Annotated in this window: 55 protein-coding genes and 1 pseudogene (1 of these 56 only partly in view); 30 read left to right on the forward strand and 26 right to left on the reverse strand. The window is 71.9% G+C overall.

The genetic code is table 11. The features are described 5' to 3' along the window. Window positions 1-34 precede the first annotated feature (34 nt). Window positions 35-694: a zinc ribbon domain-containing protein gene (locus D458_RS35815; protein WP_239648074.1), complete on the forward strand. Its 660-nt coding sequence runs from the start codon at window positions 35-37 to the stop codon at window positions 692-694. Here D458_RS35815 and D458_RS37085 read toward each other — a convergent pair. Further along, a complete protein-coding gene (locus tag D458_RS37085) occupies window positions 625-837 on the reverse strand; it encodes a hypothetical protein (protein ID WP_169556910.1) in 213 nt (70 codons plus the stop codon). The two genes, D458_RS35815 and D458_RS37085, sit on opposite strands and share 70 nt — an antisense overlap. A 248-nt stretch (window positions 838-1,085) precedes the next feature. Between D458_RS37085 and D458_RS34290 the strand changes: the two genes are divergently transcribed. Next, window positions 1,086-1,373: a LapA family protein gene (locus D458_RS34290; RefSeq protein ID WP_017589620.1), complete on the forward strand. Its 288-nt coding sequence runs from the start codon at window positions 1,086-1,088 to the stop codon at window positions 1,371-1,373. A gap of 46 nt (window positions 1,374-1,419) precedes the next feature. Here the strand turns inward: D458_RS34290 and D458_RS0125895 are convergent, their stop codons facing one another. Continuing rightward, a complete protein-coding gene (locus tag D458_RS0125895; protein WP_017589621.1) occupies window positions 1,420-2,421 on the reverse strand; it encodes a DUF389 domain-containing protein in 1,002 nt (333 codons plus the stop codon). Between the two features lie 572 nt (window positions 2,422-2,993). Here D458_RS0125895 and D458_RS0125900 point away from each other — a divergent pair. Then, entirely contained in the window at window positions 2,994-3,533 is a 540-nt protein-coding gene (locus D458_RS0125900; protein ID WP_017589622.1) for a M23 family metallopeptidase, read from the forward strand. A gap of 317 nt (window positions 3,534-3,850) precedes the next feature. On the opposite strand, the gene D458_RS36555 is transcribed toward D458_RS0125900, so the two are convergent. Beyond that, a complete protein-coding gene (locus D458_RS36555; protein WP_152521248.1) occupies window positions 3,851-4,426 on the reverse strand; it encodes a hypothetical protein in 576 nt (191 codons plus the stop codon). A 205-nt stretch (window positions 4,427-4,631) separates the two neighbouring features. Beyond that, window positions 4,632-5,243: a hypothetical protein gene (locus D458_RS36560; RefSeq protein WP_152521249.1), complete on the reverse strand. Its 612-nt coding sequence runs from the start codon at window positions 5,241-5,243 to the stop codon at window positions 4,632-4,634. A gap of 303 nt (window positions 5,244-5,546) precedes the next feature. On the opposite strand from D458_RS36560, the gene D458_RS0125905 reads away from it, so the two are divergent. Then, a complete protein-coding gene (locus tag D458_RS0125905; RefSeq protein WP_017589623.1) occupies window positions 5,547-6,305 on the forward strand; it encodes an ABC transporter permease in 759 nt (252 codons plus the stop codon). A gap of 46 nt (window positions 6,306-6,351) precedes the next feature. Here D458_RS0125905 and D458_RS0125910 read toward each other — a convergent pair whose 3' ends face one another. The 3 genes from D458_RS0125910 to D458_RS0125920 all read right to left on the reverse strand — a co-directional run bounded on the left by D458_RS0125910 (window position 6,352) and on the right by D458_RS0125920 (window position 10,885). Beyond that, on the reverse strand, window positions 6,352-7,383 hold the full coding sequence (locus tag D458_RS0125910) for an SMP-30/gluconolactonase/LRE family protein (RefSeq protein WP_017589624.1): 1,032 nt from the start codon (window positions 7,381-7,383) through the stop codon (window positions 6,352-6,354). A 121-nt stretch (window positions 7,384-7,504) separates the two neighbouring features. After that, window positions 7,505-9,322 (reverse strand): flavin-containing monooxygenase, encoded by a 1,818-nt coding sequence (locus tag D458_RS0125915; protein WP_017589625.1) that lies wholly within the window; start codon window positions 9,320-9,322, stop codon window positions 7,505-7,507. Window positions 9,323-9,382: 60 nt separating this feature from the next. Next, window positions 9,383-10,885 (reverse strand): MFS transporter, encoded by a 1,503-nt coding sequence (locus tag D458_RS0125920; RefSeq protein WP_017589626.1) that lies wholly within the window; start codon window positions 10,883-10,885, stop codon window positions 9,383-9,385. Window positions 10,886-11,207: 322 nt separating this feature from the next. Here D458_RS0125920 and D458_RS0125925 point away from each other — a divergent pair, with 322 nt between their 5' ends. The 4 genes from D458_RS0125925 (at window position 11,208) to D458_RS0125940 (ending at window position 14,982) form a co-directional block, all read left to right on the forward strand. Continuing rightward, window positions 11,208-11,897, forward strand: a complete 690-nt coding sequence (locus D458_RS0125925) for a TetR/AcrR family transcriptional regulator (protein ID WP_051049793.1) — start codon at window positions 11,208-11,210, stop codon at window positions 11,895-11,897. A gap of 590 nt (window positions 11,898-12,487) precedes the next feature. After that, the gene (locus D458_RS37090; protein ID WP_017589628.1) at window positions 12,488-12,646 is read left to right on the forward strand and encodes a hypothetical protein; all 159 of its coding nucleotides are present in this window, start codon (window positions 12,488-12,490) and stop codon (window positions 12,644-12,646) included. 41 nt (window positions 12,647-12,687) lie between these two features. Then, entirely contained in the window at window positions 12,688-14,034 is a 1,347-nt protein-coding gene (locus D458_RS0125935; RefSeq protein WP_017589629.1) for a glycosyltransferase, read from the forward strand. 111 nt (window positions 14,035-14,145) lie between these two features. Then, complete coding sequence (locus D458_RS0125940) at window positions 14,146-14,982, forward strand: class I SAM-dependent methyltransferase (protein ID WP_017589630.1); 837 nt, start codon at window positions 14,146-14,148, stop codon at window positions 14,980-14,982. 83 nt (window positions 14,983-15,065) lie between these two features. Here D458_RS0125940 and D458_RS0125945 read toward each other — a convergent pair whose 3' ends face one another. Next, window positions 15,066-15,545, reverse strand: a complete 480-nt coding sequence (locus D458_RS0125945) for a hemerythrin domain-containing protein (RefSeq protein WP_017589631.1) — start codon at window positions 15,543-15,545, stop codon at window positions 15,066-15,068. A gap of 98 nt (window positions 15,546-15,643) precedes the next feature. Here D458_RS0125945 and D458_RS0125950 point away from each other — a divergent pair, with 98 nt between their 5' ends. The 7 genes from D458_RS0125950 (at window position 15,644) to D458_RS0125980 (ending at window position 21,936) form a co-directional block, all read left to right on the forward strand. Further along, a complete protein-coding gene (locus tag D458_RS0125950; protein WP_017589632.1) occupies window positions 15,644-16,306 on the forward strand; it encodes a TetR/AcrR family transcriptional regulator in 663 nt (220 codons plus the stop codon). 153 nt (window positions 16,307-16,459) lie between these two features. Beyond that, entirely contained in the window at window positions 16,460-17,791 is a 1,332-nt protein-coding gene (locus tag D458_RS0125955; protein ID WP_017589633.1) for a cytochrome P450 family protein, read from the forward strand. Beyond that, entirely contained in the window at window positions 17,773-18,873 is a 1,101-nt protein-coding gene (locus tag D458_RS0125960) for a cytochrome P450 family protein (protein WP_017589634.1), read from the forward strand. The genes D458_RS0125955 and D458_RS0125960 overlap by 19 nt, the downstream gene beginning before the upstream one ends. A gap of 128 nt (window positions 18,874-19,001) precedes the next feature. Further along, window positions 19,002-19,337, forward strand: coding sequence for an ArsR/SmtB family transcription factor (locus D458_RS0125965; RefSeq protein ID WP_017589635.1), 336 nt, complete (start codon window positions 19,002-19,004; stop codon window positions 19,335-19,337). 2 nt (window positions 19,338-19,339) lie between these two features. Further along, window positions 19,340-20,002 carry an SRPBCC family protein gene (locus tag D458_RS0125970; RefSeq protein WP_017589636.1) on the forward strand — a complete coding sequence of 221 codons (663 nt, stop codon included), beginning with the start codon at window positions 19,340-19,342 and terminating at the stop codon, window positions 20,000-20,002. A gap of 266 nt (window positions 20,003-20,268) precedes the next feature. Beyond that, a complete protein-coding gene (locus D458_RS0125975) occupies window positions 20,269-20,685 on the forward strand; it encodes a YciI family protein (RefSeq protein ID WP_017589637.1) in 417 nt (138 codons plus the stop codon). 12 nt (window positions 20,686-20,697) lie between these two features. Next, window positions 20,698-21,936: an RNA polymerase sigma factor gene (locus tag D458_RS0125980; protein ID WP_017589638.1), complete on the forward strand. Its 1,239-nt coding sequence runs from the start codon at window positions 20,698-20,700 to the stop codon at window positions 21,934-21,936. Window positions 21,937-22,057: 121 nt separating this feature from the next. Here the strand turns inward: D458_RS0125980 and D458_RS0125985 are convergent, their stop codons facing one another. The 5 genes from D458_RS0125985 to D458_RS0126005 are packed head-to-tail and all read right to left on the reverse strand — an operon-like array spanning window position 22,058 to window position 26,871. Then, a complete protein-coding gene (locus D458_RS0125985) occupies window positions 22,058-23,275 on the reverse strand; it encodes an acetyl-CoA C-acetyltransferase (protein WP_017589639.1) in 1,218 nt (405 codons plus the stop codon). Further along, on the reverse strand, window positions 23,268-24,197 hold the full coding sequence (locus D458_RS34295) for an FAS1-like dehydratase domain-containing protein (protein ID WP_017589640.1): 930 nt from the start codon (window positions 24,195-24,197) through the stop codon (window positions 23,268-23,270). Before D458_RS34295 ends, D458_RS0125985 begins: the two co-directional genes overlap by 8 nt. Continuing rightward, window positions 24,198-24,428 (reverse strand): SDR family oxidoreductase, encoded by a 231-nt coding sequence (locus tag D458_RS0125995; protein WP_017589641.1) that lies wholly within the window; start codon window positions 24,426-24,428, stop codon window positions 24,198-24,200. Further along, window positions 24,425-25,699, reverse strand: a complete 1,275-nt coding sequence (locus D458_RS0126000) for a CaiB/BaiF CoA transferase family protein (RefSeq protein ID WP_017589642.1) — start codon at window positions 25,697-25,699, stop codon at window positions 24,425-24,427. The genes D458_RS0125995 and D458_RS0126000 overlap by 4 nt, the downstream gene beginning before the upstream one ends. Beyond that, window positions 25,696-26,871 carry an acyl-CoA dehydrogenase family protein gene (locus tag D458_RS0126005; protein WP_017589643.1) on the reverse strand — a complete coding sequence of 392 codons (1,176 nt, stop codon included), beginning with the start codon at window positions 26,869-26,871 and terminating at the stop codon, window positions 25,696-25,698. The genes D458_RS0126000 and D458_RS0126005 overlap by 4 nt, the downstream gene beginning before the upstream one ends. Window positions 26,872-26,974: 103 nt before the next feature. On the opposite strand from D458_RS0126005, the gene D458_RS0126010 reads away from it, so the two are divergent. Further along, window positions 26,975-27,895: a LysR family transcriptional regulator gene (locus D458_RS0126010; protein WP_017589644.1), complete on the forward strand. Its 921-nt coding sequence runs from the start codon at window positions 26,975-26,977 to the stop codon at window positions 27,893-27,895. 40 nt (window positions 27,896-27,935) lie between these two features. On the opposite strand, the gene D458_RS0126015 is transcribed toward D458_RS0126010, so the two are convergent. After that, window positions 27,936-28,796, reverse strand: coding sequence for an acyl-CoA thioesterase (locus tag D458_RS0126015; RefSeq protein WP_239648069.1), 861 nt, complete (start codon window positions 28,794-28,796; stop codon window positions 27,936-27,938). A 268-nt stretch (window positions 28,797-29,064) separates the two neighbouring features. Here D458_RS0126015 and D458_RS0126020 point away from each other — a divergent pair, with 268 nt between their 5' ends. After that, entirely contained in the window at window positions 29,065-30,264 is a 1,200-nt protein-coding gene (locus D458_RS0126020; RefSeq protein WP_017589646.1) for a TAXI family TRAP transporter solute-binding subunit, read from the forward strand. Next, entirely contained in the window at window positions 30,261-32,282 is a 2,022-nt protein-coding gene (locus D458_RS0126025) for a TRAP transporter permease (protein ID WP_017589647.1), read from the forward strand. The genes D458_RS0126020 and D458_RS0126025 overlap by 4 nt, the downstream gene beginning before the upstream one ends. A 57-nt stretch (window positions 32,283-32,339) precedes the next feature. Here the strand turns inward: D458_RS0126025 and D458_RS0126030 are convergent, their stop codons facing one another. Next, entirely contained in the window at window positions 32,340-33,506 is a 1,167-nt protein-coding gene (locus D458_RS0126030; RefSeq protein WP_017589648.1) for an acyl-CoA dehydrogenase family protein, read from the reverse strand. Window positions 33,507-33,536: 30 nt separating this feature from the next. Beyond that, window positions 33,537-34,340: a FadR/GntR family transcriptional regulator gene (locus tag D458_RS34300; protein WP_017589649.1), complete on the reverse strand. Its 804-nt coding sequence runs from the start codon at window positions 34,338-34,340 to the stop codon at window positions 33,537-33,539. A 170-nt stretch (window positions 34,341-34,510) separates the two neighbouring features. Here D458_RS34300 and D458_RS0126040 point away from each other — a divergent pair, with 170 nt between their 5' ends. From D458_RS0126040 to D458_RS34305, 5 genes are read left to right on the forward strand one after another with little or no spacing between them, the layout of a single operon-like run. Next, window positions 34,511-36,103, forward strand: coding sequence for an ABC transporter substrate-binding protein (locus D458_RS0126040; RefSeq protein WP_017589650.1), 1,593 nt, complete (start codon window positions 34,511-34,513; stop codon window positions 36,101-36,103). Beyond that, window positions 36,100-37,047, forward strand: coding sequence for an ABC transporter permease (locus D458_RS0126045; protein WP_017589651.1), 948 nt, complete (start codon window positions 36,100-36,102; stop codon window positions 37,045-37,047). The genes D458_RS0126040 and D458_RS0126045 overlap by 4 nt, the downstream gene beginning before the upstream one ends. Window positions 37,048-37,054: 7 nt before the next feature. Next, the gene (locus D458_RS0126050) at window positions 37,055-37,948 is read left to right on the forward strand and encodes an ABC transporter permease (RefSeq protein WP_017589652.1); all 894 of its coding nucleotides are present in this window, start codon (window positions 37,055-37,057) and stop codon (window positions 37,946-37,948) included. After that, window positions 37,945-39,726, forward strand: a complete 1,782-nt coding sequence (locus tag D458_RS0126055) for a dipeptide ABC transporter ATP-binding protein (RefSeq protein WP_017589653.1) — start codon at window positions 37,945-37,947, stop codon at window positions 39,724-39,726. The genes D458_RS0126050 and D458_RS0126055 overlap by 4 nt, the downstream gene beginning before the upstream one ends. A gap of 8 nt (window positions 39,727-39,734) precedes the next feature. Continuing rightward, window positions 39,735-41,186: an amidase gene (locus tag D458_RS34305; protein ID WP_017589654.1), complete on the forward strand. Its 1,452-nt coding sequence runs from the start codon at window positions 39,735-39,737 to the stop codon at window positions 41,184-41,186. On the opposite strand, the gene D458_RS0126065 is transcribed toward D458_RS34305, so the two are convergent. The 3 genes from D458_RS0126065 to D458_RS34310 form a co-directional block, all read right to left on the reverse strand. Continuing rightward, entirely contained in the window at window positions 41,169-42,044 is an 876-nt protein-coding gene (locus tag D458_RS0126065) for an SDR family NAD(P)-dependent oxidoreductase (RefSeq protein WP_017589655.1), read from the reverse strand. The genes D458_RS34305 and D458_RS0126065 overlap by 18 nt on opposite strands. Next, window positions 42,041-43,555 (reverse strand): aldehyde dehydrogenase family protein, encoded by a 1,515-nt coding sequence (locus D458_RS0126070; RefSeq protein WP_204366928.1) that lies wholly within the window; start codon window positions 43,553-43,555, stop codon window positions 42,041-42,043. Before D458_RS0126070 ends, D458_RS0126065 begins: the two co-directional genes overlap by 4 nt. A gap of 65 nt (window positions 43,556-43,620) precedes the next feature. Beyond that, complete coding sequence (locus D458_RS34310) at window positions 43,621-43,848, reverse strand: hypothetical protein (protein WP_017589657.1); 228 nt, start codon at window positions 43,846-43,848, stop codon at window positions 43,621-43,623. Between the two features lie 122 nt (window positions 43,849-43,970). On the opposite strand from D458_RS34310, the gene D458_RS0126080 reads away from it, so the two are divergent. Both D458_RS0126080 and D458_RS0126085 read left to right on the forward strand, forming a co-directional pair. After that, the gene (locus D458_RS0126080; protein ID WP_017589658.1) at window positions 43,971-44,534 is read left to right on the forward strand and encodes a dihydrofolate reductase family protein; all 564 of its coding nucleotides are present in this window, start codon (window positions 43,971-43,973) and stop codon (window positions 44,532-44,534) included. Window positions 44,535-44,659: 125 nt separating this feature from the next. Then, window positions 44,660-45,640, forward strand: coding sequence for an aldo/keto reductase (locus tag D458_RS0126085; protein WP_017589659.1), 981 nt, complete (start codon window positions 44,660-44,662; stop codon window positions 45,638-45,640). A gap of 89 nt (window positions 45,641-45,729) precedes the next feature. Here the strand turns inward: D458_RS0126085 and D458_RS0126090 are convergent, their stop codons facing one another. From D458_RS0126090 to D458_RS0126105, 4 genes are all read right to left on the reverse strand, one after another. Continuing rightward, window positions 45,730-46,032: an NIPSNAP family protein gene (locus tag D458_RS0126090; protein WP_017589660.1), complete on the reverse strand. Its 303-nt coding sequence runs from the start codon at window positions 46,030-46,032 to the stop codon at window positions 45,730-45,732. A 22-nt stretch (window positions 46,033-46,054) separates the two neighbouring features. Further along, window positions 46,055-46,528, reverse strand: a complete 474-nt coding sequence (locus D458_RS0126095) for a heparan-alpha-glucosaminide N-acetyltransferase domain-containing protein (protein WP_152521250.1) — start codon at window positions 46,526-46,528, stop codon at window positions 46,055-46,057. A gap of 242 nt (window positions 46,529-46,770) precedes the next feature. After that, on the reverse strand, window positions 46,771-48,426 hold the full coding sequence (locus tag D458_RS0126100; RefSeq protein ID WP_017589662.1) for an ABC transporter ATP-binding protein: 1,656 nt from the start codon (window positions 48,424-48,426) through the stop codon (window positions 46,771-46,773). Further along, window positions 48,423-50,111 carry an ABC transporter ATP-binding protein/permease gene (locus tag D458_RS0126105; protein ID WP_017589663.1) on the reverse strand — a complete coding sequence of 563 codons (1,689 nt, stop codon included), beginning with the start codon at window positions 50,109-50,111 and terminating at the stop codon, window positions 48,423-48,425. Before D458_RS0126105 ends, D458_RS0126100 begins: the two co-directional genes overlap by 4 nt. Before the next feature lie 137 nt (window positions 50,112-50,248). Here D458_RS0126105 and D458_RS36815 point away from each other — a divergent pair, with 137 nt between their 5' ends. The 5 genes and pseudogenes from D458_RS36815 to D458_RS37735 all read left to right on the forward strand — a co-directional run. Further along, the gene (locus D458_RS36815) at window positions 50,249-50,401 is read left to right on the forward strand and encodes a hypothetical protein (RefSeq protein ID WP_017589664.1); all 153 of its coding nucleotides are present in this window, start codon (window positions 50,249-50,251) and stop codon (window positions 50,399-50,401) included. Window positions 50,402-50,646: 245 nt separating this feature from the next. Next, window positions 50,647-51,672 (forward strand): FecCD family ABC transporter permease, encoded by a 1,026-nt coding sequence (locus D458_RS0126115; RefSeq protein ID WP_026119690.1) that lies wholly within the window; start codon window positions 50,647-50,649, stop codon window positions 51,670-51,672. Next, window positions 51,669-52,505 carry an ABC transporter ATP-binding protein gene (locus D458_RS0126120; protein WP_017589666.1) on the forward strand — a complete coding sequence of 279 codons (837 nt, stop codon included), beginning with the start codon at window positions 51,669-51,671 and terminating at the stop codon, window positions 52,503-52,505. The genes D458_RS0126115 and D458_RS0126120 overlap by 4 nt, the downstream gene beginning before the upstream one ends. Continuing rightward, a complete protein-coding gene (locus D458_RS0126125) occupies window positions 52,502-53,542 on the forward strand; it encodes an ABC transporter substrate-binding protein (protein ID WP_017589667.1) in 1,041 nt (346 codons plus the stop codon). The genes D458_RS0126120 and D458_RS0126125 overlap by 4 nt, the downstream gene beginning before the upstream one ends. 180 nt (window positions 53,543-53,722) lie before the next feature. Then, a pseudogene (locus D458_RS37735) lies at window positions 53,723-53,887 on the forward strand (pirin family protein); the annotation flags it as partial. A 64-nt stretch (window positions 53,888-53,951) separates the two neighbouring features. Here the strand turns inward: D458_RS37735 and D458_RS0126130 are convergent. The 3 genes in view from D458_RS0126130 to D458_RS0126140 are tightly spaced (each overlapping or abutting the next) and all read right to left on the reverse strand, a layout consistent with a single transcriptional unit that may run on beyond the window. Then, the gene (locus D458_RS0126130; RefSeq protein ID WP_017589668.1) at window positions 53,952-55,418 is read right to left on the reverse strand and encodes an ABC transporter ATP-binding protein; all 1,467 of its coding nucleotides are present in this window, start codon (window positions 55,416-55,418) and stop codon (window positions 53,952-53,954) included. Further along, entirely contained in the window at window positions 55,411-56,238 is an 828-nt protein-coding gene (locus D458_RS34315; RefSeq protein ID WP_040702799.1) for an ABC transporter permease, read from the reverse strand. The genes D458_RS0126130 and D458_RS34315 overlap by 8 nt, the downstream gene beginning before the upstream one ends. After that, window positions 56,235-56,409, reverse strand: the end of a protein-coding gene (locus tag D458_RS0126140; RefSeq protein WP_017589670.1) for an ABC transporter permease. The gene runs 824 nt beyond the window's last position; only the last 175 of its 999 coding nucleotides appear in the window; its start codon lies off the right edge, out of view; it ends in the stop codon at window positions 56,235-56,237. The genes D458_RS34315 and D458_RS0126140 overlap by 4 nt, the downstream gene beginning before the upstream one ends.

Here is a 56,409-nt window from a genome sequence, read left to right on the forward strand (position 1 = left end):
GTCCCAGACCGTGCGCGGGCGCATCGCTGAGCGGATGCGGCACCTGGCCGCCGAGGTCGGTATCGCCGTGGTGAGCGTCCCGGCTGAGAACACCTCCCAGCACTGCCCGCACTGCCTCACCCGGCTGCGGCACCGCAAAGCCCCCGACAGGCCCACCACACCAGGCTGGAAATGGGCCATCTGCCCGAACACCGGCTGCGGGTGGCAGGGCGACCGCGACCACGGAGCCTGGCGACGCATCGCCGCACGCGGCCTGACCCACCAGGCCAAGACCGTCGTGGACAAGACCAGCAACACCATGGTGATCCGCACGGTCATCGACAAGCTCGAAGCCAAGGCAGTCATCAGCACGGCCGCCCCGAAAGCCAGCCGGAAAGACCGGTCCAAGACCGGACCCACCCGGCCCCGAACCCACCCTCCCGCGCCCAGGCGACGCGGGATTCCCTCCCCTGCCAGGCCCCAAAGCCCAGCCGGAAAGCGTCCGGAGGGACACGCACCAACGGACCGGCCAGGGCTGCCCCGCGCAGCCCACCGGCACCAGGGCGTGAGCACGATCAGCACACCCACCACCAGCCGACATCGGCCACGCGGAGCAGCGCTGGGCGCGGGATTCCATCTCCACGCTCACGCCACCCCGCCCAGGTGGGCAGAACCCGCGCCAGACCTTACGGTTCGCATCGGCTCACTTAACTGATCAGAGACGCTGAAGAAGCCGTGCATGGCGGGCATGACCGACCGCAGGAACAGGCGGTCCACGTCGGCGCCCTCGACGTTCATGGCGACCTCACCGCAGCCCATGCCGAGCCCGAAGCAGGCCAGCCCGACCGCGACCAGCACCGCCCTGGAAAGCCGGGACGGGACAGCCGCCACCCTCTGAGGGCCTCCGCAGGCGGTCAGGCCGCAGCACCTGTCGAATCAGAGGGAAGACTTTCCCGTTTCCGGCCCTCGGGGACAGCAAGAGCTGGGAATACCTCACCCACCACTCCCAGAGGGCGAGTGGCGGAGGGGCGGGGGAAGGTGCGCGAGTCGCGACCGGCGCACCGCTCCGAGAACACCCCGGTCCCGCGAGAGCAGGAGGCGATCCGATGAACGCTCCCACACCACCGGACCACGCGATGGACAGCCCGGGCCCCGACGACAGGGGGATGTCCCTGGGATCGGTGCCGCCCCGTGTGTGGGTGGGGCTGGCCCTGCTCGTCGTGGCCGTCCTCTTCGTGGCCCAGAACCGGGACGGGACCGAGATCCAGATCCTCTTCGTCTCCCTGACCGCGCCGCTGTGGGCCACCCTGACCGTCGCCGTCGGCGTCGGCGTGCTCATCGGGCTGCTCCTGCGCCCGTCCGAGCGCAGGAAGCGCAAGGCGTCCAGGAAGTAGCCGCTCTCCGCTCCCCGCGGCCGGCTTCGGGGAGCGGAAGGCGGGCTCAGCCGCCGACCCGCCCGACGTGGTCCCTCTCCCCCACGGTCGTCTCCACCACCACCCGGAACTGGTCGGGGATCCGTCCGCGCAGGTCTCCCAGGAGAACGTCCACCGGGGGCGGGGACTCCTGGACCCTGACCTCGACGTGGATCGTCCGCGAGGCCACGGTCACGTCGGTCACCGACGCGTTCGGCTGCTCCGAGATCCACCGGTCGGCCGCCTCCTCGGCCCGGTTGGCCCACACCGCCAGCAGGACGGTGGCGGCGGTGTTGGCGATCAGGGGCACGAACACGACGGCGAACAGCACGCCCAGGCTGAGACGCGCCTTGCGCGCTGAACGCCGGTCCCGCTCCTTGCGGGGCTTGCCGTGCCCGGAGGCGGCGAACACCACCATGCCGGCGAAGACCAGTGCGAGCAGGTTCGACAGGAACAGGACCAGCGCGCCCAACGACAACCACAGCGCGCCCTGACCGAGGCACACGCCCACCACCACCAGCGGCGGCACCAGCGAGATGGCGATGGCCACGCCGGGCAGGACCGCGGCGACGTCCTTCCTCGACAGCCCCACCGCCCCGGCCGCCCCTGTGGCCAGAGCCGCGACCAGGTCCAGCACACCGGGGGAGGTCCGCCCCGCGACCTGGCTGTTCCCCATCAGGTCGTACCCGCTCGGGACGATCACCGAGAACAGCACACCCACACCGATCACCAGCAGGCAGCCGAAGGTCACTGTCCGGACGGCATCCGTGGGCTGCTGCCGGACAATGCTCAGGGCGATGCACATGATCGGGGTGGACAGGGGCGCGATGATCATCGCGCCGATCACCGTGGCCGTGGAGTCGGTCAGCACTCCCCCGGCGGCGATGAGCGCCGACAGGGTCAGCATCGTCCAGAACGCCGATCTCTTGGCTCTGCTGTCCCCCGTCGACAGGTCGAGATCGTGGGCCAGCTCGCTCAGGGAGCGCAGCTGCGTGGCGGGGAGGACACGTTCGAGGATTCCACTGAGCATGGCCTGAGTATCGCGATGAAAGCCCCGCTGAGCACCGAAGACACGACGTGGGCGCGGGAAGGTTCGATCGGGAGAGGAATCGCCCGGGGATGCAGGTGGAGATCCCCGGCCGCGGAGAGCGGTGTGGGGACTCGGGTTCCAGCAGTAGGGTTCTGCGTGGTCGACCCGCTGACTCTCGTCAGGGGGTCGCCCGGCCCGGGTCGGTGATTGGTGCACCGACCCGGGCACTGTGTTTTTCGGGGGTGCGCCCGGGTGCCCATGGCTCCTGTTCAGGTGCGGACACTGGAGGGGGCAGACAGCACCCTGCACCAGCTCGTGTTCATCGAAGCCGTGTCGGGCACGGTGGTCCCGGTGGGGCGGGGTCTGCGGGTCTCCGTAGGAACCCGGTGAGAAAGCCGGTCTCCCCGAACCCGTCGCCTGGCCGGAATGCGGCGGCGCGGAGGATGAAGAAATTTTTCCTCCTTGACCTCCTCTGACGTAGTTCACCGACATATGGGATGAATCCGCGCCCCCGCAACGGGTAACCGCACCGTGGGGACTCGCAACCCCCCGCTCTGCGAGAAAGGACCCGTATGCACTTCCCCCGAACCCTCATCCGACTCGCGGCCGCCGTGGCCGCAGCCCTGTTCCTGAGCGTGCTCGCCCCCGCGGGCGCCTCGGCCGACGACCTGTCCGTCGCCAACATCAACCTGCGCACGCCCTTCGACTGCGGTCAGGTCTGGAACGCCAACACCCGGACCAACCACAACCCGCAGTTGTCCGTCGACTTCCAGCGTTCGTCCGCCCTGGGGCAGAGGGTGCGCTCCAGCGCCCCTGGCACCGTGACCACGGTCGCCAACCTGGGCAACCAGAGCTACGGCCGCTACATCGTCATCAACCACGGCAGCGGCATCACCACCCTGTACGCCCACCTGCAGACCCAGTCGGTGTCGGTCGGTGACAGCGTCTCCACCGGAACCGTGATCGGCACCGTTGGCAGCACCGGCGGATCGACCGGACCGCACCTGCACTACGAGCAGCGCGTCAACGGCTCGGCCGTGCGGGTCGTGCTCAACGGAGTGGCGATCCGCTACTACGGAAACACCACCATCACCAGCAGCACCGGCTGCTGACAACCGTCCGCCCCGCTCCTCCAGGGGCGGGGCGGGCCCTCACTCCAGTGGTCAGGGCGAGGGCCGCGCCGAGCACTCCGCAGAGGATGGGCCTCTGTAATCGCGGACGGGACCTCATCGCCGGTATCCATCCGTTCTCCTCGGGCAAGCACCAACGGGGCGGGATGAACACCCCCGGCCCTGACGGCTCCGGACGGTGAACCGCTGTGGATCTCCTGATCACCAACCGGGGCAACGCACGACACCAAGCGGCCCGCAGGTGGAAGATCACCGAACTGCACCCGTGCTTCAGTTCCGAAAATCAGGATGAAGTCTACTCAATCTGTTGGCCACGGCCACTCTACAAATTTTTTATCACAATCGAAGGACTGAGCAACGACATCACACTCCACTTCCCCTGACACAAGACCGTACAAGTATGCACTCACAGACATCTTGTGCTCATCCCACCAACCCTCTCTTGCTTGCGCAACAATGGTCCACTCACTCGGAGGACCGTTCACATACCAGTAGAAGTCGCTCCCATTGTAATCTTTCCCCCACTTCAACAACCCCGGGACTTTCGGGTAAAAGTTGAACACATAGAAATGACCCCCCAACGGAGAGCCGTCCTGCCTGTGTGGTTCTGCAATCTCCGCAGGATTCTCAACATAAAGGTCTGTAAATATTTCCTCGCTTTCCTGGGTGGCCTCCAGGAGACCTTGATCCCCTGGAGTACCGGGTCGGGGCGAGACCAGAGAAATCGGGCCGAGGTTGAAAGTAAAATACTCCGAAACCAATGATTTATAGTCCTCGGGCAGGAACAAACCCAGCGATTTCTCCACCCCTCCCCACGACACCGGTTTTTTATTCGGAACCGAACTCTCCCCGACAAGTTCCATGATTTTTTTCACGCAATCCACACGAAACCCTTTGTTGTATACCGACCGGCCAGGACGGCGATCAGATTGGGGCCGACTCCTCGACAGGTGAGAATGGGCACCTTATTTGCCATTCCCCGCCCAAGACTGAAACCCACATCACACAGGGACCACCAAGCCCCAGGACGCGATCAGGCGCCACCAGCCCTGCGCTCCTTTTCGCCTTCGCGTTCGGAGCCTAAGGTTGCATCAGAAAATAACCTTCTATTTCAGTCAATCTTTCCTCACTGGGAAGCGCAGGCGACCAACCCGAGGATTCGGCATGGCGAACAAAGCGTCCAGGAAGCCGAACGTTGTACTCACGGACGTAGTAGGAAAGGTCTGAGGGCCACATCCAGATCCCATCGGTGCGAACCGCCAGGGAACCGATCGCAGCGCGATCCTCGGACAGCATGTCGAACAGCACCTGAGTGGCTGCCGCGACGACCGTCCCTTGGTCCAGGTACCACGCGACGCGTTCCTTCAGCGCCTCTTCCCCTTGCGACACATGGGATTCCAGTCTCTCCCCGTGGGCATCACCGTGCGGAAGTTCCTGAAAGAAACCTACTTTCTCCACCGACCTCAAGTCGCCCTCCCGGTCCGAACGTTCTCCTTGAATCAGGTGCCAGGCTCTTCTCGGCGCTACCGCACCGATGAAGAGCGCGCCATGGCCTCCCACCCGCAGCGTATCCGCAGGAGCGATGACGTTGACACCGAGCCTGTTCGAACAGTTCTTCGCGGGCAACGCTTGGGAGAACCGGTCGAGCAGATCAGTACAGCCGGATGTCTCTTCCGGTGCACGAAGGATCACGCATCACCCATGGGCGAATCCACGAGGGCCGAACTGCCTGCCGAAGTGCCGAGAACGGTATTCGGAATCCCCTGCACCACTACGCTCTGAAAGCCTTCCCGGGGTTTCGTTCTCGCATGATCGACGGCGAAAGGGCCTCAGCTTCCATGCCGCCGCCCCGGGGAACAGTTGTGGTTGAGGACACCGTTTCCTCCTCGGGCTCCCGGGCTAGGCACTCTTCCAGGGTCTCCCCCCGGCTCGTTTCGGCCGGATGGCGCCGCGGGATCCCGGAACGGACGCGAGCGACACGGAAGTGAGGCAACCTTGGGCGGATCCTCCGATCTGCTGAACGTCGGCCCCGCCTTGGCGGTCGCCATCGCGGTGGCGGTGCTGGCAGCGGCGGGTGTGTGCGTGGCGGCCCGGCTCGGCCACGGCCTCGCCGTCCTGCGCGCCGGTGCGCGGGCGGCGCTCCAGTTGGGCGCGGTCTCGCTCGTCATCGCGGCGGTGGTCTCCTCCGGGCCGCTCACCCTGTGCTTCGTCGCCGTGATGCTGGCCGTGGCGTCGTGGACGGCGGGGCGCCGCATCACACCGAGTCGGCGCGGCCTGTGGGCGTTCCTGCCGATCTGCGTCCCGGTCGTTCCGCTGGTCGCGGTGCTCCTGGCGACCGGGCTCACCCCGTGGACCGGGCTGGCGGTCATCCCCCTGGCGGGGATCCTCACCGGAGGGGCGCTGACCGCCACGGTCCTGGCCGGGCGCCGGGTGACCGAGGAGCTTCGCACGCGCGGCGGCGAGGTCGATGCCGCGCTGTCCCTGGGGATGCTTCCGCGTGAGGCCGCTCTGGAGATCGGCCGACCGGCCGCCTCCTCGGCTCTGCTCCCCGCCCTGGACCAGACGCGCACGGTCGGGCTGGTGACCCTGCCCGGGGCGTTCGTCGGAATGCTGCTCGGCGGCGCCGGCCCCTTCGAGGCGGGCGCGGTCCAGGCGTTCGTTCTCGCCGCCCTGTTGCTCGTCGAGAGCGTGGCGATCGTGCTCACCCTCGAACTCGTCGCCCGCGGCTCCATCCCGCACACCGCGCCCGCCTGACCGCGTTCCCGCGATCGAGGGGAGCAGGCCGTGCCCGGCGCCCTGTTCACCCGCCGTTGGACTGGCGGATCCCCTCACCGAGCGCTTCGAACCGGTAGACGAAACCGCCGTCCTCACCGCTGACGGTCATGTACGCGTCGGTGGTCCCAGGTTCGATGGCGATGTTGGTGGCCGAGTCCAGCCCTCCGGCGGCGTCGGCGGGGACGCTGACGGTGGTGAGGTGCCGGCCGGTCGGGCCGTACACGTAGATACTCGGCTGCCCGTGGACGGCCTGGTAGACGTTGCCCTCGGCGTCGACGGCGTTGGAGTCGATCTGGCTCTCGCCGCCGTCGAAGTGGAGGGCGGGGTGCGCGGTCTCCACCTCGGTCCGGTCCTCGTCGAGGGTGAGGTGGTCGACGCGGTTGGCCGCGTACTGGCTGACCCACAGAGCGGAGAAGTCCTCGTTGAACGAGATGCCGTTCGGCGCGGGGAGCTCGTCGGCGAGGACGGTCGCCTCCGCTGTCTCGCGGTCGATCCTGACCACCCGGCCCTGGGGCTCCCAGTACGGGTCCGAGAAGCCCGTGGTGTCGCTGACGTACATGTTCCCGTCCTCGTCGAAGGCCAGGTCGTCCGGGAGCATCGGCTTCCCGTCGACCTCACCGGAGAAGAACGTGGTGGGGTCCTCGCCCTCGGAGGTGATGCTGTCGATCCGGCCGCCGGCGATGTCCGTGAGGTACAGGCGGTCGTCGTGGGGGCTGAACTGGGCGGAGGTGTACGCGCTGGTCTCGTTGGTGAAGACCGGGGTCACCTCCTGGGTGCCGGTGTCCACGCGCAGGACCTTGGGCTCTCCGGGCGGAGCGGTGACGTCGACGAGGAGGAGGGTGCCGTCCGCGGCGAAGGCGGGCCCTTCGAGCAGGGTCATCCCCGTCTCCTCGTGGACGGAGGTCACCTGGACCAGGAGTTCGGCCGTGCGTTCCGTCTCCTGCTCGTCGTGTTCGCCGACAGCGGTGGAGCACCCCGCGACGGCGCTGGTCAGGGCGAGTGCCGGGAGCAGGCGGGTGATCGCTGTGCGGCGGGCGGCGCGTCGGTTCGGTGCCATGCTGCTTCCGTTTCGGTGGTGAGGGAACGGAACCCGCCCGGGACGGCTGCTACGGGCGGGTTCCGTGGTCGGTGGTTCCGGGGAGGACCGTGAGATCCGGGGGCGCCGTGGGCCCGCGGGTCTACGGCTTGGGGACCAGGACCTCGTCCATGCGGTGCTTCCGCCACTCCGCGAGCAGCCGGTGGAAGGCCACAGGGCCGGGGCTGTACGAGGAGCCGCCCGGGGTGCCGGCTCCTTCGCGGTTGTAGTAGCCGGGAGTGCACTCGGACTGGAACGCGGAGTTGTCGCGCGCGGTCTCCCGGAGGGTCCGGGCCCACTCGTCGGCCGCTTCCTGGGTGGGTTCGATCGCGCGGGCGCCGGACTTGATCCCCTCCGCGATGACGGCGGCGATGTGCTCGGCCTGCTCCAGGAGGATGTGCGCGAAGTTCACCGAGTTGGCGTTCTGCAGCGGGCCCAGGTGGAAGAGGTTCGGGAACCCGTTGCTGTAGAAGCCGTGCAGCGTGCTCGGCCCGTGGCCCCAGGACTCGAGCAGGCTCCGGCCGCCGCGGCCGCGCACCGGCAGCGTGCCGGAGAGCACGCCGGAGACGCCCACCTCGAACCCGGTGGCGAAGATGACGCAGTCCACCTCGTACTCGGCCTCGCCCACGATGATCGAGTTCTCGGTCATCCGGGTGATGCCGCCGTGGTCCGCGGTGTCAACGAGGGTGACGTCGGGCCGGTTGAAGGTCTGGAGGTAGTGGTCGCTGAAGCAGGGCCGCTTGCACATGTAGCGGTACCAGGGCTTGAGCGCCTCGGCGGTGGCCGGGTCGGTGACGACCTCGTCGACGCGCGCCCGGATCCGGTTCATCTTCCGGGCGTCGGCGAGCTCGTCGGCCCGTTCGCGTTCCTGCGGGGACACGCTCTCGTCGAGCGCACCGGTGATCATCTTGCGCTGGAGCCGGGCTGTGGACGTCCAGCCGTCCTGGATCAGGTCGGTCCCGACCGGTTCGCCGGAGACGATGCGGAGGAAGTTCTCCATGCGCTCGCGCTGCCAGCCGGGTTCCAGGGAGGCCGCCCACTCCGGGTCGGTGGGCCGGTTGTCGCGCACGTCCACCGAGGAGGGGGTCCGCTGGAACACGTACAGCTGCTCGGCGTCGCGTCCGACGTGCGGGATGACCTGGACCCCTGTGGCGCCGGTGCCGACGACGGCGACCCTCTTGTCGGCCAGGCCGGTGAGGCCGCCGTTCTGGTCGCCGCCGGTGTAGCCGTAGTCCCACCGGCTGGTGTGGAAGGTGTGCCCCTGGAAGGTCTCGATCCCCGGGATGCCCGGGAGTTTGGGCTGGGTGAGCGTGCCCGAGGAGGTGATGACGAACCGGGCGCGCATCCGGTCGCCGCGGTCGGTCTCGACCACCCACTCGTCCGTCTCGTCGTCCCAGTCCAGAGCGGTGACACGGGTGTGGAAGAGGGCGTCCCGGTACAGGTCGAAGGTCTCGGCGATCGCCACGGCGTGCCGGCGGATCTCCTCACCGGGGGCGTAGCGCCACTGCGGGACGGAGCCGACCTCCTCCAGGAGCGGCATGTAGGAGTACGACTCGATGTCGCAGTGGATGCCCGGGTAGCGGTTCCAGTACCAGGTGCCGCCGAAGTCACCGGCCTCGTCGGTCACGCGGATCGACCGGAGGCCCGCCTGCCGGAGCCGCGCGGCGGTGGTGAGGCCGCCGAAACCGCCGCCGATCACGAGCGCCTCGACGGTGTCCGTCAGCGGTTCGCGCTCCACCCGCGGGGTGTAGGGATCCTTGGCGTAGTAGCCGAACTCTCCGGCGGCCGAACGGTACTGGGTCGCACCGTCGGGCCGGATGCGGCGGTCGCGCTCCTTCGCGTACTTGGCGCGTAGTGCTTCGAGGTCGGTCTCGTCGAGGTGGTCGTCGATGCCTGCGGGTGCGCTGGGCGCGTTGGTCATCTGTGGTCCTCAGTGGTTCTCGGAAGGGTCGGGAGACGGGCGGGCCAGGAGTCTGCGCCCTCAGTTGTCGGGTGCGGTCGCGCCCTCCTTGGTCGGGGTGCCCTCCGGCACGGGGGCGAGCTTTTCGGAGCGGGTCCCGCGGGGGCCGTGCTCGTCGGAACCGGGCTCCTCAAGGGCGGGTTTCTCGGAACCGGCCTCCTCGGGGGCGGCCCGGTGTTTGGGCAGGAAGGCCGCGATGGCGAAGGCACCGAGCGCGGAGACCGCCCCGACCGCCAGGACCAGCCGGAAGGCACTCAGGGACGGGAGGTTCTCGCCGCCCAGGGACACGGTCATGCCGGCCAGCACCACGCCGGTGACGGCGCTGGCCACGGAGGTCCCCACGGAGCGCATCAGGGTGTTGAGGCTGTTGGCCGCCGCGGTCTCCGACCTGGGGACGGCCGCCATGACCAGGGCGGGCATGGCCCCGTAGGCCAGGCCGACCCCCGCACCGATGACGGTGGAGGCGATCATGAGCTGCCAGACCGCGGACATGAGCAGCAGGCTCAGGCCGTAGCCGAGCGCCACCAGCAGGGCCCCGGTCATCAGGGTGGTCTTGGGGCCCAGGGTGCGGGTCATGCGCGCCGAGACCGGCGACATCGCCATCATCACCAGCCCGTTGGGCGCCATGACCAGACCGGCCACGAGGACGGTCTGCCCGAACCCGTGCCCGGTGGCCTCGGGGAGCTGGATCAGCTGCGGGACCACCAGGGACATGGCGAACATGGAGAAGCCGAAGACCAGGGACGCGGAGTTGGTGAGCAGGACCTGGGGCCGGGCGCTGACGCGCAGGTCCACCAGGGGGTGCGGGGCACGCAGTTCCCACCAGCCCCACACCAGGAGCACCACCGCCGCCGCGGCGATCATCCCGCCGGGGAGGCCGCCGCTCCACCCCCATTCGGAGCCCTTGGAGACGGCCAGCAGCAGCAGGAGCAGGGCGATCGACAGGCCGACCGAGCCCGGGAGGTCGAACCGGCCGCCGGAGCGGACCCCGGAGTCCGGCACGAGGCTGCGCACCAGGACCGCACAGGTGGCGGCCAGGGCCGCGGCGGCCCAGAACAGCACGTGCCAGTCGGCCTCCTGAGCGACCAGTGCGGCGAGGGGCAGGCCGAGCGCGCCGCCCACGCCCAGGGAGGCGCTCATCAGCGCGGTCGCCCCGGGAAGCCGTTCGGCGGGCAGTTCGTCGCGCATGATGCTGATCCCCAGCGGGATCACGCCGGCCGCCAGGCCCTGGAGGGCACGGCCGACGATCATCGGCAGCAGGCTGTTCGCCAGTGCGCAGAACACAGAGCCCACCACGAGCACGGCGAGGCTGAACAGCAGCATGCGGCGCTTGCCGTACATGTCGCCGAGCCGGCCGACGGTGGGGGTGGCGACCGCGGCGGCGAGCAGGGTCGCGGTGATCGCCCAGGCGGTGTCGCCGGGTGTGGCGCCCAACAGGCCGGGAAGCACCGGCACGAGCGGGATCACCAGGGTCTGCATCAGTGAGACGACGATGCCGCTGAAAGCCAGGACCGCGACGATCACGTTCGGCCGGAGCGCCGGACCCCCTGCCGGTGGCGGACCCCCTGGGGCGGGTGGCTTCCCGGTGAGCGCCGACTCCCCTGGGCGCGGAGGTCTCCCCGCGAGAGGCGGTTCCGCTGCGGAAGTTCGGTTACGGGCGCGGTTCATCGTTCGGAGTCCCCCGTCTCGTCACGTGTGGAGCCCCAACTTTTAAGTCAGGCGCATGACTTACGATAGGACAGATGACGGAGTGCCCTCGACGCGAGGGTCCCGAAAGGGGTGGGGATCGGATGAACGGTCACACGGTGTGCCGGAGGCACAGGTCAACCCCAGTAACGTGGTGCCCATGAGCGAGAGGACGACACGGTCAGCCCGGGTCGCGGCGACCCGGGAGACGATCCTGTCGGCCGCGGAGCGACTGATCGCCGAGCACGGGGTGGCGGGGGTCTCCAACCGCCAGATCGGCCAGGAGGCGGGGCAGGGCAACAACACCGCTGTGACGTACCACTTCGGCTCCAAGGCCGGCCTGGTGCGCGCGATCGTGCGCCGGCACACCGAGCAGATCGAGTCCGTGCGCCAGCGGATGGTCCTGGCGGCGGACGGCTCCGACCAGGTCCGGGACTGGCTCGCCTGCATGGTCGAACCCTTCGCGCACCACCTCGCCCAGCTGGGGGTCCCCAGCTGGTACGGACGGTTCAGCGCCCAGGTGCTGGCCGACCCCGAGTTCCGGGAGGCCGTGTCCGGGGAGGCCCTCAACTCGCCCTCCCTGGTCAGGTCGGGCGAGGAGCTGCGCCGGTGCCTGCCGGACCTGCCGCCCGAGGTCCGCCGGGAACGCCAGGACATGGCCCGCCACCTCATGGTGCACATGGTCGCCGAACGGGAACGGGCCCTCGCGGAGGACGGGCAGGCTCCCCGGGAGTCCTGGCAGCGGTCCGCCAGCGGGCTCGTCGACGCCCTCACCGGCCTCTGGACCGCCCCGGTCACCGCTCCGGGACCGTGGACGCCGTGGGAGGCCCCGCAGCCGCAGGACGCCTGAAAATCCTCCCCGGTGCGCGCTGGTTCCGAGCCCGGCGCCGGGGCCGGTGGTACGAGCGGCGGCGGGCCGAACAGTGGCTCCCGCGAGCGAACGGGGAGCCGGGGCGGGGGCCGCCGGACTGAAGGGCCGGGGTACGGAGCCGGAATCCGGGAGCAGACCGAACACAGGCACTTCTGTGCGCCCCCTCCACCCCTCGACGGAATTCGGCCTTTCCCCTCATGCTCCCGACCTTCCCGGCACGGCCTTCGTGCACCACCCCTGTTCTGAGGGCCCCGTCCGGAGCACCGGAATTCGCCTGTCCGGCCGCCGCCGCGCCCGCGGCCTGCACCTCGGACCCTCGCCCCGCGCACCAGCACCCCGCGCGGCGCACGCCCGCGGATCCACCGGGGACTCCCCCGTTCACCCTCACCACAAGGTCCGAAAAATCCACCTTCATTCGCATCGAGCGAAAATTCGGAAACGCGGCACAAAAAGAATCACCCAACTACTCCTTTCCCGATCCTTGAGACAGCATTTTCCATTCGGGACCTTGGGCTCATGACGGCCGGTGGCATGGTGATCATGCCCCACCCCATCGAGAAGGGAAGAACATGCCCTATGGATCCGCGACAGGTTCGGGAGCCACTCTGGCCATCACCGGTTTCGCGACGGGACACCTCTGGGTCATCGCCATCGGACTGGTGCTGACGCTCGCCGGCGCGGTCCTCATCAGGCTCTCGTTCCGAGCGGACCGGGGGCCGACGGAGTGAGGAGCGGTCAGGACCCCGATGAACTGCCCCGGGCGCGATGCGTGCGGCCGGGAGCGCTCGCGGCACTGGCGGCGCTGGCCCTGTGCGGGTTCCTCTCGTGGGGGGCTCTGCACCTCGTCATGATGATCCGCCACGGCCTGGGCTCGGAGGCGAGCCTGAGCATGGTGTGGATGGCGTGCTTCGCCCTTCTGTGGTGGGTGCCCCTGGCCTGGCTCGAACGCCCCTTCCGAGCCACCGCCGAGCAGAGCGCCGAGCTCGACCGCCTGTTCGTCACGGTGCAGATCCCGGTCTACAACGAGGACCCCCGCGTCCTGGAGATGTGCCTGCGGTCGACCCTCGAACAGAGCCGCAGGGTGGACAGGGTCCGGGTCGTGGACGACGGCTCCACGGACCCGGCCACCGGCGAGGCGGTGGAGTACGCCGAGATCCGGGACCGCTTCCTGGAGCGGGCGGCCGCCGCAGGGGTGGAGGCCACCTGGGACCGGACGCCCAACCGGGGCAAGCGCTTCGCCCAGATGCACGTCCTCGCCCAGGACGACGCCGACATCTTCGTCACCCTGGACAGCGACTCGGTCATGGACCGGGAGGCGATCCGCGAGGGCCTCGCGCCCTTCGCGGATCCGAGGGTGCGCTCCGTCGCCGGGCACGTGCTCGTGCTCAACCGGGACGCGAACCTGCTGACCCGGATGACCGGCCTGCTGTACCTGCCGTTCACCCGGGGGCTGCGCAGCGCCCAGTCGGTCATGCGCAGGGTCACCATCAACTCGGGGACGCTGGCCTTCTACCGGGCCCACCTGATCCGGGACCGCGCCGGGGTCTACGAGAGGGAGACCTTCCTGGGGCGTCCGATGCAGATGAACGACGACTCCATGCTCACGTTCTACGCGCTGTTGGAAGGGGACACCGTCCACCAGCCCTCGTCGCTGGTGTTCACTCTGGTCCCCGAACGCGCGGGCCACTACTTCGGCCAGCAGATGCGCTGGATGCGCGGCACGACCGTCCGACACCTGTGGTGGTTCCGCTACATGCCGGTGCGCGGCGTGGTCTTCTGGCTCACCGTGGCCGAGTACCTCCACCTGTTCCTGGGGTACGCGATCCCGCTGCTGATCCTCGCGCACCCGGGTCTGCGGTCGGAGGCCGGGGGGATCGCCCTCGCCGCCCTGGTGATCGGAACCGCCATCTCGTACCTGATCTCGCTGCGGCTCTTCACGATCGTGCGCTCGGACGAGACGGTGGCACAGAGACTGGTGCTGTTCCTGTTCTCCCCGGTCGCCACGGCGTGGAGGCTCCTCTGCCTGAGACCCCTCTACATCTACTCGATGTTCACCTGCGGGCGCATCGCCCAGTGGGGGACCCGGGACAAGGTCGAGGTCGGCCTGTCCTCCTGAAGGACCGGAGGAACAGCGGGCAGGGAAGTGGGGTCGAGGGCCGTACCCGGCGGGTACGGCCCTCTTCCGTGTCCTCCGCCCCCGGGGCGGCCCCGCGCTAGCATCCTGGACATGGACGCCGCGGAGTGGGAGTGGGACGAGACGCTGTTCTCCGGGAGCGCCGGACACTACGGGGTCGGCCGGATGCCCTACCCGGCCGGGCTGGTCGACGCCGTCCGTGACGCTCTGGGCCTGGACGGCAGCGGGCGGCTCCTGGACGCGGGCTGCGGCCCCGGGTCCCTGACCCTGCCACTGGCCCCGCTGTTCGGCCAGGTGACGGGGGTCGACCCCGACCCCGGAATGATCGCCGAGGCACGCCGCCGTGCCGAAGCGGCGGGGATCGACAACATCCGATGGCGGCAGCTGCGCGCCGAGGAGCTCCCGGCCGACTCGGGGCCCTTCCGGGCCGTGGTGTTCGCGCAGTCGTTCCACTGGATGGACCGACCCCTGGTCGCGCACCGGGTCCGCGGAATGATCGAACCGGGCGGGGCCTGGGTGCACGTCGGCGGCGTCACACACCGGGGCGTGCCGTCCCCGACCCCGCTGCCGGATCCGACGCCGCCGTGGGAGCGGATCGAGGACCTGGTCACCCGCTACCTGGGACCGGTGCGGCGGGCGGGGCGGGGACACCTGCCCCACGGGACCCGCTCGGGCGAGGAGGCCGTCATGCGCCGGGCCGGGTTCACCGGTCCCGAACGCTTCGTCGTCGACGAGGGGCGTGTCGCGGAGCGCGGCGTGGACGAGATCGTCTCGGCCGTGTTCTCCCTGTCCGGTTCCGCCCCGCACCTGTTCGCCGAACGGCTCGGTGCCTTCGAGTCCGACCTGCGCCACCTGCTGTGGGAGGCGGCGCCCGGCGGCCGCTTCGCCGAACGGACCGGGCGGATCGAGGCCGTCATCTGGCGTCCCTGACGCCCCTGGCCCGCACGGGTGCTCTCCCGCGTGGACGGGGCCGTCGTGCGTGCCGCCACAGGCCGTGGCGGCACGCCCTCCGGTCAGAGCGTCACGGGGCCGTAGGAGTCGAGGGCCTCCACGATCTGGGCCTCCTCGTAGTCGAGGTGGGCCTCGACCTCCTCGGCGAGCCGCTCCACCTCGTCGCGGACCGCCCTCGTTCCGGTGTCCTGGCCCGAGGCCAGTTCCTGGATGCGGTCCAGGGCCCGGCTGATCACGCTGTGCTCGCGGGTCAACCGCTCCAGCACGGGAGCGAGCTCGGGATGGCTGGTGGCCAGCCCCGGGAACATGTGTGCGTCCTCCGCCGTGTGGTGTCCGTGCAGGAACTCGCAGAACGACAGGCACTGCTTGCGGATCTGCTCGTCCAGGCCGAGGGGCCTGCCCCCGCCCGCCGCTTCCCCGGGAGTGTCCAGGGCCGTTCTCAGTTCGGCCAGCTGGCCGCGCAGGAGGTCGTGGATCTTGACCAGCTGAGCTCCCAGCGCCTCGATGCGCTGTCCCTCGTTCGCGTCCGATTCGTTCGCCATGGCAACACCTCTTCATAAAATGCCAGTCACTGGCACTTTTTCACGGCGGCCGGGTGGAGACAAGGGGTTTTCCGCCCCGGGCTCGCTACCCTGGCCCGATGACCACGCGATCCGGCGAACCGGCCGGGGAAGACCTGCCCCTGCGCGAACGCAAGAAGCTCAGGACGCGCCGCGCCCTGGCGGACACCGCTCTCCAGCTCTTCCTCCGGCACGGCTACGAGCACGTCACCCTGGACCAGCTGACCGAACAGGCGCAGGTGTCGGTGCGCACCTTCTTCCGCTACTACGCCTCCAAAGCCGATGTGGCGATGGCCGCGGAGGGGGAGCTGTGGGGGGACTACGCCGGGCGGCTGACCGGGTTCGTCCCGGGCACCCCGGTCCTGGCCCAGCTGCGGGACCGCTACGTGCGGTCGGTCAGGGAGATGCCCGAGGACTGGGCCGAGCGCTACCTCGCCACACGGGGGCTGGCGGCGCGGACGCCCGCGTTGCGCGACCAGCACACCGATTCCACCGACCGCCTGCGGGAGCAGATCGTCACCGCCCTCGAGGAGGCGTTCGGAACCGACAGCCGCCAGGACGTCCGGCTGCGCCTGGCCTCGGACATGACGCTCTCCGCCGTGCGTTACGGGAGCAAGAACTGGATCCGGGCCAACCGGGCCGCGGAACGGACGGGGGACAGCGAGACCCTGGTCAAAGAGCTGGTCTCCGCCTTCGACGCCCTTCCCGGCGCGGTCGCCCTGACCCCGCCGCACCCCGTTTGAGGCAACCGGAGGGCTCGGCGGAGAGTACCCGCGAACAGGCAGCGGAGGCGGGAATCCTTTCGTGGCAGGAGTTTCGAGTGTGCCCCGAGGTGTCAGAAGTCCGTATTGGGACAATAGACTGAGCGCCTTGTACCGTCCCATGACAGGAGCGCCTTGGCCCCCCGCTGCCCGCACGCCGAACTCCACTCCGCCGAATTCCATGCCGACCCGCACGCGGTCAACCAGCGCATGGTCGAGGAGCACGGCCCCGTCTTCCCCGCCGAGATCTTCCCCGGGATCAAGGCCTGGGTCGTCGCCGACTACTCGCTGATCACCGCGTGGTGCCGGGACCCCCGCACCTTCCGCCGCGACTCACGCCTGTGGCTGGACTGGCGCGAGGGCCGCATCCCCGACGACGCCCCGGTCGTGGCGATGATGATGCACCGGCCCAACCTCCTCTACGCGGACGGCGACGAGCACGCCCGCCTCAAGCGGGTCGTCGTCGACTCCCTGGGCCGCGTCCCCGAGAGCCGGATCGGGGACATCACCCGCCGGCACGCCGACATCCTCATCGACGCCTTCTGCCAGCGGGGCCACGCCGAACTCGTCTCCGAGTACGCGCGCCTGCTGCCGCTGCTGGTGCTGTGCGACGTCTTCGGTTTCTCCCGTGACGTCGGCGAGCGCGTCCTGAACTCCCTCGGCGACCTGTGGGACGGCATCGACGTGATCAAGGCGAACGGCGAGTACGAGCGGGCCCTGTCCGACGCGATCTCCGCCAAGCACGCCTCCCCCGGGGACGACATCACCTCGTGGATGCTCGAGCACCGGGCCGGTCTCAGCGACGAGGAGCTGCTGGCCCAGCTCGTCGTGACGATCGGAGCCGGGGCCGAACCCACCGCCAACCTCGTCTCCGGAACCGTGCACACCCTCCTGGCGGACGACGACGTCAGGCAGGCGTTCCGAGGCGCCCGGGTGGGGATCGGCGAGGCGATCGACCAGGTGCTCTGGCGCGACCCTCCCGTCAACAACTACCCCGTCCTCTACCCGGTGAAGGACGTGCGGGTCAGCACGGGAACCGTGATCAGGGCGGGTGAGCCGATCCTGCTCGGGTACGCGGCCGCGCACGCGGCGATGTCCGGGGGCGGCCCGGACATCGAGCAGGGAAACCGGGCCCACCTCGCCTTCGGGGTCGGACCGCACCGCTGCCCGGCCCAGGGGTTCGCCTACGCCATCGCCCAGGTCGGGGTCGACGCCCTGACCAAACGACTGCCGGATCTGCGGACGGCGGAGGGCGCCGCCCAGCGGCGTCCCGCCCCGTTCGCCCTGGCACTGGCCGCTCTCCCCGTCACGTTCACCCCCGATCCCCCGAAAGGCACCACACCTCCATGGCAGCAGACATCCCCGTCCTCCACCCCTACGACCTCCACCGGCAGACAGCCGAGCTCCGAGGCAGAGGCCCCGTCGTCGAAGTTGAGATCCCTGGTGGCGTGGTTGTTCGGGCGCTGACCGGGCACGACGTGATCCTGGAGGCGCTGGCCCACCCCCAGGTGCGCAAGGAGGCCCGCCACTGGCGCCCCTGGGCCCAGGGCGAGATCCCGATGGACTGGCCGCTCATCTCGTGGGTCGCCCCGGACAACATGCTCACCGCGGACGGGGACCGGCACCGGCGCCTGCGCACCCTGGTGTCCCAGGCGTTCACCCCCCGCCGGGTGGAGACGCTCCGGCCGCGGGTCGAGGAGATCACCAAGGAGCTCCTGGACGCCGCCGGGGCCGAGGGCCCCGGCCCGGTCGACCTGAAGGCCGCGCTGGCGCTGCCCCTGCCCATGACGGTGATCTCCGAGCTGTTCGGGGTCGGTGCCGAGCACCGGGACACCCTGCACACGCTGATGCACCGGGTCTTCGACACGACCACTCCCCCGGAGGTGGCGGCGCAGACCAACGCGGACATGCTGGCCCTGCTCGCCCAGCTGGCCGAGGAGAAGGCGGAGCACCCCGGCGACGACCTCACCAGCGCCCTGTTGGAGGCGCGGGCCGAGGGCGACGAGAAGCTCTCCCAGACCGAGCTCGTGTGGACCCTCATCCTCATGATCGGCGCGGGCTACGAGACCACGATGAACCTCATCGCCAACGCGGTGCACGCCCTGCTCACCCACCCGGACCAGCTCGCCCTGGTCCGCAGCGGTGAGGCGTCCTGGGCCGACGTCGTGGAGGAGACCCTGCGCTGGGACGCCAGCATCCAGTACCTGCCGCTGCGCTACACCGCCGAGGACGTCACCCTGGGCGGTGTGCACGTGCCCAAGGGCGAGGCCCTGCTCATGGGCTTCGGCGCCGCCGGCCGCGACTCCGCGCAGCACGGCGAGGACGCCCACGTCTTCGACCTGAAGCGGGAGCAGAAGGGGCACCTGGCCTTCTCCCACGGCCCGCACTTCTGCCTGGGCGCAGGGCTGGCCCGCCTGGAGGGGACCACGGCCCTGGAAGCCCTGTTCTCCCGGTACCCCGACATCCGCCTCGCCGAGGGCGAGGAGGTCCCCGAGGCCCCCTCCATCGTCGCCCGAGGCGCCGCCCGCCTCCCCGTCGTCCTGGGCTGATCCGTTTCCCGGCCCGGCCGCGTCCTCGGAGCCCCGCGTACCCCTGTGCGCGGGGCTCCTCCCTTCCTGACCCCTGCCAGGCTCTACAAATCCTCGCTTATATAAGACCTCGTCGATAACATGGGGCCATGCACGCCTTCGACGTTCTCGGTGACCCGGTCAGGCGGCGCCTGCTGGAGCTCCTGACCGAAGGTGAGTTCAGCTCCGGTGAGCTGACCGCGGTGGTCCGCGAGGAGTTCGGGATCAGCCAGCCCGCCGTCTCCCAGCACCTGCGGGTGCTGAGGGAGAGCGGGTTCGCGACCGTGCGCGCCGAGGGCACCCGGCGGCTGTACTCGGTCCACGCCGAGGCCCTGCGCCCCGTGGACGACTGGCTGGACCCGTTCCGCCGGTTCTGGGAACCGCGGTCGGCCGCGCTGGAGACCGAGATCGCCCGAGGAAAGCGACAACGACGCATCCAGGAGTGACGATGAGCGAGAGCGGAACCGTCGACGTGGACGAGCAGATCCGGACCGTGTCCCGGGAGTTGAGGACCGGGGAGCGCGACGGGGCACCGACGGTGGTGTCCTCGATCAGCCAGCGCTACGACACCACGGTCGAGGACCTGTGGGAGGCGTGCACCTCGGCCGAACGCCTGCGCCGCTGGTTCGCCCCGGTGACAGGAGACCTCCGGCTGGGCGGGAACTACCAGGTGGAGGAGAACGCCGGAGGCACGATCGAGGCCTGCACGGCGCCCCACTCCTTCAGCGCCACCTGGGAGTTCGACGGGGACACGAGCTGGATCGCCGTCCGGGTGGACCCCGAGGACGACGGGGCCCGGCTGACGCTGAAGCACACCGCGCCCGCCGACACCGGGTCGGAGTTCTGGCAGCGGTTCGGCCCGGGCGCCGCCGGCGTGGGCTGGGACCTGGCCCTCCTCGGCCTGGCGCAGCACCTGCACGCGGGGGCGGACACGCCCCAGGAGGCCGAGGACTGGGAGGCCACCGAGGAGGGGCGCCGGTTCGTCTCCGGGAGCAGCGCGGCCTGGGCCGAGGCGAACGTGGAACTGGGCGCCCCGCGCGCCGACGCCGAGGCCGCCCGGGACCGGACCACCGCCTTCTACCTGGGCGAGGAACCACCCGCCGGGGGCTGATCCGCGGTGGAGAGGAAGGCCGCCGCGACACCGTTGTCGCGACGGCCTTCTCACATGCGAGCCTGTCACTCTCCGTAGCAGGGGATCAACCCGCGGCAGGGTTCGGCGTGTTCTCCGCCTTCGGCCCCGGGGACGGCGGCGGGGAGGCGCGGCGCCGGAAGGACGCCCCCCGAAAAACTCCGCCGCGTCCGTGTCGATCCGCGCTCCTCCCGTTCGACCCGTTAGTAAGAGGGGCGAACGGATCCCTCCAGAACGAGGAGAACACCATGAGCAAGTACATGTTGATCATGCGGCCCACCGACTCGGCGGAGTTCAACGAGGCCGACATCGACTTCGACGAGCTGCTCGCGACCATCGGCAGGTTCAACGAGGAGCTCATCCGGGCGGGGGTACTGCTGGCCGCCGAAGGGCTGGCCCCCGACGAGAGCGTCGTGGTTGACTTCACCGGGGAGGAGCCGGTGGTCTCCGACGGCCCCTACGGGGAGACGAAGGAGCTGTTCAACGGCTACTACATCATCGACGTCGCGTCGAAGGAGGAGGCCGTCGAGTGGGTGAGGCGCATGCCGATGACCGACGGCGCGAAGATCGAGATCCGCCGGGTCACCACGATCGACGAGTTTCCGCAGGACAACGAGTGGATCAAGAAGGAACGCGCGTGGCGCGAGTCGACCGGCCAGCTCTGACCGAGGGCCGCGGTGAGTGAGGCGAGGCGCGCCGTCGAGGCGGTGTGGCGGATCGAGTCCGCCCGCATCGTCGGCGCGCTCGCCCGCTACACCCGCGACTTCTCCCTCGCCGAGGACGTCGCCCAGGAGGCCCTGGCCGAGGCGCTGGTGAGCTGGTCCACCAGCGGCGTCCCCCGGAACCCGGCGCACTGGCTGACCACGGTCGGCCGCCGCCGGGCCGTCGACACCTTCCGGCGCCGTGCCGCCGCCGACGAACGCTACGCCGTGCTCGCCCGCGAACTCGACGAGAGCACACCCGGCGCGGATCTGCTGTTCGACCCCGAGGCCATCGACGACGACGTGCTCGCGCTGATGTTCACCGCCTGCCACCCGGCGCTGTCGAAGGAGAGCCGGATCGCGCTGACCCTGCGCGTGGTCGGCGGGCTGACGACCGACGAGATCGCCCGGGGCCTGCTCGTGCCCGTGCCGACCGTGCAGGCCCGCGTCACCCGCGCCAAGAAGACGATCGCCGCCGCCGGGCTGCCCTTCGCAGTGCCCGGTCCGGAGGAGCGGCCCCGGCGGCTGGGCTCGGTGCTCAACGTCGTGTACCTGATCTTCACCGAGGGGTCGTCGGCCTCCGGCGGCGACGAGTGGATCAGGACCGACCTCGCCCGGGAGGCGCTGCGCCTGGCGCGCGGGCTCGTGGCGCTGGCTCCGGAACCGGAGGCGCTGGGGCTGCTCGCCCTGCTGGAGCTGACCGCGGCCCGCTTCCCGGCCCGGGTCGACGACCAGGGCCGCCCGGTGCTGTTGGAGGACCAGGACCGCCGCCTCTGGGACCGTTCGGCCGTCCGCCGCGGCCGGGCCGCGCTGGCCCGGGCCGCCGAGGCCGGGAAGGGGCTCGGGCCGTACGGTCTGCAGGCGGCGATCGCCGAGTGCCACGCCGTGGCGGCGTCCGTCCCCGAGACCGACTGGGACCGCGTCGTGGCACTGTACGAGGCGCTCGGCCGGGTCGCGCCCTCACCCGTGGTGGACCTCAACCGTGCCGTGGCCGTGGCCATGGCGTCGGGCCCCGCCTCGGGACTGCGGATCGTGGACGAGCTCGAGGCGGGTGGGAGCCTGGCCCGGTCGCACCTGCTCCCCGGTGTGCGCGCCGAACTCCTCGCCCGCCTCGGGCGCCGCGACGAGGCGCGGGTGGACTACCTGCGCGCCGCCGAGCTGTGCGCCAACACGGCCGAGCGCACCGTCCTCGAGGCCAAGGCCGCCGGACTCTGAGACCCCGACCGCACCCGCGGCCGGGCCCCGGCCCGCCGCGGAACCCGCGGGGGCCGGAGCTCGCGGTCCTCCAGCGGTCAGCGGCCGACGGCCCTCCGCCGGAGGCCGGTGGCGCGGCGGGTCACCGGTCCTGCACCGCCTCGAACACGGCGGCCAGGCCCTGCCCGCCGCCCACGCACATGGTGGCGAGGCCGTAGCGGCCGCCGCTGCGGTCGAGTTCGCGGGCGAGCGCGCCGACCATACGGGTGCCGGTGGCGCCGACCGGGTGTCCGAGGGAGATCCCGGAACCGTGGACGTTGGTGCGTTCCCGATCCGCGGCGGTGAACTTCCACTCGCGCATGACGGCCAGCGCCTGGGCGGCGAAGGCCTCGTTGAGCTCGATGACGTCCATGTCGGCGAGGGTGAGCCCGGCCTGGTCGAGGGCGCGGGCGGTGGCGGGGACGGGACCGATGCCCATGACCTTGGGCGCCACCCCGGCCGCGGCCCAGGTGCGCAGCCGCACCAGCGGGCGCAGCCCCAGTGCCTCGGCCTTGTCCCGGGTGGTGACCACGCAGAGGGCGGCGGCGTCGTTCTGGCCGCTGGCGTTGCCCGCGGTGACGGTGGCGTCGGGGTCCTGGCGGCCCATGACGGGCCTGAGCTCGGCGAGGCCCTCCAGGCTGGTGTCGGCGCGCGGGTGCTCGTCGGTGTCGACGACGGTGTCGCCCTTACGGCCGCGGACGGTGACCGGGACGATCTCCTCGGCATGGACCCCGGAGTTCTGGGCGGCGACGGCGCGGGCGTGCGAGGTGACGGCGAGCTCGTCCTGTTCGGTGCGGGAGATCCCGTACTCGGCGCGCAGGTTCTCCGCGGTCTCGATCATGCCGCCGGGCACCGGGTAGCGCGAACCCCCGGCGGTCTCGCGGGCGCGGACCAGGCCGTCATGGACGGTGACGCCGCCGCGGGCCCCGCCCCAGCGCATGTCGGTGGAGTAGAACACGGCGTTGCTCATGCTCTCCACGCCGCCGGCCACGACCAGGTCCTGGGCGCCGCTGAGCACGCCCATGACGGCGTTGACCACGGACTGCAGACCGGAGCCGCAGCGGCGGTCCAGGTGCTGGCCGGGAACGGTGACGGGGAGCCCGGCGTCGAGGGCGACGACCCGGCCGATGGCGGGTGCCTCGCTGTTGCCGTTGCAGTGGCCGAGGATCACGTCGTCGATCTCGGTGGGGTCGATACCGGTGCGCTCCAGGAGCCCGGTGAGGACCTGGGCGCCGAGGTCGACGGCGGTGACGGTCTTGAACATCCCGCCGTAGCGGCCGATGGGGGTACGGACGGGTTCGCAGATGACGACGTCACGCATGGGGCACGCCCTGCTTTCTCGGTCGGGGTGGGACGGTCGGGGTGAACGAGACGCGCACGCGTGCGTGCGGGGGCGCCTCGGCCGGTTCGAGGGGGTGGGCGCCGAGGGCGAGGGCGCCGTCGAGGGCGGGATCGGGGACGCCCGCCAGGTCCTCGGTCGGCGGGCGGATACGCACGCGGGTTCCGGCGAACAGGGGGCGCAGGCCCCGGTGCTCGACCTCGGTGACGGTGTGCCCGGGGTGGTCCAGGCGCACGGTCTCGAGCATGGCCAGGGCGCTGAGCGGGCCGTGGACGACCAGCCCGGGGTAGCCCTCGACACCGGTCACGTAGGGGTGGTCGTAGTGGATGCGGTGCGGGTTGGAGGTGGCGGCGCTGAACCGCATGAGCACGGTGGGGTCGGTGCGCAGTTCCCACTCGTCGCCGACGCGGGAGAGCACCTCGGTGACGTGCTCGGACCCGGATGCGGGGACCAGCGGCGCAGCGGGCGCACCCGGCGGCCGGAACACGAAGTCCTGCCGTTCGGTGAGGGCGAGTCCGCCGCTGGAGTCGAACAGCTCCGTGTGCGTCGCGGCGGTGAGCAGGGTGCCGGAGCGCCCCTGTCGGGGCACGAAGTCCTCCACCCGGGTGCGGCGGCGGACGGTGGAGCCGACCGTGATCGTCCGGTGCAGCCGCACCGTCCCTCCCCCGAACATGCGGCGCGGGAACTCCGCGGGCGGGTCGAGCGCGCCGCCGCGGGGGTGGCCGTCGGGGCGGATGTCCGCCGAGGCGGGCCACCGGGACAGCGCGGCCCAGTGCCACAGCGGCGGCAGCACGTCGCCGGGCCCGGGAGCGGGCAGGCCGTCGTCGAACAGGGCGGCGAGCGCGGCGACGCGTCCGGGGTCGACGACGAGCTCGTCGGTGGTCTCGGTGGTGCCTCGGTCCATCTACATGAGCCTTCCGCCGGTGACCTCCGCGACCGTTCCGGTCATGCAGGAGGACATGTGCGAAGCGTAGAAGGTGCAGACCGAGGCGATCTCGTCGGGCTCTCCGGCCCGGCCCAGGGGGACCTCCGCCGTCTTCTGGTCCCAGGCCCTCTGCGGCATGGCCTCGGTGGCCAGGCCGATGCCCCGGGCTCCCCCGGTGACGACCGCGGTGCGGCCCCGCGACAGCGTCATGGCGACCCCTTCTTCTCGGGTTCTCGGAGGTGGGCGGGGGTGCCGGCGGCGTCGGTCAGCGCTTCGTCGGCGTGCTCCCCGGACGGTCCGCACTCCTCGGACAGTCCGAGTTCGGCGAGGATCGCGTCGGTCTGCTCACCCAGGGCGGGGACCGGGTCCATCCGCAGTTCGACGTCGGCGAAGGTCATCGGCGGCAGGACGGCGCGGATGTCGCCGTTCTCCGTGCCGACGGTGCGCCAGCGGTCGCGCTCGGACAGCTGGGGGTGCTCGACCACGTCGGAGAGCTGGTTGAGGCGGGCGGCGGGGACACCCGCCTCGGCCAGGCGTTCGTCCAGTTCGGCGGTGGTCCAGCGCTCGGTGTGACCGGCCACGTAGGCGTCGCACTCGGCGCGGTGGCGCACCCGCTCCAGGTTCGTGTGGAACCGGGGGTCGTCGGCGTACTGCGCCTCACCGAAGACCTCGCCGACCAGAGCCCGCCACCCGCGGTCGTTCTGGACACCGATGAGGATGTCGCCGTCCTTGGTGGGGTAGGCGTCGTAGGGGGCGATGGAGGCGTGGCTCAGTCCCATGCGGGGGATCTGCCGGTCGGCGTACATCTGCATGTACAGGGCGTGGCCCATCCACTCCACCGCCGAGTCGAACATGGACACGTCCACCGTGGCGCCCTCGCCGGTGCGCTCGCGCCGGAAGAGGGCCGACACCACGGACACGGCGGCGTAGAGACCGGTGGCGATGTCGGCGTTGGGCACCCCCGTCTTGGTGGGGGTGTCAGGGGTACCGGTCACCGAGATCATCCCGGACTCGGCCTGGACCAGCATGTCGTAGGCCTTGCGGGTGGCCCTGGGGCCGGCGGTGCCGTAGCCGGAGAGGTTGACCGCGACCAGCCCGGGGTTGGTCTCGCGCAGGGTCCGCGGGCCCAGGCCCAGGCGTTCGACCGCTCCGGGGGCGGCGTTCTGCACGAACACGTCGGCCCGGTCGATGAGGGCCCGGGCCACGCGGCGGCCCCGCTCGGACTTGAGGTCGACGGCCAGGGACTCCTTGGAGCGGTTGAGCCACACGAAGTGCGAGGCCAGGCCGTGCACGGCGTCGTCGTAGCTGCGGGCGAAGTCGCCCTCCCCCGGGCGTTCCAGCTTGACGACGCGGGCGCCGAGGTCGGCCAGGTGGCGGGTGGCGATGGGGCCCGCCACCGCCTGTTCGAGCGAGACCACCAGCACCCCTGCCAGGGGCAGGTCCCCGCCGGTGGGGGCGGGGGCCGGAGCGGGGGCGCTCACCGGAGCCCCGCCTTCTCCTGGCGGACCAGGCCGCCGCCGATGATGAGCCGCTGGATCTCGCTGGTGCCCTCGTACAGGCGCAGCAGGCGCACCTCGCGGTAGATGCGCTCCACGGGGACCTCGCGCATGTATCCCGCGCCGCCGTGCACCTGGACGGCGAGGTCGGCGACCCTGCCGACCATCTCGGTGCAGTAGAGCTTGGCCACGGACGGCGCGATGCGGCGGTCCTCTCCGCTGACGTACTTGGCGGCGGCGTCGCGGACCAGCGCGCGGCCGGCCTCGACGCCGGTGTACTGGTCGGCGAGCATGGCCTGGACCAGCTGGTGGTCGCCGATGGGCACCCCGCCCTGGGTGTTGGCGGCGGCGTAGGACACCGACTCGTCCAGGGCGCGCCGGGCGGTGCCGACCGACAGCGCGGCGATGTGCACGCGGCCCCGGGCCAGGGAGCTCATGGCCGCCTTGTAGCCGACCTTCTCGTCCCCGCCGACCAGCGCGTCCTCGCCGACCCGCACCGAGTCGAAGGTGACGTCGGCGGTCCAGGCGCCCTCCTGGCCCATCTTGGCGTCCTTGGGCCCCACGGTGACGCCGGGGGCGTCGGCGGGCACGAGGAACACGGCGATGCCGTTGCCGTCGGGGCCGGGCTCGCGGGTGCGGGCGAAGACCACGAACAGACCGGCGAGCGGGGCGTTGGTGATGAACTGCTTGCGGCCGTCGAGGATCCAGTCGGAGCCGTCGCGGACCGCCTTGGTGCGCAGACCCGCGGGGTTGGAGCCCGCGCCGGGTTCGGTGAGCGCGAAGGAGGCGATCACCTCGCCGGAGGCGATGCCCTCCAGCCAGCGTTCGCGCTGGGCGTCGGTGCCGTAGTTGACCAGTACCTGCCCGGCGATGCCGTTGTTGGTGCCGAACAGCGACCGCAGGGCCAGCGAGGTGTAGCCGAACTCCATGGCGAGCTCGACGTCCTGGACGAGGTTCAGACCGAGACCGCCCCAGCGCTGGGGGATCGCGTACCCGAACAGGCCCATGTCAGCGACGGCCCTGCGGATGTCGTCGGGGATGGCGTCGGTCGCCAGGATCTCGTTCTCACGCGGGACGACCTTCGTGCGGACGAAGTCGCGTACCTGGGCGTGGATGTCGGTGAAGTCTTCGGCGGTGACCTCGGTCTCGGAACTCATGGTCACGATGATGGCGAACGGCGCTCATACGTGTCCAATACCACATGTCTCCTGATTATTGCCTCAGGTGGAACAATCGCCCGAATGGCATAGGTTGCCCTGCATGAACCTGCACCATCTGGAGGCCTTCCTGGCCGTGGCCGAGGAGCTGCACTTCGGCCGAGCGGCCGAGCGCCTGCACATGGCCCAGCCCCCGCTCACCCGCACCATCAAGCAGCTCGAACGCGACCTGGGCGCCCAGCTGTTCGTGCGCACCACGCGTTCGGTGCACCTGACCACGGCGGGGCAGGCGTTGATCGGTCCGGCCAACGACGTGCTGGAGGGCTGCCGGGTGGCGCGCAGCGCGGTCCGGGCGGCCGGGGAGGGCGAGACCGGCCTGGTGCGGCTGGGGTTCGCCGGCCCGTCCTCGCACCTGCTGGTGGGCGACCTGAGCCGACTGGTGCGCCAGCGGCGTCCCGGCATCGAGCTGCGGCTGCGCAGCACCACCTACGCCAACGAGGCGCTGCGCTCGGTGATCGACGGCGAGTTGGACCTGGCACTGGTGCGGTGGAGCGTGCGGCCGCCGGAGATCGCGCAGCGGGTCGTGGCCGAGGAGCACTACGTACTGGTGGTCCCCGAACACCACCCGCTGGCCGAACGGGAGACGGTGAGCATCGCCGAGTGCCGGGACGAGCCGTTCGTGGCGCTGCCCGCGGCCCCCGGGTCGACCGTGCGCGAGACGTTCATCCGCGCCGCCTACGAGGCGGGGTTCTCCCCCGACATCGTCCAGGTCGCCTCGGACTCGTGGACGCTGATGGCACTGGTGGGAGCCGGGGTCGGGCTGAACTTCACACTGGACACCGCGGTCGCCAACGTGCCCCGGGACCGGATCCGCCTGGTGCGGTTGGCGGAGGAGTTCTCCCCCTCCTACGCGCGCCTGGCCTGGCGCCGCGACGCGGTGAGTCCCGCCCTGCGCGAGGTCCTGCTGGCCTCCGAGGAGGCCCTGCCCACCCCGGAGCACCTGGTGGGCGTGGACGTGCCCTGAGTCCGGCCGCCCTCGCGGGGCGGGCCGCGGACACCGCCCGTCAGAGGGCGGCGGTCTTGACCAGGCCGAGCTGGGAGACCGAGACCAGGTGCCTGCCGTCGGCGTCGAAGACCTCGCCGGTGCCCAGGGCGCGGCCGTGGGAGACCGCCTCCACCCGCGCGTCGAACTGGTGCCAGCGGGACAGGTCCGGCTGGTCGTGGAACGCGAGCGCGTGGGTCAGGCTCAGGATCCGGCTGCCGGGTTCGTGGCGGGCCGATCCGAGCACCCGGAAGGCGTCCTCGACGATGCTCATGTCGGTGGTGTAGGCGACCAGCCCGGCGCGGAGCAGGTGGTCGTCCGGCAGGGGCACGGTGGCGCGGATCCACACGCTCTGCCCGCCCCCGGCGGCGGGGTCGACGTGTTCGGCGAGGAAGGGCGGGGTGGCGAACGGGCGGAAGTGGACCGGGCGCTCCTCCCGCCACCAGGCGGGGATCCGCTCGTCGGCACCGAACCGTTCGGACAGGTCCGTGAGGGACTCGGGGTCCCCCGCGGGCCGGGGCCGCAGTGCCCCGTGGGAGGGCAGGTCGGCGCGGGTGAGGGCCCAGCGGGTGGTGGCGCTGAACAGCTCGCGCCCGTCGGCGGCGCGCAGAGTACTCCTGCGGGTGGACAGGGAGGCGGCGTCGGAGACACGGGCCACCTCCCACACCAGGTCGTCGTCGGTGGGCACCCCGCCGACGAAGTCCGCCTGCAGGCTGATGACCCGTTGGGCGCCGAGTGCGGTGCGCCCTGCGACGACCAGTGCCTGGGCGAGCAGCAGTCCGCCGAAGAGCCGGTCGCCCGGGGACCGTTGGACCCCGCCGCGCCAGCGGGACAGCTCGGCGCCGGGGTCGGTGAGCGGGGTCGGCTCCAGGAGTCGCAGCACCTCACCGAGGGTGACGCCGCCCGGTGCCGCGGGGGCGGCGGGGGCATCGGAAACGGGGCGCGGTGTTCTCGGGGAGAAAGGGGTCTTCGGGGTCACAGGCCCATCATGCCCGGAAATTCTTGCCCTGAGTCCATTGCAGAGCGCTGATTGATGCCATCCGGGTATCAGTGGCCGGGTGACAAAGTATTGGAAATATGCGCGGACCTGCGGGCACAGTGATCCAGGACACAGGGGGTTCTCCTGAGTCGATGCCCTGGAGGAAGACATCATGAGAAAGCCCGCCGCCCGTGCTCGGCGGAGCGCCGCGGCAGCCGTCCTCACGGCCGTGCTCGCCGCCACCGGCTGCACGGCCGCCGACGAACTCGACGAGGAGGGTCGCCTCCGCCAGATCGTCTGGACCACGTACGGCACCGGCACCTCGACCTACGCCGACGTCGCCGCGGTGGCCGACGCCATCACCACCCACGAGGGCACCCCGGTCCGGGTCATCACCTCGGACACCGGTATCGGGCGGCTGGCGCCCCTGCGTGAGGGCCCCGCCCACTTCTCCCGCACCGGGGACGAGTACATCTACGCGTTCGAGGGGGAGGAGGACTTCACCAGCGAACTGTGGGGGCCCCAGGACGTCCGCGTGGTCTGGGCGCCGGTCGCCCCGCACGGCCTGCTGGTCCCCGACGACTCCGGCATCGAGACCTACGAGGACCTGCGCGGCTCCGACTTCCCCTACATCACCGCCAACCCGTCGGTGAACAACAAGCTCGGGGCCTTCCTCGCCTACGGCGGGCTGACCTGGGACGACGTCAACCCGGTGGAGGTGGGGTACGGCGAGCAGCCGGGCGCCATGCAGTCCGGGCGGCTCGACGTGCTCTTCCACCAGGTCCACGGCTCCTCCCTGTACGAACTGGAGGCGGCCTTCCCCATCCGCTGGCTCAGCATGGACGACCCCTCCCCCGAGGCGGCCCAGCGCGTCACCGACCTGGCCCCCGCGGTGGAGATCGGTGAGTTCACCGGCGCTCCCGGCCAGGACGAGGGACAGAGCGACCGCGGGATGCTCTACACCCTCCCCGTCGTCACCTACGCCGACACCGACCCCGAGATCGTCTACGACATGGTCCGCAGCCTGGTCGACCAGTTCGAGCACTACGAGGACTCCACCGCGACCCTCCCCTCGTGGTCCGAGGACGCGGTGCTCGCCGCCCCCAAGCAGGTGCCCTTCCACGAGGGGCTCATCCGCTTCCTGGAGGAGGAGGGCGCCTGGCCCGAGGACGCCGCGCGGCTCAACGGCGAGCTCCTGGAACGGGGCGAGACCCTGCGGGAGCTGTGGCCGCGCGCGGTGGAGTCCGACGACCGCGCCGCCACATGGAACGAGCTCAAGGCCGACGTCCCCGTCCCCGACCCCCTCCTCTCCGACGCCTCACAGGACGGCCCCGGATCCGAGGACGAGACCCCCGAGAGCGAGGGCCGATGAAGCAGCCCGCCGGCCCGACCACCGTGCCCGCCGTGCCCGAGAACCCCGCTCCCGGAGCCGAGAGCGCCCCGCCGACGGTTCCCCCGACGCGCTGCGGCCCCGCCTGGCGCGGTGTCGTCGTCGCTCTGACCTGCCTCGGCATCCTCCTCACGCTCAGCCAGGTCTTCTACTGGAACCCGTTCGGCCGCACCCTGCTCATCAACGAGTTCCTCTACCTGGTCCTGGCCTGCTTCCTGCCCGTCGTCTTCATCGTCTTCCCCGTCGGGAAGAGGCACGGGCGCGACCGGGTCCCCGCCTACGACGCCGTCCTCGCGACGACCGTGGTCGCCGTCAACTCCTACTTCGCCCTGCACGGCGAGCGCATCCTCACCGAGGGCTGGGACTACGTCGCCCCTCCCCTGGCCGTGGCCGCCGCCTACGTGCAGTGGGCGCTGGTCCTGGAGGCGCTGCGCCGCACCGCCGGCCTCGTCGTCACCGGCATCGCCGCGGCCTTCTCGCTCTACCCGCTGATCGCGGGCGGCATCCCCTTCGCGCTCCTGGAGGGCATCCAGTACGACTTCGTCGGCCTGGCGCAGATGCACACCATGGGCGCGGAGTCCGTGCTGGGGCTGCCCCTGCAGACCGCCGCGAGCATCCTCGTCGGGTTCCTGCTGTTCGGCGTGGTGCTCCAGCACACGGGCGGTGCCGCGTTCTTCTACGACTTCGCCCAGTCCGTCTTCGGCACGTCCCGCGGCGGCTCGGCGAAGGTGTCCGTGGCCAGTTCCGCGACGCTCGGCATGATGAGCGGCAGCGCGGTGTCCAACGTGCTCACCACCGGCCCCATGACCATCCCCGCGATGAAGCGGGCCGGGTTCACCGGCCGCTACGCCGCCGGGGTGGAGGCCACCGCCTCCTCAGGCGGATCCGTCACCCCGCCGATCATGGGCACCGCCGCCTTCCTCATGGTGTCGTTCCTGGGAGTCCCCTACTCCGAGATCGCCCTGGCCGCGGCCATCCCGGCCCTGCTGTTCTTCCTCGGCATCTACACCCAGGTGGACGCCTACGCGGCCAGGAAGCGCCTGCACGGGCTGCCGCGCGCCGACCTGCCCCGCCTGCTGCCCGTGCTGCTGCGCGGGTGGCCGTTCCTGCTGGCCATCGCCGCGCTGCTGTTCCTGCTGGTGTACCACCACCGCGAGGCGCAGGCGCCGTTCGTCGTCGTGGCCGGGCTGCTGGCCTACGCGATGGTGCGCCGTCGCGACCGGCTGGGCGGGCGCCGGGTCACCGACCTGTTCTTCGGGGCGGGCCGCAGCATCGCCGAGATCATCGGCATCATCGCGGGTGTCGGGCTCATCATCGGCGGACTGTCGATGACCGGGGTGTCGCTGTCCCTGGCCCGGGAGATGGTCCACGCACTGGGCGGTTCGGTGGCGCTGGTCCTCATCGCGGGCGCCGTCACCTCGTTCGTGCTGGGCATGGGCATGACCGTCTCCGCGGTGTACGTGCTGCTCGCCATCGTCCTGGCCCCCGCCCTGGTGGGCATGGGCATCGACCCGATCGCCGCGCACCTGTTCGTCATCTACTGGGCGACGGTCTCCTACATCACCCCGCCGGTGGGCCTGGCCGCGTTCGCCGCCGCCGGGATCGCCGGGACCAGACCCATCCCGACCAGCCTGACCGCGATGCGGCTGGGCGCGGTCAAGTACGTCGTCCCGTTCTGTTTCGTCCTCGACCCCGCACTGGTGGGGCGGGCCGAGCCCGGCGACATCGTGCTCTCGGTGCTGTTCGCGACCATCGGTGTGGTGGTCATGGGCTCCGCCTTCGAGGGCTACCTGATCGGTGTGGAGCGGACCATGGGGCCGGTCGTGCGAGGGGTGGCGCTGGTCGCGGGCCTCGCGCTCCTGGTCCCGGGCACGGCCACCGGCCTGGCCGGGCTCGTGGTGGCCGCCGCGGTGGCCCTGGTGGTCCGGTTCCGCGGATCGCCGCCCGCACCCGGGGCCGAGACGGCGCTGGAGCCTTCCGGGGCCGAGGAGCCGCGGTAGGGATCCGCGGCGGGGAGGGGCCCGCAGGCCGGGCCCCTCCCCGGGTTCGGGCACGGGTCAGACCGACGCGTCCCCGGCGGCGTCGCGGGCGACGAGCTGCGCGGCGATCACGTTGCGCTGGATCTCGTTGGTGCCCTCGCCCAGGATCATCAGCGGGGCGTCCCGAAAGTACCGCTCCACCTCGTACTCACGCGAGTACCCGTAGCCGCCGTGCACCCGCATGGCGTCCAGGGCCACCTCCATGGCGGCCTCGGAGGCGAACAGCTTCGCCATCCCCGCCTCCATGTCGGCGCGCACCCCCTCGTCCAGCCGCTCCGCCGCGTCCACCGTCATCAGGCGGGCGGCCCGCACCTTCGTGGCCATGTCCGCGAGCAGGTTGCCCACCGACTGGTGCTTCCAGATGGGCTTGCCGAACGACTCGCGGTCCCGGGCGTAGGAGACGGCGTCGGCCAGCGCGGCCTGGGCCACCCCCACCGCGCGGGCGGCCACCTGGATCCGGCCGACCTCCAGGCCGCGCATCATCTGGGCCCAGCCCCGGTTCGGTTCCCCGCCCAGCACGGAGTCGGCGGGCACGCGCATGTCGTCGAAGGTCAGCTCGCACGCTTCCACGCCGCGGTAGCCGAGCTTGGGGATCTTGCCGGAGACGGTGAGCCCCTCCCCCGGCTCGACCAGCAGCACGCTCATCCCCCGGTGCGCGGGGTCCGCGGCGGGGTCGGTGACGCACAGCAGCCCGATCAGACCCGCGTGGTGGGCGTTGGAGATCCACGTCTTGGCGCCGTTGACCACCAGGTCACCGCCGTCGGCGAGCGCCTGGGTGCGCATGCCCTGCAGATCGCTGCCGCCGGAGGGTTCGGTCAGCGCCATGGTGGCCCGCAGGGAGCCGTCGGCCATGCGGGGCAGGTGCTCCCGCTTCTGCGCGGGGGTGCCGAACTCCCGGATCAGGTAGCTGATCACCGAATGGCCGCCCATGGCTCCGGCCAGGCTCATCCAGCCGCGGGCGAGCTCCTCGGTGACGCGGGCGAAACAGGCGGCGCTCGCGTCCACGCCGCCGTACTCCTCGGGGACCAGGAGCCCGAACACGCCGAGCCTCTTCATCTCCTCGACGAACTCCTCCGGGTAGGTGTCGCTCGCCTCGAAGTCGCGGACCCGGCCGCGCACGCGTTCGTCGACGAAGGTGGCGACCAGGTCCACCATGTCCTTCTCGTCCGCCGGGAGTCGGCTCATGTTCGTTTCCTCGCTCACGGGGTGGGGGCCTCACGGGACCAGGGACTCCAGGAGCCGGGCCTCCTCGGCGCTGAGGTGACGCGCGAAACGCTCCGCCAGGCTCCGCCGGATCCAGGAGCCGGCCGCAGCCGCGTCACCGTACTCGATCAGGTCGACCAGCATCCTGTCCCGGCGCAGCGAGTCGAGGGCCGCGTCCGGCTCCCCCGCGGTGCCCGCCCCCCTGGCCGGATCCGGAGCGGTGCCGGACCGCGTGTCCTCCTCCAGGAGGTCGGCCGCGATCAGCTGGACGATCGACTCGCTGATCGCCCGGCCCGTCGCGATGAGCAGCTGGTTGCCCGTGATGGTCCAGATGCGCTGGTGCAGGGCCGCGTCGGCGCGCGCGAAGCTCTCACCACCGCTCCCGGCCTCCTGCTCCATCGCCGCCAGGCACTCCCGGAGCGCGGCGACGTCGTCCGCCGTGGCGCGCTGGGCGGCGATCGCGCAGGCCGTCCCCTCGAGCCCCATCCGCAGCTGGAGCAGGTCCCCGATGCCACTGCCGCCCAGACGCACCATCTGCGTGAGGTCGCGCTCCAGCAGTTTCGGGGTCGGCCGCAGGAGCCGCGGACCGGAGCGGCCCCCGGGCCGGAGTTCGAGGAGACCGCGCGACTCCAGGACCCGCAGGGCCTCGCGGACGGTGGACCGGCTCACGTCGAACTGCTCCATGAGCATGCGCTCACTCGGCAGGTGGTCTCCCGGGGCCAGACGGCCGCTGAGGAGCGCGTTCTCCACCTGGTCGACGATACGCTCGAAGGTTCTGACGCCGACGGCGGGGCTGAACCGGATGCTCGACGCCATATCTCCTCCATCGTCGGTGCGGCGGCACCGTACTCGTACGGGATCCATCATGTGCCAGGCAGAGCAAAAGGTACAACTGGTCGGACCAGTCTTGCGCCCGAAGTTCCACGCCTGTTAGATGGACCCTCACACTACGGTGTCGAGCGGACGTCGACCTGAGCAGAGGGGCCATGCCGGAACAGCAGAACACCCCACCGCCCCCGGTGCCCCCGGTATCCCGGCGCAGCCTCCTGTTCGCCGGGATGGGCCTGCCGCTCCTGCTGACCTCCTGCCGGGCCGGGCACACCGCGATCGCCGACCCCGCCGAGAGCACCGCGGGCTCGGTGACCCTCGCGCTGGCCGGAGGGCCGGCCAGCCTCGACTTCACGCGCACCGACGGGGTCGCCATTCCCCTGGTGCTGATGGGCAACGTCTACGAGGGCCTGGTCCGGATCAACGAGTCCGGCGGCCTGGACCCGCTGCTCGCCGAGGACTGGACCGTCTCCGACGACCGGCGCACCTACACCTTCACGCTCCGGCAGGGGGTCGCCTTCTCCAACGGGGCGCCGTTCGACGCCGAGAGCGCCGTGTTCAGCATCGAACGCGTCCGGTCCGACGCCTGGACCAACGGGCTCTCCGCCGGCATGGACGTGGTCGCGTCGGTGACGGCCGAGGACACCCATGTCCTGCGGGTCGAGCTCTCCGAACCCAGCAACCGGTGGCTGTGGTCCATGGGCACCCTGATCGGCGCGATGATGACCGAGGACGGGGTCGACGAACTCGCGACCGCCCCGGTCGGGACCGGGCCCTTCACCGTGGACCGCTGGGCCCGGGGGCAGTCCCTGAGGTTCGCGGCCAACAAGGACTACTGGGGCGAGCCGGCCGCGTCCGACTCCGTGACCGTCCAGTACTACGCCGACGCGACCGCGAGCACCAACGCCCTGCAGGCCGGAGACGTCGACGCCGTGTACGACATGCAGTCCCCCGAACTGGCCACCGTCCTGGAGCGGGACGACGACCTCGTCATCGAGACGGGCGCCACCAGCGGCACGGTCCTGCTGTCGATGAACAACCGGGTCGCGCCCTTCGACGACCTGCGCGTCCGGCAGGCGGTGATGTACGCCGTGGACCGCCAGGCGGTCATCGACACCGCTTGGGGCGGCTTCGGCGACGACTCCGGCGGGGCGCCCGCGCCGCCGACCGACCCCTGGTACGTCGAGTCGTCCCGGTACCCCCACGATCCGCAGGCGGCCAGGGAGCTCCTGCGCGAGGCCGGCCAGGAGGACCTGCACATCACGTTCAAGGTCCCCACCCGCCCCTACGCCCAGCAGATCAGCGAGATCGTGGCCTCCCAGCTGCGCGACGTCGGCATCGTCGCCGCCATCGAGTCCGTCGAGTTCCCGGCCCTGTGGCTCGACGAGGTCTTCACGCGCCACGACTACCAGATGAGCGTCATCGTCCACGCCGAGGCGCGCGACATCCCCGTGCTCTACGGCAACCCCGACTACTACCTCGGCTACGACGACGAACGCACGCGCGAGCTGCTGGCCCGGGCCGACCGCGAATCCCCGCAGACCCAGACCGAGCTGATGCGCGCCGCCGTCGACCGCATCGTCGACCAGGCCGCCTCCGACACCCTGTTCGTCTTCCCGAACATCGTCGTACGCCGCCGCGGCCTCCAGGGCCTGCCGTCCCGGCGGCCCACCGACGAACTCCTCCTCTCCGCGGTCACGAACCGGGGGGACCCGTCCCAGGAGGACCAGGCGCAGGAGGACGGATCGTGATCAGAGCAGTCGGCGGCAGGGTCCTGCGATTCGTCCTGACCCTCTTCGCCACCTCGGTGCTGGTGTTCGCCTTCATGCGGATCCTTCCGGGTGACCCCGCGGAGGTGGTGCTCGGGACCGGTGCGACGGAGGAGGCGCTGGAGCGGACCCGGGCCGAGTTCGGTCTGGACCGTCCGCTGGCCGAGCAGTACTGGGACTGGGTCTCGGGGATCCCGGTGGGCGACTTCGGCGTCTCCTTCATCACCGGCGAGGACATCAGTCCCGTCGTCCTGGACCGGTTGGCGGTCAGCCTGATCCTCGTGGTCAGCGCCATGGCCCTGGCCCTGCTCGTGGCCGTGCCCCTGGGCACCTGGGCCGCCGTGCGGCACCGTCGCGCCGACGGCATCGCCATCAGCGCGGCCACGCAGTTCGGCATCGCCGTACCGAACTTCCTCGCCGGCATGCTGCTCGTCGCGGTGTTCGCCCTGGGACTGGGGTGGCTCCCGGCCAACAGCTGGATGCCACCGGCCTACGACCCCGTGCAGTTCGTCCTGCACCTGATCCTGCCGGTGGTGGCCCTGGCCGCCGTGCAGGCGGCCGTCATGACCCGCTACGTCCGCACCGCCATGCTGGACGTGATGGGCGAGGACTGGATGCGCACGGCCCGGGCCAAGGGGCTCTCCACGTTCCAGGCGCTGCGGCGCCACGGTCTGCGCAACGCCGCGCTCCCGGTCCTCACCGTCAGCGGTATCCAGCTGACGACGCTGGTCATCGGGGCCGTCGTCATCGAACAGGTCTTCGTGATCCCCGGGATCGGCTCCGAGCTGCTCACCGCCGTGGCCGGCCGCGACCTGCTGACCGTGCAGTCCGTCGTCATGCTCCTGGCACTGATCACCCTGACCGTGAACTTCACGGTGGACCTGCTGTACCTGGTCCTCGATCCGCGCACCGCCGTCCAGAGGTGAGGAAACCATGAGCGGAACGAACGCCGCGGCCGCCGGGGGCCCCGCGGGACCGGACCGGCCGCCCGCCCGGGGGGTCGGGCTGCTGCGCATGCTCCCGGTGACCGGGAAGATCGGCCTGGTCGTCGTGGCCGGCATCGTCGTGGTCGCGCTCGTCTCCCTGGTCTGGACGCCGTACGACCCGCTCCAGGCGGTACCGGAGGACCGGCTCAGCGGGTCGACGCTCCAGCACCCGCTCGGCACCGACCGCTACGGGCGCGACGTCCTCTCGATCCTCATGGCGGGGGCGCAGATCACCCTGCTCGTGGGCTGCGTGGCCGTCGCGATCGCCGCGGTCGTCGGCACCCCGCTGGGCATCCTGGCGGGAATGCGGCGCGGCTGGGCCGAGGAGCTCATCACGCGCGGCGCCGACATGATGCTGGCCTTCCCCGCGCTGCTCCTGGCGATCATGGCCGGCGCGGTCATGGGGGCGAGCACGTGGTCCGCCATGATCGCCATCGGCCTCGCCGCGGGCCCCGGCTTCGCGCGCGTCGCCCGGGCCGGCACCCTGCGGGTGATGTCGTCGGACTTCATCCTGGCCGCCCGCGGGGCCTCACAGCCCGAGACGCGCATCGCCCGCAGGCACGTCCTGCCCAACATCTTCGACCTCGTGGTCATCCAGGCGTCGGTCACCTTCGCCCTGGCGATCCTCGCCGAGGCGGCGCTGAGCTTCCTCGGCCTGGGCACGCCGCCGCCCGAACCCTCCTGGGGGCGGATGCTCCAGGGCGGACAGGACTACCTGGCGGTCGCGCCCCACCTGACCGTCTGGCCCGGGCTGGCGATCGCGCTGGCGGTCCTGGGATTCAACCTGCTGGGCGACGGACTCCGCGACGTCCTCGACCCCAAGACGAGAGGACGCCGATGACCGCCACGCAAGCGCGCTCCGCCGGGGCTTCCCGCGACGACGCCCTGGTCACGGTCACCGGGCTGCGGGTCGACGCCGGCCCCGACCGGCTCGTCCACCCGCTGGACCTGACCATCCGCGCCGGTGAGCGGGTAGGGCTCATCGGGGAGTCCGGGTCCGGGAAGACGCTGACCGCGCTGTCACTCATCGGGCTCCTTCCCGACGAGCTGCGCCACGGCGGCACCGTGGCGCTGCGCGACTCCTCCGACGACCTGCTCAACGCGCCCGAACGCGAACTGTGCGGGCTCCGCGGGCGGCGGATCTCGATGGTGTTCCAGGAGCCCATGACGGCCCTGAACCCGCTGATGCAGGTGGGGAAACAGGTCAGCGAGGTCCTGACACAGCACAGGACGCTGCCGAACCGCCGCGAGGTGCGCGAGCGCGTCCTCGGGCTCCTCGAGTCGGTGCGCCTCCCCGACCCCGAGCGCCTCCTCCGGGCCTACCCCCACCAGCTTTCCGGAGGCCAGCGCCAGCGCATCATGCTGGCGATGGCCTTCGCGAACGACCCGGACCTGCTCATCTGCGACGAGCCGACCACCGCCCTGGACGTGACCGTGCAACGCCAGGTCCTCGACCTCCTGGACGAGGCGGTCCGCAGCCGCGGCACCAGCCTGCTGTTCGTCTCGCACGACCTGGCCGTCGTCGCACGGACGTGTGACCGCGTGCTGGTGATGCAGCACGGCCGTGTCGTGGAGTCCGGGTCGGTCACGGACGTGCTGACCGCCCCCCGGCACGACTACACCAAGCAGCTGCTCGCCGCCTCCCGGCTCGAACCGACGGCGGGGGGTGCGCGCCGCGGCGCCGGTTCCCCGCCGGAGACCGGGTCAGGGGCCGGGGCGGGGGCCCCGACCGGTTCCGAGGGCCCGGCGGGCACCGAACGACCGGCGGGCGCTGCCGAGCTCTCGGAGGCCGCCGAACCACTGATCCGGGTCAGCGGCCTCCACCGCACCCACCGGTCGCGGCGGCGCACGGTCCACGCCCTGAAGAACGTCGACCTGCAGGTCCGGGCGGGCGACCGGATCGGCATCGTCGGCGAGTCCGGTTCCGGCAAGACCACCCTGCTGAAGATCCTGGCCGGGCTGGACCGCCCGACCTCCGGTTCGGTGTCGGTCTGCGGGGTCGACGTCGCCAGGGCCTCGAAGCGCTCCATGCGGCGCCTCCGCGAACAGCTGCAGACCGTCTTCCAGGACCCCATGGGGTCGCTCGATCCGCGTATGACGGTGCGGGAGATCGTCGAGGAGCCGCTCATCGGGCACAGCGGCGCGCGCTCGGGCCGGGAACGGCGCGAACTCACCGCGCGGTCACTGGAGTCCGTGGGGATCCCCGCATCGGCCGCGGAGCGCTACCCCCACCAGTTCTCCGGCGGACAGCGGCAGAGGATCTCCATCGCGCGGGCGCTCGTCACCGACCCGGACGTGCTGGTCGCGGACGAGCCGGTGAGCGCCCTCGACGTCAGTGTCCAGGCGCAGGTCCTCGCCCTGCTGAACCGCCTCGTGGACGAACGCGGCCTGACGCTGCTGATGGTCTCGCACGACCTGGCCGTGGTCCGCCACCTCTGCGACCGGATCGTGGTGATGCGCCACGGTGAGGTCGTCGAGGCGGGCCCCGCGGAGCGCGTCTACGGGGCTCCCGAGGACGACTACACACGAGCCCTGCTCGAGGCGACCCCCTCCCTCGACCGCGTCCTCGCCGAGAAGCCGTCACGAGGGGGCACCGGCGACCGTCCACCGCAGCCCTGAGGAGAGAGATGACCGAGCACACCCCGCCGTCCTGGGCCGACGCCTCCGTGGAGGAGCTCCGATCGGCCTTCGCCTCGGGAGCGGCCACGCCGAGCGGCGCCGCGCACGCGGTCCTGGAGAGGATCGGGCGGGACGCCCCGCTCAACGCCTACCACGCGGTCACCGCCGAGGAGGCGCTCCGAGCCGCCGGGGAGGCGGACCGGCGCCACGCCGAGGGGCGGCCGATCGGGCCGCTCGACGGCGTACCGGTCACGGTCAAGGAGAACCTGGGTCGCACCGGGGTGACCGTCCCCTCCGGCACCGCGCTGCCCGATCCGCCGACCCCGGATCGGGACTCGCTCGTCGTCAGCCGTCTGCGCGAAGCGGGGGCGGTCGTCGTCGGCTCCACGGTCATGCCGGACTGGGGCATGCTCTCCTCCGGCGTCAGCTCCCGGCACGGCGTCACGAGGAGTCCCTGGGACCCCTCCCTGACCTCCGGCGGGTCCTCCGCCGGAGCGGCCGTCGCCGCCGCGGCCGCCCACGGCCCGGTCCACGTCGGCACCGACATCGGTGGATCGATCCGCCTGCCCGGCACCTGGAACGCTCTGGCGACGCTGAAACCCTCCGCCGGGCTGATCCCCCTGGACAGCCCCTACTCGGGCCGGGTCGCGGGGCCGATGGCGCGCCGCGTCGCCGACCTCTTCCCCCTCATGGAGGCCGCCGCGCGGTGGGACGACCGCGACGCCTCCACCCACCCCTTCCCCCCACAGGACTTCACCCCCGCGACGACGTCCCCGGAGGGGCTGCGCGTGGGCCTCCAGCTGGAGGGCGGCCCCGGGCTGCCGCTGTCCCCGGCCGTGCGCGCGGCCGCCCTCGACGCGGCCGAACGCTTCGCCGCCGCCGGCGCGGAGATCGTCGAGGTCCCCGCGATCACCACCGAAGAGCTCCTGCTCCGCGTCGACCGGTTCTGGCGGGTCCGGGCGCTGAACACGCTGCGGAAACTTCCCGACCACCTGCGCGAGGGCGACCGTCCGCGGAAGGGCTACGTCCTGGAGTACATCCTCGACTGGTGCCTGGGCGGCCGCGGCGTGGACGGCGCCACCGCCGTGGACGACTACGAGGCGCTGGCGGAGCTGGGTGCGAGGACACGGGAGCTCACCCGGGGCCTGGACCTGGTGCTCTCACCCGTCACTCCCTGCACGGCGTTCCCCGCCGAGCAGCCCATGCCGCGACCGGAGCCGGACGAGCCGATGGCGCACATCTCCTACACGCTCCCGTTCAACATGTCCGGCCAGCCGGCGGGCACGGTCAACGCGGGCCGGGACGCCGACGGGAAGTGGATCGGCCTGCAGTTCGCCGGACCGGTCGGCGACGACGCCCGGCTCCTGCGCCTGATGGCGTGGTGGGAGCGGGTACGCCCGGCACAAGCCGTACCGGACTGGCGGGAGATCCGCTCCGGGGACTCAGTCCGACCGCGGTGACTCCGCCGGGGCCGGCCCGGAAGGGGGATCCGAGGACGTCGCCGGGGCCGGGGGCGCGGCGCCGTCGACGGCCGTCCAGCCGCCGTCCACGGCCAGCACGGTGCCGGTGACGTAGCTCGCCGCCGGGGAGGACAGGTACACGGCCGCGCCGACCATCTCGCTCGGCTCGGCCCACCGGCCCATCGCGGACTGCGAGGCGTACCTGCGGTACCACTCCGGGTCGTCCCGCACCTGGCGGGTCAGCGGGGTCGTCACGACCCCCGGGGAGACGGCGTTGACCCGCACACCACGGGGGGAGAACTCACTGGCGGCCGAGCGGACGAGCGACTCCAGGGCCGCCTTCGTCGCTCCGTAGACGCCCTGGCCGGGCTCGACCACGCGCGCCCGGATCGAGGACAGGAAGACCATGGAGCCCCTGCCGTGCCGCGTCATCGAGTCCCCGAACGCGCGCAGCACCGAGAACGTGGCCGTCAGGTTCAGTCCCACGACGGCGTCGAAGTCCTCCTGTGTGTAGTCCAGGATCCCGCGGCGCACGTTCATGGCCGCGGTGTGGACCAGGATCTCCGGGTGCCCGAAGCGCGCCGGGGCACCTGCGACGGCGGAGGCGTCCGTGACGTCGAGCTCTTCGGCTCCCGCCGGGCCCGTGGCGGCGGTGCCGGCCGGGTCCCCGCCCGTCTGCTCCCGGCACAGCCGCGCGGTGGCCTCGGCCGCTCGGAGGTCCCGGTCGGCGCAGACCACACGGGCCCCGGACGCGGCCAGCCCCTGGGCCGTCTCACGGCCGATGCCCGAACCCGCGCCGATGACGACGGCGGTCAGGCCGTCCAGCCGGAACAGCCGGCCGTAGTCCGTGAACGTCATGCCCGCCCACCCTTCCTCGGGATCCTCATCATGGCCATCCTGGTCACGGTGTACTCCTCCATCGCCCAGCGCGGCCCCTCGCGGCCGACGCCCGAGTCCTTCACGCCGCCGTAGGGCATCACGTCCGAGCGGAATCCGGGGATCTGGTTGACGACCACGCCGCCCACCTCCAGTTCGTCGACGGCCTGGTGCGCCTCGGCGAGGTCCGCGGTGTAGATCGAGGCCTGGAGCCCGTACCGGGAGTCGTTGGCCACGCGCACGGCCTCGTCGAGGTCCCGAACCCTGCGCACGCACGCGACCGGGGCGAAGACCTCCTCGCGCCACAGCTCGTCGTCGACGGGGACGTCCACCAGGATCTGCGGTGCGACCAGGGAGCGGGCCGCGGCGGCCGATGCGGCGGCCTCCGGGACCGGGGCCCGTCCGAGCACGCGGGCGCCGCGTCCACAGGCGGCCGCCACACTCGCGTCGACCCGCGCCGCCGCCCCCTCGTCGATCAGCGCCGCCACGTGGGTGGCCCCGTCCCACGGGTCGCCCACGACGACACCGTCGAGCGCCTCGGCGAGCCCGGCCTCGAAACCCCGGTCGACGTCGTCGAGGACCAGCACCCGCTGAACGGAGATGCAGGCCTGGCCGTTGGCGTAGAACGCTCCCCTGACGACGGCGTCGACGGCCTCCGCCGGGTCCGCGGAGCCGGTGACGATCAGCGCGGCGTTCGACCCGAGTTCGAGCACGGTCCTGCGGGGCGCCGCCGAGCGCGCGATCTCGTGCCCCACGCGCGCCGAACCGGTGAAGGACACGACGGCCGCACGCGGATCCTCCACCAGGGCGCGTCCCACGTCGGGACCGCCGGTGAGGCACTGGAGGAGGCCCTCGGCCATGCCCTCCTCCCGGAGCGCGCCGCGCACGATCGCGGTGAGCCAGAGCGCGGAGAGCGCGGTGGCCGGAGCCGGTTTCAGCACCGAGGGGGTGCCGACGGCGAGCGCGGGGGCGATCTTGTGGCTGGCCAGCAGGAGCGGGTAGTTGAAGCCCGCGATGGCCACGACGGTTCCCAGGGGCCGGCGCCGGTACCAGGCGAGCATGTCCTCGCCTCCGGGCTGCAGGTCGACCGGTACGAGCTCCCCCTCGTTGCGGCCGACCTCCTCGGCGGAGGCCTCCCAGCAGCTCAGCGTGCGCTGGACCTCCACTCGGCAGTCACGGCGCGGCTTGCCCGTCTCCAGGACCAGGAGGTCCTCCAGCTCCCCGCTCCGTTCGCGCAGCTCCGCGGCGCACCTGCCGACGAGGCGTTTGCGCGCCGCGGCCGTGGTGCGACGGGCCGCGGCCCGGAGCCCTTCGGCGTGTTCCATCGCCTCGTCCGCGAGGGCCGCGGTCCCCTCGGGCACGTCCCGCAGGTGTTCCCTGGTCCAGGCGTCCACCATGGGCGCCGTCCGGTCGGGGGCCTTCCATCCCGATCCGACGGGGAGCCCGGCGGGGAGCTCCGCGTCGATCCTGGGGGGCATGCGACGGACAGGCATGGAGGGACGCTCCTCTGGTCGACTCCGGCACCGGTCGTGTAGCCGGGGTCACATCGTACAACTTGTCAGACCAGTTGCACGGCCGAGGGGACCCCTTCGAAGACGGACCGGTCAGGACCTCGGTCGAGGGCCCTGTACTCGGCCGGGGGCTCGGCGAACTCAGGGTGGTCCCGCCAGTAGTACGCGCCCTTGAGGCCGATCATCGCCCAGTGCCACGGCTCGTCGTGGAACACCAGTCCCCGGTGGCTCGTACCGGGCGGCTGGTACGCGTAGAAGCTCTCGGCCTCACGCACCGGAGGCCCCGGCGCCGGGGCCTCCCCCGAAACCCCGTCGAAAAAGATCTCCCGGGGTGTCGAATGCGGGCACCGCCGTTCGACGGAAGGATGTAAGGACAACCGAGCACCGAGGAATCCCTATGCGCACACTGATCGTCACCGCGTTCGTCTCCGTCGACGGAGTCATGGAGGCCCCCGGCGGAGAGCCCGGGTACCGGAACACCGGCTGGACCTTCAGGTCCGTGGAGATGGACGAAGCGGTCTACGAGATGAAGACCACCGAGCAGGAGGAGTCAACGGCCCTGCTCATGGGGCGGCGCAGCTACGAGGCGTTCGCTCCCGTGTGGCCCTCCATGGAGGAGTTCTCCGGGTACAACTCCATGCCGCGCTACGTCGTGTCCACCACGCTCACCGAGGACGACCCGCGCTGGCCCGCGACGGTCCTGCGGACGCTCGACGACGTCGCCGAGCTCAAGGGGACCGAGGGCGGTCCGATCACCGTGCACGGCAGCGCCACCCTGGGCCGGGCCCTGGCCGACGCGGGTCTGGTCGACCGCTACCACCTGCTGGTCTTCCCCCTCCTGCTGGGAGCGGGCAAGCGCCTGTTCAGCGACTCCGACAAGGACACCACCAAGCTGAACCTTGTCGAACACGAGGTGTACTCCAACGGCGTGCAGAAGCAGGTCTTCGACGTCGTCCGCTAGACCCGAGCGGGAACCGCGGACTTCCACCGGTCTCCCGCCGGGTACTTGACCTGGAGCGCGCTCCATCTCCCAGACTCCGTGTCGAGGGCCCGCCGCCACGCGGGCCACGGACGGGAGGACCCCCCATGCGTCACCGCACCATCGGTACCGACCCCGCCACCCGACGGCAGGTGAGCGTGCTCGCCCTGGGCGTCATGCTCATGGGGTGGCGGACCGACGAGAAGACCTCGTTCGCCATCCTGGACCGCTATGCGGAAGCGGGCGGCACCTTCCTGGACACCTCCAACAACTACGGCACGGACGGCGGGTGGAACGGGGAGAGCGAGATCCTCCTCGGCCGCTGGCTGCGCGACCGGGGTGTCGGTGACGAGATCACCGTCGCCACCAAGCTGGGGGCGCGGCCGCGATCGCCCGGCACCACCTACGTCGAGAACCGCGAGGGGTTGTCGGCGAGGGTCGTCCGCGAGTCCACCGAGCGCAGCCGGGAACGCCTGGGCCGGGAGCGGATCGACCTGATGTACGCGCACATCGAGGACCCGGACGGCGACCCCGCCGAGACGATGGAGGCGTTCGGCGAACAGGTCGCCATGGGGTCGATCGGCCTGCTGGGGGTGAGCAACCACCCGTCGTGGCGGGTGGAGCGCGCCCAGCGGTTGGCCGCCGCCCGGGGACTGCCCGGCTACGAGGTGCTGCAGTACCAGCACAGCTACCTGCGTCCCCGTACCGACATGGGCGACGCGGTCTGCCAGGACGGCAACATCGGCGGGGCCGGCCCGGACATCCTCACCTACGTGCGCTTCAACCCGGGGACGCCGCTGGTGGCGTACACCCCGCTGCTGGCCGGGGCGTACGTGCGCGAGGAGAAGCCGATGTCGCCCGACTACGACCACCCGGGCACCGTGCGGCGCATGAAGGTGCTGCGCGAGGTGGCCGCGGAGACCGGGGCCACCCTCAACCAGGTGGTGCTGGCCTGGCAGATCGGGCACGAACTGCCGATCATCCCGCTGGTGGGCGTGTCCTCCCTGGAGCAACTGGAGGAGAACCTGGAGGCCGTCGACCTGGAGCTGACCGCCGAGCAGCGCACCAGGCTGGACTCGGCGAGGTGAACCGGTGCCCGCGGCCGGTGCGTGGACGGTCGCACCGGCCGCGGGCGCCTGCTATTCGTCGGAGTCAGGGGAGGGGGACCCGGCGGCCCCTACGGGGTGTCCGGCAGGAGCGGACGCATGAAGGTGCGCTCGTAGCGCAGGACACAGCCGCTCTCCTCCCTGATGCGGTCGGCCTCGACGAACTCGGGATCTTTGCCGAACCGCTTCCGGTACTCCTCGTACTCGGCCAGGCTGGGGAAGCTGAACAGGGCGAGCGCCCTGTCACTGGCGCCCTCCCCCGGCAGGAAGTACCCGTGATGCGTACCCCCGTGCCGGTTGACCAGCTCCATCCAGCGGTGTCCGAAGCGCTCGAACGCCTCGGTCTTCGCCGGGTCGATCACGTACTCAACCACACAGGTAATCACCTGACCGATACTAACTCCGCGCTCCGGTGCGGCGCCGCAGGCCCAGGAAGGGGATCACGAGGAGGAACAGCACGCCGTAGACGGAGAGGATGACCACGATGTCGCTGCCGAGCAGTTCCAGGAGGAGTCCGATCGCCAGGACCGCGATCGCGCGGCCCGCCATGCGCAGCCGCGCCGACCGCAGCGCCTCGCCCGTCGGCCGCTCGCCTCCGCCGGCGGCGAAGGCGACCGAGATCCCGGCGACGACCGCGAACAGGATCGACGAGCGGCCCTCGGCCAGGGCGGCCCAGGTGCGCGGGTCGAGCAGGTCGAGCGAGGCCGTGATACCGGTGTGGACGGCGATCATTCCGAAGACGGCGATCCCGCGCGCGACGTCGACCCCCATCAGGCGCGGCGGCCGTCCGAAGTCGTGCCACCCGGCGATGGGTGAGCGCCTCCGCGCGGTGTCGTCCGTACCTGCCGGACGGTCGGATACAAGGCTCAAGGGGTGGCCCTCTCTGGCTGGGGTCTGCTGTGTCCCGCAGCGGTGCGGACACCCTCGCGCCGGTGCGCCGCCCGCACTGCCGCAGGGCTCCTGACGCCGCCTGCCCGGCCGGAGGTTCGGTACATGCGGGCGTGACGGGAGGGCGCGGGTCCCGGCCGGGAGCGGTCCGCGCTGGGGAAGGGAACGGGTGGGCCGGTCGCGACGGCTCCCCTCCCCCGTCGCCGTGGAACGGCGACGGCCTCTCACCCCAGGTCCACGATCCGTTCCGGCCGGGCGAGGGTCTCGGCGCGGTGGGAGGCGATGAGGACGGTGCCGTCGAAACCGGCGATGACGTCCGAGACCGCTCGCTCGGTGGCGGGGTCGAGACTGGCCGTCACCTCGTCGACGAGCAGGATCCGCGGGCGCCGGACGAGGGCGCGGGCCAGGCACAGGCGGGCCCGCTGGCCACCGGAGAGGCGCACACCGGCCTCGCCGAGGTCGTCGTCGAGACCGATCCACGTGTGGGCGCCGACGCGTTCCAGCGCGGCGGCCAGTTCACGGTCGGGCCGGGGTCGGTGGCCGCGCACCAGGTTGTCGCGGACGGTGCCGTGGAAGAGGACGGACTCCTGGTCGACCAGGGCCACGGCTTCGCGTAGCGCGGGGTCGTCGACCTCGGTGACGGGAACGGCCGTGCCTTCCGGCGTGAGGAGCTCGACGGTGCCGGAGGAGGGGTCCCACAGGCGGGCCGCCAGGGCGATGACCGTGCTCTTCCCGGAACCGGAGGGGCCCCGCAGGCCGACGTGCTCACCCGGGGCGACGTCGGCCGACCAGGAGGTGAGAACGGGGCGGCGTCCCTCGTAGGCGAAGGAGACGTCGCGGAAACGCAGTCCGAGCGGCCCCGCGGGCAGTGGTCGCGGCCGGTCGGGGACGGTGACGACCGGAGGGCGGTGGATACCCGACGCCACTCGTCGGGCTCCGGCGACGAGGGGGTGAAGCCGTGTGAACGTCGCGGTGGCGTCGGTGACCGCCGCGACACCGGCCAGGGCCAGGGCGATCAGGGCCGGCAGTTCGGCCGGTGAGAGGCGGGGGGCCGTGGTGTCGGAGAGCACCCCGGCCGCGGTGCTCCCGGCGAGGACGACGCCGATGACCGTGACGGTGGTGGCGGACTCGCGCAGCGAGGTGACCAGCTGGTCGAGCAGTTCGCGGCGGCGCGCGAGGGCGGCCGCGCGTGCGGTGGCGGTGTCCGTCTCGGCGCTGACCTGCGGGGCGAGGCCGTAGGCGAGCACTTCGCGCAGGGCGCCGAGCGCGTCGACGATCCGCGTGGACAGGGCCGAGTTCTCGGCTTGTTCCCGCTCTCCCAGGCGACGGGCCGTGCGCGCCCAGTACAGCGCGCTGCTCGCCACGACGGCGCTGCCCGCGAGCATGACGGGTCCGGCTTCCGGGAGCAGTACGGACGCGGCGGTCAGGGAGGCGAGGAACAGGGTGAGCGAGGCGCCCAGCTGGGCGATCGTGTGCGCGTAGAAGAACTCGAGTCTTTCGATGTCGTCCATCGCGACGGCGGCGGCCTGCCCGGAGTGTTCGCGGCGCCGGCCGGGGACGCTGCGGGCGTAGGCGTCGAAGAGCGCCATGCGCAGCCGGGCCAGGACGCGGTAGGCCAGGGCGTGTGAGACGTCCATCTCGCGCCAGGTCAGGACCACGCGCAACAGCACGAGGCCGGTGATGAGGAACCACCAGTGGGGTCGGGGCGGTGTGCGTTCGACGACGGCGTGCCCGACCACCCAGGCGGTGAGGACGGTGAGGCCCGCCAGGGTCAGCACGCTGGCGGTGCCGACCGCGTAGCTCCAGAGCATCCCGCGCCACTGCGGGCGCAGGACCGGCAGGAGTTCACGGAAGGAGCCGAGCGCGGAGAGGGTGTTCACGACAGGCTCCCGTCCAGGTGCCCGGAGGCGAGGTGCAGCACGTGGGAGACCTCGCTGAGGGTCTCGGGCCGGTGGCTGATCATCACGACGACGCGGTCACGGGCGACGCGGTGCAGGGTGGCGACGACGTCGGCGGCACGGTCGTCGTCCAACGCGCTCGTCGGCTCGTCGACGAGCAGGACCGGGCGGCGCGCGAGCAGTGCCCGGGCGAGCGCCAGGCGCTGGCGCTGCCCTCCGGACAGGTTCGCGCCGGCTTCTGCGACCTCGGTGTCCAGGCCGTGCGGGAGGGCGAGGACCTCGTCGAGGATCCCGGCCGCACCGCAGGCGGCGGTCAGTTCCGCCTCCGTCGCGGGGCCGGTGACCGTCAGGTTGTCGCGAACGGTTCCGGCGAAGAGCACGGGCCGTTGGGAGAGCACCGCGATGTCGGTCGGCCGCAGGGGACGGCCGTCGAGTTCGATGCGTCCTTCCCGGGGGACGAGGAAGCCGAGGAGGAGGTCGAAGAGGGTGGACTTCCCCGCGCCGGAGGCACCGACGACGGCGGTGAGGGTTCCCCTGCGGGCTGTCAGGTCGAATCGGTCGAGGACGTCCTCCCGGGCTTCGGGGTAGCGGAAGGTCACCCCGGTCACGCGCAGCACGTCCGCCGTGGAGCTTCCGGGTGGCCGTTCCCCGGTCTCCGCAGCGCCCGTCCGGACGGCGTGGCCGGTCGGGTGGCCGCTCCCGTCGGCGGGGCCGGGGGTTTCGGTGAACGCGCCGATGCGGTCGAGCGCGGGGACCGCGGAGAGCCCGAGGAAGCCGGCGTGCCAGTGCCGGGAGAGGTCGCGGACGGGGCGGAAGGCCTCGGAGGACAGGAGGAGGACGAGGTAGACCTCGATCGCGGGGGCCTGTCCGGTGACCGCGTGGGCGGTGGCGGCGACGGCTGCGGCGACCACCCCCGCCTGGACGGCGAGGTCGGTGACGGCGGTCTCGGCCAGGGAGCCGCGCATCACCCGTTCGGTGGCCCTGCGCAGCGCCTCCGACCGGGTGTCCAGCCGGTGCCGGGTGCCGGGCACGTCGCCGAGTGCGCGCAGGGTGGACATGCCGCGCAGTGACTCGAGCAGGTCGGCGCCGAGTGCCTCGTAGCTGTCCCAGTGGTCGAGTCCGCGCCGGGCCATCATGCGCTTCCACGCCAGAGGGCCCGCCAGCGCGAGCACGACACCGGCGGAGATCACCAGGCCCGCCGCCGGTGAGAGCAGGAACAGCCCGGTCACGACGAGCGGGCAGGCGATGAGGATCTGCGCGACGGCGGGGATGTACTTGGAGACGTAGGCGTCGGTGCCGTCGACGCCGTCGCCGAGGGCGGAGCGCATCGAGCCGTCCCGGGCGGAGGTGTCGTGCAGGCGCCGGGCGGTGAGCACCGATTCCACGGCGCGGCCGCGGACCGCCTGTCTGACCCGGCCGCCCAGGCGTGCCGCGGCGGAGGTCTGGGCCAGCGAGAGCACCAGCCGCAGCAGTGCCGTGCCGATGACGAGTGCGGCCGCGGCCAGTACTTCCCGGGGGCGTCCGCCCAGCACCGCGGACATCGCCCAGGCGATGGCGACCGCCTGGCCGACGTGGGTGAGCAGGACGAGCACCAGCAGCCCGACGCTCCGGGCCAGGGTGCCGGGGAAGCGCGCGGCCTCCCGCCACAGCTGGGGAACGATCATCATGCGTCCGTCTCCTCGTCGAGCTCGTGCGCACCTTCTCGAAGACGGACGTACCGGTCCCGTGTGCCGATACGTGCCGGGGAGGGCGAACCGCACACACCGTACTTGAAAATGATTTTCGTTTGCAATAGCTTTGCCCCATGATCCCCCAGAACCTCCTCACGGCCGGGCACCGTTCCGGACGCACGCACGCCGCCGGTGTCGGCGGCGGGGAGCGACTGGAACGCGGCGCTTCAGGGCGCCACGTCGGCGGCGACGGCGCGGCACGCACCGCGAACCGGCCACGGCAGTAACCACCTCGACAGCCTCCGCCCCTCGGGGCCTCCGTCCCCAGCTCCGCCGCCGGCGCACCGCTGCCCGCGCCACCGGCCACCTGAGAAAGCACCCACCACAGATGGCAAGAACCACCCTCCGAAGGCGCGCCCCCGCCTCCCTCGCCCGCCTCCTCCGCAGGGAGCGGCCGGGGGACGACGGCCCCGCCGTTCCCCCGGCCCCCGTGACGAACGGCCGCCGTCGCCGCGACGCGCTCGCCGTCCGGATCCTCGTACCGGCCCTCACCGCCGTGTTGTTGTCGGTGCTCCTGATGTCGACGAGCATCGGCACGATCGCGGTCTCCCCCGCCGACTCGCTGCGCATCGTCGTCGGCCACCTCGTACCCGGCATGCCCTGGATGTCCGACGGTTCACTGAGCACGCTGCAGGACAACGCCATCTGGCAGTTCCGGCTCCCCCGCGCACTCCTGGCGGCGACCACCGGCGCCGCCCTCGCCCTGGCCGGCGCGCTGATGCAGGCCGTGGTGCACAACTCCCTGGCCGAGCCCTACATCCTGGGCGTCTCCGCCGGAGCGGGTGTGGGCGCGGTGTCGTTCATCGTCCTGGGGATCGGGGTCGGGTCCCTGGGGATCGGGGCCTCGGCGTTCGCCGGAGCCCTCCTGGCCACCGCGGCCGTCTACCTGCTCGCCCGCAAGAACGGCCGCATCGCGCCCCAGCGGCTCATCCTCGCCGGTGTCGCCCTCGGTTCGCTGTTCAGCGCCGTGACCAGCTACCTGACCATCGCCACCGACGCGCAGAACGTCTTCAGCATCATGTTCTTCCTGCTGGGCTCGGTCTCCGCCGCCACGATGGGCCACCTCGCTCTGCCGGTGACGGCCCTGGCCGCCGTCGGGCTGTACACGGCGCTGCGGGCGCGCGCTCTCAACGCCCTGCTCATCGGAGACGACGCCGCGGCCTCGCTGGGTGTCAACGTCAACAGGACGCGCAGTGGTGTCCTGGTGGCGGCGGCACTGCTGACCGGCTCCGTGGTCGCGGTCTCGGGCGGTATCGGCTTCGTGGGTCTGATCATCCCCCACATCGCGCGCATCCTCGTCGGCTCGGACCACCGGAAGATGCTCCCGGTCGCCCTGCTCGGCGGTGCGGCCTTCCTGGCCTCCTGCGACCTGCTGGCCCGAACGCTCGCCGCCCCCTCGGAGATCCCGCTGGGCGTGCTCACGGCGATGGTCGGAGCACCGTTCTTCCTGTGGCTGCTGCGGCGCGACCGCGCCGAGAGCGTGGGGATGGGCCGATGAGAGTCGACATCGTGAACCTGACCGCCCACCGCGGCGGGCGGACCGTCCTCACCGACGTGAACGTCCGCGTGCCCTCGGGCACGGTCCTGGGACTGCTCGGACCCAACGGAAGCGGCAAGTCCACCCTGCTCCGCGTGGCCTCCGGCCTCTCGGCCCCCTCAGCCGGGCGCGTGGACCTGGACGGCACCGACCTGCGCACCCTGAAGCGCGGGGAACTGGCCCGTCGGGTGGCGGTGATGGCCCAGGAGCACAGCGAGGAGTTCGAGATCTCCGTGCTCGACATGGTCCTGCTCGGGCGCATCCCGCACGGGCGCGGGTACGGCCGCGACTCCGACCGGGACATCGCGGTCGCGCAGCACGCCCTCCGACGCGCGGGGGCCGCGTCGCTGGCCGAACGCTCGTTCTCCGCCCTCTCCGGAGGGGAACGGCAACGGGTCCTCTTCGCCCGTGCGCTCGCCCAGGACACCCCCGTGCTCATCCTCGACGAGCCCACCAACCACCTCGACATCGCGCACCAGATCGAACTCCTCGACCTGATCAGGTCCACCGACCGCACGGTGCTGATCGCGTTGCACGACCTGAACCTGGCGGCTCGTTTCTGCGACGCCGTCGGCGTTCTCGCCGACGGGCGCCTGCTCTCCCTCGGCGCTCCGCAAGAGGTCCTGCACACCGGCCTGATCCGCTCGGTCTTCGGTGTCGAGTCGACCGCGGTCGCCCACCCCCGTTCCGGGGACCAGCACTTCATCTTCGACTCCCGCAGCACGGTGCCGACCGACGCACCTCCCCCCGTCCACCAGTTCGTCCCGCCCCAGGAAGAGACCCCAGCACCATGAAGCACAGCTCAACCACCTCCGTGACCGGATCGCGTGACCGCCGGCCCCACTTCGCGATCGTGTGCACCGCACTCGCCGCGCCCCTGCTGCTGGCCGCCTGCGGCACGGGGGTCGTCTCCGACGCGCAGGACACCGGGGGTTCGGGGGAAGCCGTGGTGGTCACCAACTGCGGGCGCGAACTGTCCTTCGAGACCGCCCCCACCAGCATCGTCGGGATGATGCCCTCGCAGACCGAGCTCCTCATCCGGCTCGGTGCGCAGGACTCCCTGGCCGGGCAGGCCCAGACCGCCGTCTCGCCGTTGTCGGACGACGTCGCCGAACACGCGGCCGACGTCCCCGAGCTCAGCACCGACGCGCCGCCGGCACGCGAGGACCTGCTCGCCGTCGGCCCGGACCTGGTCGTCTCCCCCACCGAGTACGAGTTCACCGCCGAGCAGGGCTTCGCCGGAATCGAACAGCTCAACGAGAACGGCGCGGAGGCCTACGTCGCGACCGGCGGCTGCGCCGAGCGCCGCCACTCGGCGGAGGTCACCGACCTGTTCACGGACATCGCCAACCTCGGTGAGATCCTGCGCGTCTCCGAGGAGGCGGACGAGCTCGCCGCGGAGTCGCAGGAGCGGCTGTCCGCCGTCGAGTCCGCGATCAGCGACCTGCCGAGGCCCACCGTCGCGCAGGTCTTCGTCGAGGGCAACTCCCTCTCGGCCATCGGTGCCGGGATCGAGGCGAACATCATCGCCTCCGCCGGCGGCGACAACGTCTTCGACCCGGACTCACCCGAGTTCGCCGACTTCTTCGCGGCGGAGATCAACCCCGAGGAGATCGTCAGCCGCTCCCCCGAGGCCATCGTGTTCGCGGCGAGCGGTCCCGAGAACGAGGAGCAGACACTCGACTACCTGCGCAGCACCTTCCCCGACGTCCCCGCCGTGGAGAACGATCTGCTCATCAGCATCCCCTCGAGCGACATGTACCCCGGCACCCTCGGCAACATCGACGCGGTGGAGACGATCGCCCACCGCCTCTACCCGGACGCGTTCTGAGCCGGACCGGGGAAGGCGGCGTCCGCCGGACACCGCTCCGGACACGGGCGGGACGGGCACGGACCCGCAGGCCGCTCGGCTGACCGGCGGCTCCTCGGGCGTGGTGTGCACGCTCGAGGAGCCGCCGGACCGAACAGCGGGACCAGCCCCTCGAACCGTCCCTGCGGACACGGTTCCGGTTGGCACAACCACGGCGAGCGGTTCGGCCGCGTCGAGGGCTGCGTGGGGCACGGCGACACGGGCCGCAACCGGGACGGGATGGCGAGGCTCCCCGCCCCCGAACTGCCGCCGGTGCGGATGCGGCCGCGGAGGAACCCGCCGCCCCACGCGCAGTCCGAGGCCTGACCGCGGCCGCCCAGCGGTCTCCGCGCGCCCGTACGGCTCTCCCGTCGGGGCCGTCCCGTCCGCGCTACCCGGCGTTCTCGGCCGCGGTCGCCTCCGCACGATCCGCGTGCCCGTACCCGGCCCCGGCCCGCGGTCTCGGCTCCAGGGTGCGACGCTCCGGGTCCAGGGTGAGGACCCGGTCCATGCGGTCGGCGACGGAGCTGTCGTGGGTGACCATCACGACGGCCAGGCCACGGCCGCGGCGCAGGGTCTCCAGGAGGTCGAGCAGGGAGTCCGCGTTGGCCGCGTCCAGGGACGACGTCACCTCGTCGGCCAGGAGGAGGCGGGGTCGCGCGGCCAGGGCGCGGGCGATCGCCACCCGTTGCCGCTGCCCCCCGGAGAGCCGTGGGGGAAAGGCCTGGGCGACGTCCGCCGCCAGCCCCACCTGTTCCAGCAGTTCGGGGACCAGGGCGCGGGCCCGGGCCCGGTCCAGCCCGCGCAGCACCATCGCGGGCCGGGCCAGGGCCGCGCCGACCCGGTGGGCGGGGTTGAGCGCTCCGGCCGGGTCCTGGCCGACCAGTTGGACCGCCCGCAGCAGCTCCCGGGGACGGTCCGTGTGCCTGGCGGGCAGGGGGCGGCCCTCCAGTGACAGCGACCCCTTCACGGGAGGGTGGAGCCCGGCCAGGCTCCTGAGCAGTGTGGACTTGCCGCTTCCGGAGGGCCCCAGGACGGCGACCGCCTCCCCTGCGTGGACGGACAGGTCCGCCGCGCCGAGCACCTCGTCTCCGCCCGGGGTCCTCAGGGTCACACCGCGCATTTCCAGGACCGGGGTCCCCGGCGCGGGGGGCGGAGCCGCGGCCGCGCTACCCGTCCGGCGGGCCGCACCCGGCCCGCCGAGGCCGAGGCGGACGTCGGCCACGCGTTCGGCGAAGTCCCGGTCGTGGGTGATGACCAGGGTGGCCCTGCCCCGGCGCCCCCGCCGTTCCTCCAGTACGCCGAGGACGAGTTCGACCGTGGCGGGGTCGAGGCCGCTGGTGGGTTCGTCCAGGAGCAGGAGCTCGGGGTCGGCGACGACCGCCCGGGCCAGGGCCACCCGCTGGGCCTGGCCTCCGGAGAGCTCGTGCGGGCGCCGCCGCCACAGCGCCGAGGCGTCCAGACCCAGGGCGGTGAGGGTCGCACGGACGGCTTCGGCGTTCGCGCCGCGCGCGCCGCCCGGCAGCGCCTCCGCCACCAGGGCGGAGACGGGGCGCAGGGGGTGCAGGTCCGAGGCCGGGTCCTGGCCGAGCATCCCGGTGCGGAGCCGGCGCCAGCGGCGTGCCGCACGACCGGACGGCACCGGCTCCCCCTGCCACAGGACCTGACCGGACCGGCGGACCAGTCCTGGCGGGAGCGCTCCGAAGGCGGCCAGGACGGCGCTGGTCTTACCGCTGCCCGACGCGCCCATGACCGCCAGGACGCCGCCGTCGGGGACCCGCAGGTCCACCGGGCCGACGATCGGGGCGCCCAGGGAGTCCTCGACCACCAGCCCCCGTACGCTCAGTCCCTCAGACACCGGTGGTCTCCTTCCGTGCCGGCCGCCTGGAGCGGGACCGGCGTGTGCGGCCTTCGTGGAAGAACAGCTGGGCCAGGAGGGCGAGCAGGACCGTGGTGGCGCCGAGTGCCACAGCGGGCGCGGCCACGGCCCAGGGGTTGAGCGCCACTCCGGTCATGTTCTCCCTGAGCATCAGGGCCCAGTCGGGTGCGGGCGGGGCCGCGCCCAGCCCCAGCACGCTCAGGGCGGAGGCGATCTGGAGTGCCACCACCAGGCGCAGCCCCAGGTCCGCGGCGACCAGCCCGCGCATGGCCGGGAGGACCTCCCTGACCAGGACCGAGGCGGCGGTCTCACCTCGCAGGAGCGCGGCCTCCACGTACCCGGAGGAGCGGGAGGCGCGGACGGCGTCCCTGACCACGCGCAGCGTGAGCGGGGCTCCCCCGCACACCGTCGCCACGACCACCGCCGCGTGCCAGGGCAGGGCGATGGCGGCGACCAGGGCCAGCAGCAGGGACGGCAGGGCGAGCAGCAGGTCGGCCCCGGCGGTGAGGGTGCGCGAGGGCAGACCCCCGAACCACCCGGCGAGCAGGCCCGCGGCGGTCCCCGTGACGGAGGCGCACACGGCCGCCAGCACCGACACCGCGAGCAGGCGGCCGCCTCCGGCCAGGACCCGGGACCACACGTCGCGGCCAAGTGCGTCGGTGCCCAGGAGATGGCCGGGTCCGGGCCCCTGCCAGGGGGTTCCCACCGGCGATGTGGGGCTGTGCGGCGCCCACGCTCCCCCAAGGAGGGCGGTGGCCAGTACCGCGGCGAGCAGCAGCGGAACGAGTACACGGGTCACGGTGCCTGCCTTCGGCGCGGTTCGGTCAGGGCCGCCACCAGGTCGCCGACCAGCAGGCCCGCCAGCACGACCGCTGCCGCGGCCAGGGCGGTGGCCTGGACCACCGGGAGGTCGCGGGAGGCGATCGAGGAGACCAGCAGGGAGCCCACGCCCGGATAGCTGAAGAGGGTC

The organism is Nocardiopsis ganjiahuensis DSM 45031 (genome assembly GCF_000341085.1).
GTDB lineage: Bacteria > Actinomycetota > Actinomycetes > Streptosporangiales > Streptosporangiaceae > Nocardiopsis > Nocardiopsis ganjiahuensis.

Coding starts and splice junctions, on each gene's coding strand:
- D458_RS0126020 (WP_017589646.1), top strand. CDS start 29,065: ATGAGAAAGCCCGCCGCCCGTGCTCGGCGGAGCGCCGCGGCAGCCGTC.
- D458_RS37090 (WP_017589628.1), top strand. CDS start 12,488: ATGCCCTATGGATCCGCGACAGGTTCGGGAGCCACTCTGGCCATCACC.
- D458_RS34305 (WP_017589654.1), top strand. CDS start 39,735: ATGACCGAGCACACCCCGCCGTCCTGGGCCGACGCCTCCGTGGAGGAG.
- D458_RS0126070 (WP_204366928.1), bottom strand. CDS start 43,555: ATGCCTGTCCGTCGCATGCCCCCCAGGATCGACGCGGAGCTCCCCGCC.
- D458_RS0126125 (WP_017589667.1), top strand. CDS start 52,502: ATGAAGCACAGCTCAACCACCTCCGTGACCGGATCGCGTGACCGCCGG.
- D458_RS0125925 (WP_051049793.1), top strand. CDS start 11,208: ATGAGCGAGAGGACGACACGGTCAGCCCGGGTCGCGGCGACCCGGGAG.
- D458_RS0126105 (WP_017589663.1), bottom strand. CDS start 50,111: ATGATGATCGTTCCCCAGCTGTGGCGGGAGGCCGCGCGCTTCCCCGGC.
- D458_RS0125975 (WP_017589637.1), top strand. CDS start 20,269: ATGAGCAAGTACATGTTGATCATGCGGCCCACCGACTCGGCGGAGTTC.
- D458_RS0125910 (WP_017589624.1), bottom strand. CDS start 7,383: ATGGCACCGAACCGACGCGCCGCCCGCCGCACAGCGATCACCCGCCTG.
- D458_RS0126055 (WP_017589653.1), top strand. CDS start 37,945: ATGACCGCCACGCAAGCGCGCTCCGCCGGGGCTTCCCGCGACGACGCC.
- D458_RS34290 (WP_017589620.1), top strand. CDS start 1,086: ATGAACGCTCCCACACCACCGGACCACGCGATGGACAGCCCGGGCCCC.
- D458_RS0126050 (WP_017589652.1), top strand. CDS start 37,055: ATGAGCGGAACGAACGCCGCGGCCGCCGGGGGCCCCGCGGGACCGGAC.
- D458_RS0126025 (WP_017589647.1), top strand. CDS start 30,261: ATGAAGCAGCCCGCCGGCCCGACCACCGTGCCCGCCGTGCCCGAGAAC.
- D458_RS0125985 (WP_017589639.1), bottom strand. CDS start 23,275: ATGCGTGACGTCGTCATCTGCGAACCCGTCCGTACCCCCATCGGCCGC.
- D458_RS0125895 (WP_017589621.1), bottom strand. CDS start 2,421: ATGCTCAGTGGAATCCTCGAACGTGTCCTCCCCGCCACGCAGCTGCGC.
- D458_RS0125915 (WP_017589625.1), bottom strand. CDS start 9,322: ATGACCAACGCGCCCAGCGCACCCGCAGGCATCGACGACCACCTCGAC.
- D458_RS34300 (WP_017589649.1), bottom strand. CDS start 34,340: ATGGCGTCGAGCATCCGGTTCAGCCCCGCCGTCGGCGTCAGAACCTTC.
- D458_RS0125900 (WP_017589622.1), top strand. CDS start 2,994: ATGCACTTCCCCCGAACCCTCATCCGACTCGCGGCCGCCGTGGCCGCA.
- D458_RS0125945 (WP_017589631.1), bottom strand. CDS start 15,545: ATGGCGAACGAATCGGACGCGAACGAGGGACAGCGCATCGAGGCGCTG.
- D458_RS0125970 (WP_017589636.1), top strand. CDS start 19,340: ATGAGCGAGAGCGGAACCGTCGACGTGGACGAGCAGATCCGGACCGTG.
- D458_RS0126120 (WP_017589666.1), top strand. CDS start 51,669: ATGAGAGTCGACATCGTGAACCTGACCGCCCACCGCGGCGGGCGGACC.
- D458_RS0125950 (WP_017589632.1), top strand. CDS start 15,644: ATGACCACGCGATCCGGCGAACCGGCCGGGGAAGACCTGCCCCTGCGC.
- D458_RS0125940 (WP_017589630.1), top strand. CDS start 14,146: ATGGACGCCGCGGAGTGGGAGTGGGACGAGACGCTGTTCTCCGGGAGC.
- D458_RS35815 (WP_239648074.1), top strand. CDS start 35: ATGCGGCACCTGGCCGCCGAGGTCGGTATCGCCGTGGTGAGCGTCCCG.
- D458_RS34295 (WP_017589640.1), bottom strand. CDS start 24,197: ATGGACCGAGGCACCACCGAGACCACCGACGAGCTCGTCGTCGACCCC.
- D458_RS36815 (WP_017589664.1), top strand. CDS start 50,249: ATGATCCCCCAGAACCTCCTCACGGCCGGGCACCGTTCCGGACGCACG.
- D458_RS0126010 (WP_017589644.1), top strand. CDS start 26,975: ATGAACCTGCACCATCTGGAGGCCTTCCTGGCCGTGGCCGAGGAGCTG.
- D458_RS0126085 (WP_017589659.1), top strand. CDS start 44,660: ATGCGTCACCGCACCATCGGTACCGACCCCGCCACCCGACGGCAGGTG.
- D458_RS0126030 (WP_017589648.1), bottom strand. CDS start 33,506: ATGAGCCGACTCCCGGCGGACGAGAAGGACATGGTGGACCTGGTCGCC.
- D458_RS0125995 (WP_017589641.1), bottom strand. CDS start 24,428: ATGACGCTGTCGCGGGGCCGCACCGCGGTCGTCACCGGGGGAGCCCGG.
- D458_RS0126080 (WP_017589658.1), top strand. CDS start 43,971: ATGCGCACACTGATCGTCACCGCGTTCGTCTCCGTCGACGGAGTCATG.
- D458_RS0125965 (WP_017589635.1), top strand. CDS start 19,002: ATGCACGCCTTCGACGTTCTCGGTGACCCGGTCAGGCGGCGCCTGCTG.
- D458_RS0126005 (WP_017589643.1), bottom strand. CDS start 26,871: ATGAGTTCCGAGACCGAGGTCACCGCCGAAGACTTCACCGACATCCAC.
- D458_RS0126040 (WP_017589650.1), top strand. CDS start 34,511: ATGCCGGAACAGCAGAACACCCCACCGCCCCCGGTGCCCCCGGTATCC.
- D458_RS0126065 (WP_017589655.1), bottom strand. CDS start 42,044: ATGACGTTCACGGACTACGGCCGGCTGTTCCGGCTGGACGGCCTGACC.